A 55,365-nucleotide genomic window follows, 5' to 3' on the forward strand; every position below is an offset into this window, starting at 1 on the left:
TCACCACTTCACCACTTCACCACTTCACCACTTCACCACTTCACCACTTCACCACTTCACCACTTCACCACTTCACCACTTCACCTTTGCCCATGACCGCCTTTGTCGTTGAAGACGAGCCGCTGGCTGCCCGCCGCCTGACCGAGCTGCTGCGCCGGCAGGAGCCGCCCGTGCAGGTACTGGCCACCGCCGATTCGGTGGAAGCCGCCGTGGCCCTGCTGCAATCGGCCCCGCAGTCGCCCGACGTGCTCTTCCTCGACATTCACTTGGCCGACGGGCTGAGCTTCGAGCTCTTCGATAAAGTGCAGGTGCGCTGCCCGGTCATTTTCACCACGGCCTACGACCAGTACGCCCTGCGTGCCTTCAAGGTCAACAGCATCGATTACCTGCTCAAGCCCATCGACGAGGACGAGCTGGCCCGCGCCCTGCACAAGCTGCGGGCCATGCGCGCCGCTGCGCCCGCCGCCCCGGCGGCACCCGTGCCGGCCTTCGACGCGGCCGCGCTGGCCCAGATGCTGCAGCAGCTGCAGCCCCAGCAACACCAGTACAAAAAGCAGTTTGTGGTGAAGGTGGGGGAGCACCTGAAAGTGGTGCCGGTGGAACAAGTGAGCTACTTTTTCAGCCTCGAAAAAGCCACCTTCGTGCAGACGCGCGAAAACCGCCGCTTCGTGCTTGATCAGACCCTGGAGCAGCTGGAGAAGCTGCTCGACCCGCAGCAGTTCTTTCGCCTCAACCGCGCCTACCTCGTGCACCACGAGGCCATCCAGGACATCATCCATTACACCAACTCCCGCCTGAAAACCGTGCTGCAGCCCACCGCCCCCGAGGGCGACGTGCTCGTAAGTCGGGAGCGGGTTAATGCCTTTCGCCAGTGGCTGGACCGCTGAACCCGGCCACGGGGGCGGAAGCCGACGGGCAAAGCTTGCCGCCTTGTTGATGCCCGAGCGGCGGGCTCCTGGTGGCCCCGCACAACTCAGGTGATTCCCTGATTCACGTTGCTACCCATGCCCAAACGGCTTACTTCCGCTGCGTACTCGCCCGGTTTGCGCCGGGCGGCCGGCGTGGTGTCGACGCTGGGGCATCCGCTGGGAACGGCGATGCTCTTCGTGGGCTTCGCGGCTTTCCGGCTGCTCGACGGGCCGGCGGCCCTGGCGGCCGTTGTGCTGGTGGCCGGCGGGGTAGTGGGGCCCGTAGCTGCCTGGAATTACCGGCAGGTGCGCCGCGGGCACTACGCCAATTTCGACGTGTCGGTGCGGGAGCAGCGCCGCTCGTTTTACCCCCGCCTGCTCGGCTTGCTGCTGCTGGTCGTCGGGCTGATGTGGGGCCTGGAGGCTGCCCGGCCGCTGCGCGCCGGCCTGCTGGCCGCGCTGGGCCTGCTGACGCTGTGCTACTTGCTCAATTTTCGCCTGAAAGTGTCGCTGCACGCCGCGCTGTCGTTTTTTCTGGCCGGTTGCCTCGGGCTGCTGGCCGGCAGCGGCGCGGGGGCGGTAGCACTGCTGCTGGCCGCACTGGTGGCCGCCTCGCGGCTGGTACTGGGGCGCCACACGGTGCCGGAGCTGCTGGCCGGCACCGGACTGGGCCTGGGCGCGGCCGCCGCGCTGCTTGCCTGGACTATCTGGGCCTGACTTGCCGGCCAACTCCGCCCGGCCAGGCGCGTAGGTGCGGTATCTGTCTCGCTGCTCATGCCCACTCCCGAACTACACGACCTGCAAGTGGCCCTCAGCCCGGCGCGGCCCGCCGCCGAAGCGCTAAACGAGGCCCTGGCGCACATCGGCCACCACCTGCGCGTGGACCGCTGCTTTCTCTACGTGCGCGACCCGGCGCGGGGCCGCGGCCGCATTGCCCTCGCGTGGCGCCTCGACGAAGCCGTGCCCGACCCGCGCCACGACTGGCAGGACGATACCGGCGCGCTGCCCCAGCAGGATCCGCTATTCCGGGCTGCGCTGGCCGGCCAGCCCCCGGTGTACGTCGACGACGTGGAGGCGGCCGGCCCGGAGGTGCTCAACCGCGCCTTCGAGCGCCGCACCTTCGGGCACCGGGCCCTCATCCACGCCCACATCCTGGACGAGCAGGGGCAACTCTGGGGCATTCTGCAGCCCTGCGTGTTTGGCCACCCGCGGCACTGGACGCCGGCCGAACGTGCCTACGTGGAGGCCGCGCTGCCCCTGCTGCGGCCGGTGGTGCAGAACTACATGCAGGGGCAGTCGGTGGAGTAAGCCGCGCCGAGGGCCAAGCGGTGTGACCTAGTCGGCGTCGAGGGCCCGTTGCAGCTCTTCGAAAAACAGGCCCACGTGGTAGCCGTCGGCCAGGCCGTGGTGGGCGTTGACGGCCACGGGCATGAGCAGCTTGTCGCCCTCGCGGCGGGTGCGGCCGACGGATACCTTGGGCACCGAATCGGGGAAGCTAAACGAGCGGGCGTGCGTGAGGCCTGTAAAGCTCAGCCAGGGAATGGCGGAAAAGTGAATGACGTCGGGGCGGGCCGTGACGTCGTTCAGGCGCAGGCCGGGCGTGCGGCGCACGGCTTCCATTTCGGCCGCCAGGCCCGGGCCAAAATCAGCCAGAGTGGGCGCGAAGGGCACGAAGCTGAAGCCGAAAGTATTGTCGGGGCGGGTGAGCGTGGCCGAGGCGTGGATGACGTCGTAGCACCACACCTGCCCGTCCTCGATGCGGTAGCGCAGGGCCTCCACGGCGTTGACGGCCCGCAGCACGGCGTGCAGGTACAGCTGAAAAAACGATACGCCCAGGTCTTTGGCGCGGGCGTAGGCGCGGGCCGCGTCCACGTCGGCCACCACCCCGAAAAAAGGCTCCTCGAAGGCCGAGAAAAAGGCAAAATGCTCCCGGCGGTTCCAGGTTGATAGGTCAAGTAGCTGCTTCATAGCCGGGCAAAGGTAGGGGCCGCGGCCGGCAACGGCTGCCGCAGCGGGTAGCGGACGACACAAGGCGCCCGCACCGGCTCACCCGGCCGTCAGCGCAAGGCAGTGAAGCGCTGCTGCCTTCCCAACCGGCTGGCTGCGGAAGCTACCTTTGCGGCTTCACCTCTGCCTGCCAATTATGCCCGCTCCCCAGCTCATTGCCTTCGACGCCGACGATACGCTGTGGCCCAATCAGCCGCACTACGACCAGGCCGAGGCCCAGCTCTACGACCTGCTCACCCACTACGCCGACGCCGACACGCTCAGCCGGCGCTTCAATGAGGTACAGCGCCGCGACCTGCCGCTGCTCGGTTACGGGGCCAAGTCGTTTATCATCTGCATGGTCGAAACCATCATCAGCCTGACCGACGGCCGGGTGACGGGCCAGGAAATCCAGCACATCCTCGACCACGGCAAGCGCCTGCTCGACTTTCCCATCGAGCCTCTGCCCGACGTGCGCGCGGTGCTCGACGTGCTGCAGGAGCAGGGCCACCGGCTGATGCTGCTCACCAAGGGCGACCTGTTCGACCAGGAAAGCAAGCTGGCCCGCTCCGGCCTGGGGCCCTACTTCGCCCACGTCGAAATCGTGAGCGAGAAAAACGAAGCCACCTACCAACGCCTGCTGCAGCGCTACCACCTGCAGCCCGCCGATTTTCTGATGATCGGCAACTCGCTCAAGTCCGACGTGCTGCCGGTGGCCCGCCTCGGCGCCCGGGCCGTGCACGTGCCCTACCATACCACCTGGGTCATGGAAGAAGTGCCCGCCGAGCAGCTCCGGGGCGTCGACTTTCACCGGGTCGAGGCGCTGGCCGAGGTGGTGCCCTACATTCAGGCGCTGACCGAAGCCGAGGAGTAACGGGTGCGCCCCGCGGCCTGGGCCCCACTACCGGCCCGCCCGGGTATCACGAAATTAGCCTTCCAGCCAGCTTTTCACCGCCGCCGCCTTTTCGCGGCTGACGATGACCTCGTCGGCGGGGGCGGGCTGCAAATCCAGCTTCAGCTTGCCGTTGAACCACGGGTGCAGGCGCTGCACGGCCGGCAGCTGGGCAATGAACTGGCGGTTGAGCCGGAAAAACTGCCCCGGGTCGAGCAGCTGCTCCAGTTGCTCCAGCGTGTAGTCGACGAGGTAGCGCTGCCCAGCCTGCGTGACCAGCGTCACGGTTTCGTTGCGGCTCTGAAACCAGGCAATGTCCTGGGCCTGCACCGGCAGCAGCTGCTCGCCCTGGCGCACCAAAAAACGCGTTTTGGGGGCCGGCGGTGCGCCGCCGGCCGGCTTCTGCTGCAGCAAGTCTTGCAGGCGCTCGGCCACGGCCGAGGCGGCCAGCGCCGGGCTGTGCCACTGCCGGAATTTCTGAAGGGCCGTCTGCAGCTCCGCCAGCTTGACGGGCTTGAGCAGGTAGTCCACGCTGTGCGTCTTGAAGGCTTGCAGGGCGTACTGGTCGTAGGCGGTGGTGAAGACGACGGGCGTGGTCACTACCAACTGATCAAACACGTCGAGGCTGATGCCGTCGGCCAGGTGAATGTCGGCCAGGATGAGGTCGGGGGCGGGGTGGGTGCGCAGCCAGTCCACGGCCCCGGCCACCGTGTCGTGGTGGGCCACCACGCGGGCCTCGGGCGCAGCCTGGGCCAGCAGGCGCTGCAGGCGCTCGGCGGCCGGGTATTCGTCTTCGAGCAGCAGAACGGTCATGGCAAGTGGTGAAGTGACGAAAGGTAAAGTTGTGAAGGGGGAAGCGCGCAGCGGCAGGGCAAAAGTCTGCGGCCGGCATTCACAACTTCACCACTGCACAATTTCCCCCTTGAGCAGCGGCAGGCGCACGGTGAAAGTAGCTTCTTCGGCCAGGATCTGCACCGCGCTTGCGGGCAGCAGCAGGGCGTACCGCTCGCGGATGTTGCGCAGGCCGGTGCCGGTGCTGGGCGCGGCCAGGCTGCTGGTGCGGGCCCGGCGCGGGTTGCTGACCGTCAGCCACCCGGGCTCGGCCGTCACCCGCACGTGCAGGGGGTGGCGGCGCGAGGCTTCGTTGTGCTTCAGGGCATTTTCGATGAGCAGCTGCACGCTCAGCGGGGCCACGTGCGCGTCGAGCAGGGCCTCGGGAACTTGCACATCCACGTGCAGGCTGGCGCGCAGCCGGGCTTTCTGCAAGGCCACGTAGGCGTCCACGAAGGCCAGCTCCTCGCCGAGTGGCACCGTGCGCCGCTCCCGGCTCAGCAGCACGTAGCGGTACACGTCGGCGAGCTGCTCCACAAACTGCTGGGCGGGCGCGTTGTCGGGCTCCACCAAGGCCGCCAGGGTATTCAGGGAGTTGAAAAGGAAGTGCGGGTCGAGCTGCTGCTGCAGGGCCTCGAGCTGGGCGCGCTGGCTGGCGCTCTGCAGCTGCTCGGCGCGGCGCACGTTTGCGGCCCACTGCTGAAAGAAGTGCCGGCTCTCGTAGCCCAGCATCACGATGGTGGTCGGAATCAGGTCGAAGCCGACTTGGCCGAGCAGCGCGCGGGGCGTCAGCGGGAAGTACGGCGGCAGCACCTGGTGCAGCAGCACGACGAGGCCCACCGTGGCCGCGCCGGTGTACAGCAGGCCGAGAGCCAGCAGCAGCCACAGGCGCCGGGCGGTTTGCTCCACCCGCGGAAACCGCTCCACCAGCAGGGCCCAAATCGTGCGCGTGCCCTGCCAGAGTACCACCGTAAACAGCAGGGAAATGCCCCAGCTCACGGCAAACTGCGGCCAGGAATACCAGTGGTCGGCGCCCAGGGCGGCGATGAGCAAACTCAGCACTGGCATGCCGATGAGGCGGATGCGCAAATCGTTCATAACGTAAAGATGAGGCGGCCCGCCCACGTGCGGTAGTGCCCGGGCGCGGCATTAGCGCCGGGGTACATTATCGTTGTACTTAAAATGCGTTGCCGAAAAGGTCCGCTCGCGGTGCCCGGATAATCAGGCAATCTGCCGTCCGCGGATCAAACCCACAACCGACAACGCCCGCCTTAGAACAGCGGCAGGCCCTGCATGGCGTGCCAGAACAGCCAGCCTACGGCCCCGGCGTAGAGCCCGGCCACCGCGGCCAGGGCCAGCGTTTGGGCACCGCGGCCGGCTACTCGGCGGCCCAGCAGCCAGCCGGCCAGCGGCAGGGCTTGCAGGGCGTGCAGGCCGAGGAAGTGGGCGGCGCGCAGGTCGCCGTGGCGGGTGCTCCAGCCCAGCACGGGCAGGCCCGCGCCGCCGTCGGCCGCGCCCACGGTGTGGGCCAGGCGCTGGGCCATCACACCGCCCACCACGCTGCCCAGCAAGAACACGAGCAGCCCCAGGCGGATGCCCCACACCCAGGCCGCCGAGCCGAAGGGCCGGTGCCGAAACACCAGCCCCAGCGCCCAGACGATGGCCGCGGTGTTGAGCAGGATGAAGACGCCCATGAGCTGAAACACCGCGCCGTCGAAGGCCGAGCCCAAATTGAAGTGCGAGGTGGTGCCGCGGGCCGCCTGCCCCACGATGCACCCCATTTCCACCACCATGCTCAGCGCCACCAGCCGCCCGATGCGCCGGGCGCTGCGTTGCCCGGCGGCGGGCACGTCGGCCAGCAGCCAGGCCATGGTCCAGAGGTAAAGCAGGCCGGAGAGGCTGAACTTGGCCGGCTTGATCCACACGTTTAGGCCGGTGACGGTGCGCTCATCCAAGGGCCAGAGCAGCAGGCAGCCCAGCAGCAGGGCCACGTGCAGCCAGCCGGCCCAGGCCAGCGCGGGCTGGCAGCCGTGCAGCACGCGCAACCACGCGGCCGGCCGGGTCGGGGTGCGTTCTTCGGCAGACAAGGAAAAAGCGGGAGCCAAGGCAGTTTTCATCGGGCAGCAAGAGGGTTAGAGTGTAGCGAGAACAGGGCCAGGTATTCAGGGGGTGGGGGCGGCTTGCGGGGCCGGGCGCAGCTGGCGCAAGCCGGCGTAGAGCAGCAAGCCCACCGGCCCGACCAGGAAGGTGAAAAGCAGCGCCGGCAGCACCAGCAGCTGCGGCAGCCCGCGCCGCTCGGCGTCGCGCACTTCCCAGAGGCCCACGCACAAATCGAAGCAGAGGTAATGCACCCAACCGGCCGTCAGCGCCCAGGGGTTGGCAAACAAGGCGCGCACCTCGGCCAAGGAGCCGAAACCGCCCTCGGCGGCGTGCGGGCCGAGGTAGTGGCTGAGGATGAGGGCGGCGTAAGTGGCCGCCAGCAGCAGCGGCCAGGCGCCGCTGCGCACCACGCGGCGCGTGACTACCCAGCGCGGCGCCGCGGCCAGCAGCAGCCAGGCGGGCAGCACGGCCGCGTTGGCCAGGGAAAAGACGAGGTCGGGGGAGAGAGCGGGCATGGCGACGGTGGCGAACGGGTGATGCCCAAAACTACGCGCGCCGCGAGCCCGGCCGATGCCCAAGCGGGGTGAAGTGCCCCGGCCGTGGGGTGAAGCGTCGGCGGGGGCGGGGCAAACCGGTCGGGCCCGCGGCCGCGCCGCGGGGTACAACTTCCCGCCGTGCAGCGCGTAGCTTTGCCTCGTGAAAACGCTGCTGCCACTTGCGTTGCTGCTCGCTGCCCGCCTGACGCTGGCGGGCGGCGCGGCGTCGGCCCCCGTCGACACCAGCCGGGTGCGCCAGCCCCACCGCCGCGTGGTGTTTCAGTTCGACCAGCGCTACTCCCTGCTGCAGCGCGAACTGGTGGGCATCAATGGCCTGAAGCTCGGTGTGGAGTGGCGCGGCCGCCTGCGCACCGGCGTGGGGCTGTACTTCCTGAGCAGCGCCATCAATACGCGCGCCGACGCGCCCAGCTTCGTGCCGCCCGGCAGCACCGATAAAATCCGCTTCCGCTACGGCGTGCTCTACGGCGAATACGTGCTGGTGGGCACCCCGCGCTGGGAGCTGAGCACGCCCGTGCAGGCCGGGCTGGGCTACTACTACGTGCGCTACCAATACCCCAACGGCACCGTCTACCACGCCCCGCGCAACTTTATCTGGCTGATTGAGCCCACCATCGGCGGGCATATGCGGGTGTTTCGCTGGGTGGGCGTGGGTGCGGGCGTGGGCTACCGCCAAGCCTTGCTTACGCAGGACAAGCTCGAAGACGACATCAGCGGCGTCATCTTTTACGGCCGCGTCAAGCTCTTCCTCGGCGACCTGTACAAAGTGGTGCGGGGCCGGGAGCGGCTGTTCTCGCAGCGCGGTCTGCACCGCCGCGACTACCAGCCGCAGCCCTAACCACGGCGCGGCCCCGCGCCGGATATACCAACGCCCGCCGCAGCTCCCGGGAGCTGCGGCGGGCGTTGGGTAATTGAGCGGGCCGGCGTTACTTCGTCACGTTCACCCCGGTAGAGGTCCGCGGACGGCGCAGCAGGTAGTAGCGGTTGCCGCTGGAGCCCGTGCGGGTGATGCTGACGAGGCCACCGGTAGCCGTGCCTTGCACGACTTGCAGCACTTCCCAGCCCAACGAGCCCATGTAGTTTAGGGCGCTGATGGGCGTGGCAAACACCTGCAACTTGCCCACTTCCAGCTTCGACAGTTCCGGGCCGCCCATCTTCTCGGAGCCGTAGCCGAAGTCCGCGTACACGTCTTCGCCCACCACGCGCACCTCGCAGTACTCGTAGCGCACCGCGTCGGGGGCGGGCGTGGCCAGGTTGCGGGTTTGGGCGTGGGCGGCGGTGGTACTCAGGCCCAGGGCCAGCAGCAGCGAGAAGGCGGAGACGAAGTGTTTCATAACGGCTAGGAGAGGAGGCAGAACACGAAGAAAGCAAAAAGACCGACAGCCACGGTGCGCGCTGCCGGCCTTTCTACCGGAAAAAGTGCAAACAGGGTTGTGGGCTGTTAGTTGCGAATTGGTGGTTCGTTCTGCAAACCGACCACCCGCCGCTGCCAAGCCAGCACTAATTCACGTGCGGCAGGAAGGAGTACTTGCGGCCGTAGTCGAGCATCTGCTGGGCGAAGTCCGAGGGGTATTCCAGCTTGACGTCCACGATTTTACCCTCCCGCTCCACCGGCACCAGGCGCGGCTGAATAAAGCCGGCGTAGGGCGCGATGTTGAGCTTCTGGTAGCGGGCCAGCACCTCCTTGTGCAGCGCCGGGTCCACCTTCACGCCGTAGTTCTCAATGAGGTTTTTGGCCCCGTTGTAGTCGCCCTCGCTGGTGATGCGCTGCGTCTCGCGCAAGAGCTGCCCGAACAGCCCGCGCAGCTTGGTGTAGTCGTTGATGCGGAAGTACACCTTGCCGTCCTTGGTCACTTTCTCGATGACCTTGTCCTTCTGGCCCTTTTCGTACACCCACTTGGCCACCATCTGGCGGTTGCGCATGTGGGCTTCTTCCACGGTTTCGCCCAGGGGCAGGCGCACCAGCTGGGTCATCAGGCCGTTGCGGATGTAGCTGTCGTATTCCGCCTTGCCCACTTCCAGGCTCGGCACCACTTTCAGCTCCACCAGCTTGGGGTCCATCAGGTAGTACAGCGCCACGAGGTCGGCGCGGCCTTCCTCGATGGCCGAGGCGTAGTTCTTCAGCGTCTCCTTGGTGGTGCCCACGCCCGGGTTGATCTGCCCCGAGGCGTGCCCAATAACCTCGTGCATGTCGGTGTGCAGCTTGCCGGCCAGCGAGCCGTACTGCCGGGCGCGCTGCCGCTCGGCGTCGGTGAGGGCAAACTCGTCGAGCATGCCGCCGGCCGAAGCTTGGTCATACGCCTCCACGATGTTGCCCAGGTTCACCGACTTCGAGCCGTGCTCCTTGCGAATCCAGGTGGCGTTGGGCAGGTTGATGCCGATGGGCGTGGCCGGGGCCGCGTCGCCCGACTCCACCACCGTGGTAATGACCTTGGCGGTGATGCCCACCACGTTCTTCTTCTTGTGCTCGGGCTTGATGGGGGAGTGGTCCTCAAACCACTGCGCCTGGTCGCCGATGGCCTTGATGCGCTTGGTGGCCTCCAGGTCCTTGAACGACACCACCGCCTCGTAGGTAGCGCGGTAGCCCAGCGGGTCGCCGTACACTTCGATGAAGCCGTTGACCACGTCGGTGCGCGACTTGGTGTCGTGCACCCAGGCAATGTTGTACTCGTCCCACACCTTCAGGTCGCCGGTGGTGTAGTACTGCACCAGCTTCTGCAGGGCCTTTTTCTGCTCGGGATTTTCGGCCACGTCGGCGGCCTTGCCCAGCCAGTACACAATCTGCGTGATGGCCTCGCCGTACAAGCCGCCCACTTTCCAGGGCTGCTCCACCACGGCGCCGTTCTTGTCCTTCACCAGGCGCGAGTTCAGCCCGTAGGAAATGGGGCGCGGGTCCTTCTTGTCGATTTTGCGGGCGTAGTAGGCCTCCACTTCCTTCTGGGTCAGGCCCTGGTAGAAGTTGGTGGCCGAGGTCTGCACCAGGTCCGCGTCTTTCTCCTGGTTCACGCGCTTGGCGTCCAGCGTGGGGTCGAAGATGATGGGCGTGAGGGTGGCCAGGAACTCGTCCACCGTCTCGCCATTAACCAGGGGCAGGGCTTTCGGGTCGGCGGCCTTCACCAGCTCGGCGAAATACTCGCGCGAGCAGTCGGGCACAAACTTGCGGGTGCTGTAGTGGTGGTGCACGCCGTTGGAGAACCACACGCGCTTGGCGTACACGTTGAACTTCTGGGCCTGCTCCACCTGCTGGGTGTTGCTGGTGGCGGCCATGCGCTGCTGGTTCAGCGGCCAGAGGGCCTCCAGGGTGCGGCGCACGCGCAGGTTGTGGCGGTAGTTCTGGTCGTAGGTGATGTCGCGGCCGGCCAGGGCAGCTTCGTAGAGGTAATACAGCAGCTCCTTCTGCCGGGGCTCCAGCGTTTCGAAGCCGGGCACTTGGTAGCGCAGCACGCGCAGGTCGGCAAACTGCTCGCTCACCGTCTGAAACGGCTGGTCCTTGGCGGTTTCGGGCGTAGCGGCGGGCGCGGCGGCAGTGCTGGCGTCGAGCTTGGCCTCCGGGGCGGCGCTGGCAACGGGCCCCGCAACGGCAATCGGGGTGGAAGGGGTAGTGGAGGCGGTGGCGCCGGCGCAGCCGGCCAGGCCCAGGCTCAGCAGCCAGGCGGCGGGCCGCAAACGGGTATGTTTCATTCAGTAAAAGGCGGGGGTGGATTATCGGTTGCAAAGCAACGCATTCGCGTCCGATTCCCAATCGGCCCCGGCCGGAGTCGCTCGGCAGATGGCAGGGCCGGCGGAGAATTCAAGGCCAGTCTGCCGAATCTCCCCGGTGGCGTCAGGCGCGCCGACCTCAAAAACGTATTCAGCGCCAAGAACGGGGGCGCTATTCCAGCCCGGCCAAGGTAGCGCGGCGGTCCAGCTTGCCATTGGCCGTCTGGGCAAACTGCGGCGTGTAGTACACGGCGCGGGGCACTTCGTAGCGACCCAGCCGGTCGCGCAGCAGCGCCAGCACCGCTTGCCAGGCAGCGTCGGCCAGCGGTTCGCCTTCCACCACGGCCGTTACCTGCTCGCCCAGCCGCTCGTCGGGGCGGCCGGTGACCAGGGCGCGGCGGCCGAGGTGGCCCAGCTCGGCCAGGGCCACTTCCAGTACCTGTTCCACCTTTTCGGCCGGCACCTTCACTCCGCCCGAGTTGATGACGAAATCGGCCCGGCCCAGCCACTCAAATCGGTGGTGGTCGTGCTTGTCGAAGCGCACCAAGTCGTTGGTTTGCACCAGTTCTTGGTTGGTCACGTCGCCGCGGATGGCCAGGCAGCCCCGCTCATCCTGCTCCACGTGCAGGCCAGGCAGCACGCGGTAGTAGGCGGAGGCCTCGGGGCCGTTGAGGCGGCGCAGGGCAATGTGGGAGCAAGTTTCCGTCATGCCGTAGGTGTGGTAGAGCGGCACCTGCAGCGGCGCGGCCAGCTGCAGCAGCCCCGCATCCACGGCCGCCCCGCCGATGAGAATAGCTTTCATGGCCTCCAGCCGCGGGGCGTGGCCGGCCGCCAGCACGGCCCGCAGCTGCAAGGGCACGAAGGAGCCGAAATCAAACCCCGCCTCGGCCGGGAGCAGGGCAAACGGGTCGCTCACCGGCTCGGTAATGGTGAGGTGCAGGCCGTACTCGAAGGCGCGTACCAGCATCATCATGCCGCCGATGTATTCGCAGTTTAGGCACACCAGCATGCGCTGGCCCATGCCCAGGCCTAAGTGGTTCATGGTGCGCTGGGCGCTGGCCACCAGCTGGCTGCGGCGTAGCGTGATGGGCTGGGCCGGGCCCGTCGAGCCCGACGTCGTCAGCACAAACTCCTGCACGCCGTTGAGCCACTGCCGGCAGAAGTCGAGCACGCGGGCTTCGTAGCCGTTGAGGTCGTGGCCGGCGTGGCCGGGGTATTGTTGAAGGTCGGCGTAGGGGTAGCGGCGGCCGTTGAGCAGCAGCGCGTCGGGGGCAGTGGTGGGCATGGCGAAAGATGGCCGGAAAACAGGGCGTATGCTGATACCGGCCGCGGCAAAGAAAAGATGCGGCCGGCAATGCGTCCGGGCCAATTTCGTGGCCGACCAACAATGCAATGCCGACGGTATCCGCTTAAGTATGGGGTGAGTGAGTACCTGCTTACTTGATTTTAACGTATCTTATAGCAGCTGTACTACTCCTTCCTTACTGCCATGAACTCAACCGCCCGCCCCACAAGCCCCTCGGTTTCGACCTCGCAGCCGGTACCCGTCACCGCTTCCACATCGGCCCAGGCGGCCCCTGCTCCGGCCCCGGCCGCCGCTGCAGCCAGCCGGCCACAGCCCACCGCCCAGCCCGCCAACGACGACCAAACCACGTGTGATTTTTACGCTTGGTGCGCCGGTTGCGAAGGCTACGGTTCCATTTTTTAGCGCAACCGCCGCCGCTCGGCCGAGAGCAACCACCGCTGGTAGCGGTGCTGAGTCGGCCAGCTGATGGCAGCCAAGCCGGCACTGAGCAGAGCGAAATACAAGAGGTGCATTGGGTCGCCGCTGGCTGCGTAGAGCAGCAGCGGCGGCAGCGCCAGCAGGTCGAGCAGGCTGTTGTGCAGCAGCTGCCGGCTGCGGTATACCCGGCGGTTTTCGCGGATGGGCCGGCGCAGTTCGGGCCGCAGGTAGCGCGACAGTGTATAAAGGCTGCTGCCCACCATCAGAATCAGCAGAAACGCCAGCAGCGCGTACGGCCCCAGTGCGGGTGCTTGGCCACCCGGCCCGGGAATGCGCCGCAAGTTTGGCTGCGCCCACAGCACCAGCCCGGCCATCATCAAGCTTTGCAGCAGGTATTGCGCTAAGTGCAAAAGTTGGGTGAGGCGAATGGGCTTCATGCTAGCAAGGACGGACCGGGCTGCAGGTTACGCAAAAGCCCACTGCCGATGCCTAAGTAAGTACTGCCGGGTGAGGAAGGCAACAACTGCAGAAACTTACCAAAGTTGCTGCTGATAAAGACAAGATTTGATAATGGGCTGGTAATAAAATACAATAAAGCGAATAAGCGAGGTAGAATGATTCAATAATGGGAATTGATGCTCAAAACGGGAATGAATGGATGATGGAATGAAGCGGTTATACTTTAATAATAATATGCAGCTATTAGGCAGACTTTCAGCCTGAAAGCTCAGAAAGGCTTTTGTTTATTGGATTTTTTCCGAGAGCTTTCGCTCAATTCACGCGTGCTTCACTAGTCTGCATATGCGTCTGCTCTGCCTACTGTTTCCTGCCTTGCTGGCACTGCCAGCTGCCGCCCAACATTCCTCAAATACAAAAACCAAAGCCGCTGCAACCAAAGCTGCCGCTCCGGCCAGCCCGGTGGTGACGCCGCCCGCCCCGCTGCCGCCCTCCCCGCAAAAACTGGATGCGCACTACGGCTTCCGGGGCGTGCGCCTCGAAGCCGATAGCAGCAGCCTGCAAGGCCTGAGCTACGAACGACACGACAACGGCCTCACCTACTGCCACCGCGACACCGATAGCCTGAGCTGGAGCGGCGCGGCCGTGGATGCCCCCAAGTACGCGTTCTACCGCGGCAAGCTGCTCTCCTTGTCCTTCGGGACCAAAGGCGCGGCCAACAGCCACGCCGTGTTGGCCCGGCTCCAGGCCCTGTACGGCCCCGGCGAGCAAAAAGGCAACGGCCAACTGCGCTACACCTGGCGCGGCGAAAAGGCCCTGCTGCGCTATGAAGAAAGCTCGACCAGCAACAACGCCGTCATTACCCTGACCTCCCTGCCGTTAACTATCAAGCGGCAGCAGGACGTGAACGGGGTTATTGAGCAGACGGCTGCCAACCGCTAGCCGCTGCGCCACCGCATCTTTCTCGCGCCGCCGCGCCACTGCTAGCTAGTGGCGCGGCGGCGCGGTTTGCGTTTGGGCAGGTCCATGCGCCCCTCGCTACCCCAAAGCGAATTGCGAGGTGACGATTGGCTGTCCAAAAGAGGGTAGGCCCGTGTGGTCGGCGGCGCCGAGGTAGCGCGAGGCGGACGACGGAACGGCCAGGATGGGCCGGCGCCGCTACCGGCGCTGGCCACGGACCACCCGGGACAGTCTCGCGCATAGCTAGCAGCAATTGCTCCGAGTTGGCCGCTTCTTCTGGGGCGGGGGGCCCGGTTGTTCTGGTGAAAGGGCAGTGGCTAGTGGAAGGAGGCCGCGCGTGCGGGCGGATGGTTTGCAAGTAACCCGGTCAGGGACGCACAGTTCATGCCGGTAGCGCCGCGCAGCCGGGTTTGAGTCGCCTAGCAGTGCGCCGGGCGGACGAACCAGGTCCCTTCGGCATCCATGGGCATGACTACGAAAAAGCCCGCCCCACACGGCGTTGGGGCGGGCTTTTCGTAGCTTGGCTGGAGTTACCGCACGAGTAGCTTCATGGACTGCACGTGGCCGCGCAGCTGTACCGTCAGCACGTAAAGGCCGGGGCGTAGGCCGACGGGCACGGCGTAACCCAAGGGCTGCGCCGGGCGGAATTCCGCGTGCGTCGGCTCGCCTACCGGGCGGCCCTGGGTGTCGCGCAGCAGCAGCTCGGCCGGGCCTTCGTAGCCGGCGGCCGACAGCAAGGCTTGCCCGCCGGCTTCCACCGGATTGGTGATTTTGACCACCGGCTGCCCCGGCTGCTCGGCACTAGGCTCGGCCGCGGCCCGCCACGCCACCGACTGCGTGGAGACGCGCAGGGTGTAGGCCGCAGTGCTGGTGTTGTTGTTGTAGCCGTACACCTTCACGTAGTAAGTGGCCGCCGGGGCGCCGTTGTAGGTGATGGTTTCGGCCGTGGTGCCCGGCTGGGTGGAGGAATACAGCAGCGTGCCGGCCGCGTTGTACAGCTCCATGTCGTAGTCGACGGGCACGTTGGTCAGCGTAATTTTTAGGTTGTTGTTGGTCGAGCTGCTCGTGAACCGGTACCAGTCCACGTCGCCGGCCGGGCAGATGTAGGCCGTGTTGTTCACGTTTACCCCGATGGCCGGGGCCGTGCTCAGCGTGCCGTTGCTTTCGTAGCTGTCGGTGGGGCAGCCGGAGGAGCCGCCCGTCGACGACCACGAGGCCGCGAAGCCCGGGCGGGTGGTGGCGCAGTCGCTGCGGAACTCCAGAAACATCTTGCCCGAGGAAGCCGTGAGCGTGCCGGGGTTGGTGGTGCCCGAGAACTTGCCGATCAGCGGCGCCTGGTTGTTCGCGCCGTTGAAGACGAGCAAATGGTCGTAGCCGCTTTCCAGGTCGAAGGCGCTGAAGGTGAGCGAGACGCTGCTGGCGCCGGTGGGCGCAATGAGCTGGCACTGGCGCACGTCGTCGCCGTAGTTGGCGCCGGCGCCGCCCGCGTCGTACACGGTGCCCGAAGCGGCGGTGAGGTTGCTCACCAGCGGGTTGTTGTTGACCAAGGTGTAGAAGTACTCCCAGTTCCAGTTCACGCCCGGGTCGGTGTGCGTCTGGTTGGGGTAGTGCTGGTGGCCTTTGATCTTCACGCAGGCTCCCGTGCTGAAGGTGCCCGTGGTGGCCGCCCCGTAGAAGGTGCGCAGCCCGCTGATGCCGTAGCCGCTGCCCACGATGTCGCGCGCCAAGGCCGCCGAGCTGCTGTACATGGCCGTGGTGTACCAGGAAGCATCGTCCACGTAGCCCTCGTGCTCGGTGCCGATGGTGTAGGGGTTTTCCGAGCCGATGTGCCAGGCTTTGTTGACTTCGGTCACCATCTGCGTCACTTGCCCGTCGCTGCTGCGGATGACGTAGTGCGCCGACACCTGGGCCGAGCAGTTTTTAAACCACGAAATTGTGCCCGCGTACGAGCCCTGCGTGGTGTGGATGGCGTAATGCGTGATGGCCGTGCCGGAGCGGGAGCTGTAGTTGCAGGTCGTCAGGTTGGTCAGGGCCGGGGCGTAGTCGGTGGAGTTGACTACCGAAGCCGGCGAGCTACCGGGGTCGTACTGCTGCCCGCCGCCCTGCACGCCGCGCCCCGATACTTCCGTAGCGCCCGCGCTCAGCACGCGGTAGTTGCTGCCGAAAATAGCCGGCAAATCCAGCTTAGGATCCGCAAAACCGTAGCGCTGCTGGTTTTCCGCCTTGCTCAGAAACGTAAGCACGCTGTAGAGATGCGAGTCGCGGGCAAAGCCGTTCACGGGGTCCTTGCTCAGCGGCAGTTCACTCAGTTCCAGCAGCACCGGCAGGTGCTGGGCCACGTCGGCGGCGGGCAGGCGCAGCTGCTCGAGCAGGCGGGCGTAGGCCGCGGCGTAGGCGCGGATGTTCGTGCCCGGGTCGGTTTTGATCTGTTCTTCGCCGAGGCCCGAAAGCTGGGCCACCAGCTTCAGGTTTTCGCGGAAATAGCCCCGGCCATCCGCAAACAGGCCCATCACGCCCGAGGGCAGCGGCATGCCCATGCAGCTGGGTTGCTCGGCGGCGGTGATGTGGCGGATGTGCGTCTGCGTGTAGGCCACGGCTTCCAGCACGCCCCGCGGCACCGTAGGGTACTGCTGATACGCCGCCGCAAAGTCGGCGGCGTAGGGCACTTCAGCCCGGATAGCCTGCGCAGGCGCTGTGGTTTGGGCGTGCAGGGTGGGGGAAAGGCCGAGCAGGCCCACCCAAAGGAGTAGGGTTTTGGTCATCGGTAAACGGTGGTTTGGTTGTGGGGGAATTGTAAGGGTAAAATACTGATAGGGCGGAATAATCCATGGGAAAACGAGTCCTATTTTGGGAGGATGGCAAAACGTGTGCGTCTTTGTTGAAAAAAAATGCGCCAATTAAACGCAAAAGCCCCGCCGTAGGGCAGGGCTTTGGACAGGCAAGAAGCCTCGGCGGCTGACTGCAACTGCTGCGGCTGGCGACAGAGCAGATCTTAACGACCCGCACGAAGGGAAACAGTGGCAAGAAGCCGCCGGATTAAGCAGGCTCGGCGAGCAAGGGTTGGGCCGGCCGCAATACCGCGCTGGCCGCTGGGCCCGGCGCCGCCGCCCGCGACTTGTGCACCAGCAACGACACCGGTAGAATTAGCACCAGCACCACGGTCGGCACGATGCCGATGGGCGTGAAAATCCAGGTCGGTAGCGTGGTGGCCACGATGAGCAGCATGTGCCCGTACAAGCGCGGACTCAGCCGCTGGGTGCCGCGCACGTAGCGGCGGCATTCCTGCAGCAGCAAGTAGGCCTGGTAAAACAAGAACACCCCGAACATCTGCAGGGAGTACTGGTAGAACCGGAAAGAAGCTATGCCGTTCGAGATGAAGTGGTAGGACTCGTAGGCGTTGCGCAGGCAGTGCATCACCATGCACGTCATCAGAAACAACGGCCCCCAGTAGAGCACCGGCACCAAGTGCTTGCGCGTGAGAGGGTTTCGCTCGGTGCGCCAGCGGTAGGCCACGCCGTTGCTGAACGCCACGGCGCTGACCAGGGCAATCGGGCCCCCGAACAGCTCTAAAAACTCGGTTACGCGGTCGAAGGGCGGGGTTTGCATGGCTGGCAGGGAACGGTTGAAGGCGAGGGACTACGGGCGGGTGCAGGCCGGGGCCACGGGCGTGGGGGCTGCTGCTATGCAAAGGTGCCCCAAGCGGCCGGGCAGCACAATCGCATAAACGGGTGGTTGAACCCCACGCGGACAGCCTGCTTATCTGATAAGTCATTGGCTGATTGGTTCTTAGTTGCGAGCCGCAAAAAAACCGGCCCGCCCAACGCAGGGTTGGGCGGGCCGGCCGACGTAGCAGCGCGAAGCCGTTACGGGAACTTCGGGTATTTGTCGAAATCGGGCTGCCGCTTCTCCAGGAAGGCGTTTTTGCCCTCTTTGGCTTCTTCCGAGAGGTAGTAGAGCAGGGTGGCGTTGCCGGCCAGCTCCTGAATACCGGCTTGGCCGTCGAGCTCCGCGTTGAACGAGGACTTGAGCATGCGCAGGGCCAGAGGGCTTTTCTCGCGGATTTTGCGGCACCACTCCAGGGTGGTTTCCTCCAGCTTTTCCAGCGGCACCACTTTGTTGACGAGGCCCATGTCGAGGGCTTCCTGGGCGTCGTACTGGTCGCAGAGGTACCAGATTTCGCGCGCCTTTTTCTGGCCCACGATGCGCGCCAGGTACGAGGCGCCGAAGCCGCCGTCGAAGGAGCCGACTTTGGGGCCGGTCTGGCCGAAGCGGGCGTTGTCGGCGGCAATGGTCAGGTCACAGACCACGTGCAGCACGTGCCCGCCGCCGATGGCCCAGCCGGCCACCATGGCAATGACGGGCTTCGGGATGGAGCGGATGAGCTTCTGCAGGTCGAGCACGTTCAGGCGGGGTACGGTGTCGTCGCCCACGTAGCCGCCGTGGCCGCGCACGCTCTGGTCGCCGCCCGAGCAGAAGGCGCGCCCGCCCTCGCCGGTGAGAATGACCACGCCGATATCGGTCCGGTCGCGGCAGATGTGCATGGCCTCAATCATCTCCTGCACCGTGAGCGGGGTGAAGGCGTTGTGCACCTGCGGGCGGTTGATGCTGATTTTGGCAATGCCCTCGTGGAAGGAAAACAGAATTTCCTTGAATTCCTTGATGGGCGTCCAGTTGACTTGCTGGGACATGGGAATGGAAGAAAGAACGTCATGCCGAGCGCAGCGGGGGCATCTCGCGTGCTGACGCCGGATAGCAACATTCTCGATGAGCGGGAAGGCTGCTAGCTAGCGAGTTGTCTCGACTTCGCTCGGCATGACGAACGTAAAAGTGAACGATTAGGAAAAAGACGTGCGCACGGCGGCGCGGTATTGCTCGAAGAAAGCGGCGTTGGTGGCCGAGTCGGTGGTGATTTCCAGCACGGCTGCGTTGCCGGTAGCCGTGGGCGCAAAGAAAACCGGTAACACCTTATCTAGTTCGGCGAAGCTCGTGGCCGTGAAGTAGCGCAGCCCGAAGTCGCGGGCGGTATTCTCGGCCGTCAGCGCCTGCCGGGTCTCAAAAAACTCCTCCAGCTCCGGCTGCTGCCGCGGCCCGTCGATCAGGCGGAAAATGCCGCCCGCGTGGTTGTTGACGAGAATAACGCGCAGGTTGGGCGTGGGGTAGTTGTGCCAGAACCCGTTGCGGTCGTAGAAGAAGGCCACGTCGCCGGTGAGCAGCACGATGGGGCGCTCGGGCTGGGCCAGGGCGGCGCCCACGGCGGTGGAATTGCAGCCGTCGATGCCGCTGGTGCCGCGGTTGGCGAAGACCTCGGCGGTGGAGCCGGCTGGCAGGCCCAGGATGTTAGCGTAGCGCACGGCCATGCTGTTGGCTAGGTGCAGGGCCGCGCCGTCGGGCACCAGCTGCAGGGCGCGGTAGATGGCCGTAAACTCGTTGAACAGCTGCTGGGGCTGCGTTAGAAACTCGCGCACAAAGTCCGTGGCCCAGCCGTTGGCCCGCTGCCAGGGCGTGGTAAAGGCGTCTTTGGGCGCGGCGGCTTCGTCGCGGGCGGCGCCCGGGCCCTGCCAGCTCAGGCGGCCCGGCTTAGCGGCGGTTGTCGCGCCAGGAACCGAACCCGGGTCAAGGTCCTCGGAGCCCAAGATACTCTCGAAAAACGCGGCCGGCTCCATGCGGATGATGCGCGTGAGCGAGCGGAAGGTGTCGGCTACGGGGCCGGCGGGCTGCACGTGCCAGTGCTGCGTGGCCGGGTAGTCGCGCAGGTAGTTTTTCAGCGCTTTGGAAATGAGCGACTGGCCGTAGGTGATGAGCAGCTCGGGCCGCAAGGCCTCGCGCAGGCCGGCTTCGGGCACCACCATGAACACGTCCTGCCGGCCCAGCGGGGCGGTGCGCGCCGCGTCGTAATCGGGCCCGACGGGCTGGTGCACGTTGGCAATCAAATCACCAACGACCGGGGCCTGGTAAGCGGCGCCGAAGCGGCGCAGGGCCAGCAGCAGCGGCTCGTCGTGGCGGTGCTGCCCGGCTACCACCAGCACCCTAGGCGTCTGGCGCAGCTGGCGGCGCAGCACCTGCAGCTCGGCGGCGGGCAGCTGCGGCGCACCGGCCACCTCGCGGCTGATTTTGACCGGCTCGTAAACAATTTCCTCGCCGGCCTTGGGGTAGAACGGCTCCCGCAGGGGTACGTTGACCTGCACCGGGCCAGCCGGAAATTCCTGGCTGAGGTTGATGGCCTCGTTGACCAGCCGCCCGGCCTGCCAACGGGCGTCGGCGTGCGAAAAATCGACGGGCAGCTCGAAGGCGGCCTTGGCGTGGCGGCCGTAGAGGTTGGGCTGGCGGATGGTCTGGCCATCGAGCTGGTCTATCCACTCCGGCGGGCGGTCCGCGGTGAAGACCACCAGCGGAATCTGCTGGAAAAAGGCCTCGGCCACGGCGGGCGCGTAGTTCAGCCCGGCCGTGCCGGAGGTGCACACCAGCGCCACCGGCCGCCGCTGCGCCTGCGCCAGGCCCAGGCCGATAAAGGCGGCGGCCCGCTCGTCGGGCACCACGCGCACGCGCAGCTCGGGGTGGCGGGCAAAGGCAATGGTCAGCGGGGCCGAACGGGAGCCCGGTGACAACACCACGTCGGTGATGCCGTGCTGGGCGCAGATTTCGGGAATGTTGTGGATGGGCTGAAGCGTGGCCAAGGGCGGGCAAAGTAAGGCGCGGCAAAGGTAACGGCTGCGGCCAGAGTGGCCCCGGCCGCCGCGGCCCCACACACGAAGGCCGCTGCGCACCTGAGTACGCAGCGGCCCGGGTCAGGGTAACGGCCGGAGATAAACTCCTTACAGCGTCACCACCACTTTGCCCTGGGTGCGGCCGGTTTCCACCAGCCGCAGCGCCGCGGGCAGCTCGGCAAAGGGCAAGGCCGCCGACACATGGGCCCGCAGGCGGCCGTCGGCGAGGCGCGCCGCCAGCTCCTGCATCTGCGCCCCGTTGGATTCGACGAGAAAGGCCGTAGTTGTAGCCCCGCGCTCCTCGGCCCGGGCGGTGGCCTCGGGCGTCATGCCGAGGATGCTCACGAGCCGGCCGCCGGGCTTGAGCACGGAGGCGGAGCGGACGAGGTTGGGGCCGCCCACGGTGTCGAGCACCACGTCGACGGGCGCCACGGCCTGCTCGAAGGGGCCGGCCTGGTAGTCCACGTGCTCGTCGGCGCCGAGGTCACGCACGAAGTCGCGCTTGGCCGCCGACGAGGTGCCGATGACGTAAGCGCCGCGCTCCTTGGCCAGCTGCACGGCGAAGTGGCCCACGCCGCCGGCCGCCGCGTGCACCAGCACGCGCTGCCCGGCCTGCACCGGAGCGTGAGCGGTAAACGCCTGCCAGGCAGTGAGGGCCGCCAGCGTAGCCGCAGCGGCTTCCGCGTGGCTGATGTTGCTGGGCTTACGGGCCAGGTGGGCGGCCGGGGCGGCCACGTACTCAGCGTAGGCGCGGCCGTGACCGGGGAAGTTGACCATGCCGAACACCTCGTCGCCGACCTTAAAGTCGGCCACTTCGGCGCCCACGGCCGACACCACGCCCGAAATGTCCCAGCCCGGAATGACCGGCGGCTCGGCGTTGATGCGGCCGTACATGGCCTTGCCCTGCGCAGTTTTCACGTCGACGGGGTTGAGGCTGATGGCCTTGACTTGCACCAGCACTTCGCCGGTGGCCGGGGTGGGGGTGGGCAGGTCGGTGAGGCGCAGGCCGGCGCCGCCGGTGGGTTCGGTCAAGATGAAAGCTTGCATACAGCGGAAAGTCGTTGGGGTGAATGGTACGCCGCAAAGGTGGCGGGCGGTTGTGGCGGCTTGCCCAAAACGCCACCGCTTGAAACCAATAGAGGTAGTTTCAGGCGGTGGCGTTCGGAGTTGGTAACCATGGCTGCAGCGGTGCCGTTAGAAGACGGATTGCTTCGCTCGCCAATGACGGCCAGTGTTCCCGCCGCTACTCGTCGAGCACCGAGCCCACGGTGCGCAGCTTCATTTCCGTTTCCTGCCACTCCTTGGCCGGCTCCGATTCCGAGGTGAGGCCGGTGCCGGCGTACAGAACGGCCTCGGTGGGGCGCAGCTGCATGCAGCGCAGGTTCACGAACACCCGCGAAGTGCCCGGCGCGGGCAGGTTTACCGGGCCCAGAAAGCCGCTGTAGTACGTCCGGTCGTAGCCCTCGTGGCGCTGCAAAAACGCCAGGGCCGCCTCGCGGGGCATGCCGCCCACGGCCGAGGTGGGGTGCAGCAGCCGCAGCATGTCGGTGGCGAAGGTGGGGGAGGTGACGCGCTTCAGATCCACCCGGAACTCGGTGCGCAGGTGCAGCAGATTGCCCGCCTGCACGGTTTTGGGGCCGGTTTCGTCGTAGTCGCGGATGCGAAGCTGCTTGAAGCAGCCCACTACGTAGCGCCCCACCATGGCCTGCTCCTCGATGTCCTTTTGCCGCCACATGGCCGAGTTGGCGGTGATGTCAGGCGTAAGCGGTTGGGTGCCGGCCAGGGCCATGGTGCGAAACTCCGCCCCGTCGGTTTCCACCAGCACCTCGGGCGTGGCGCCCAGCCAGGTGCCGGCCTGCGGGGCACTCACCAGGCTCACAAAGGCCCGCGGGTGCTGCCGGCACAGCGCATCGAAGGCCCGCAGCGTGTCGAAGCCCGGTGGCAGCGGGCGCCGGGCGGCCCGGCTCGATACCACCTTGGTCATCTGCCCGGCCCGGATGGCCCCGACGGCCTGCGCCACCAGGGACTCGTACTCGGCACGGTCGGCGGTGGCGGGCAGCGGCTGCGGGCTCACGTGCCACTGCAGCTCGGCCGGTTCGTCGGTTTCGTGAATGACACGCTGCACAGCAGCCACCGCCTCGGGCGGCAGGGCGTGCGAGAGGCGCAGCTGCTGCCCGGCCGAAAAGTCGAGCACCACGTCGGCGGGCAGCAGCATGGCTTCGGCCGTGTCGCCGTCCTGAAAAGGGTAAAAGGCAAAGCCGGCCGGGGCCTGCGGCTCCAGGCTCGGCGGCAGGCCCGAGAGGTGCAGCGGCCTGAGGCTCAGCAGCAGCACCGGCGCCGGGGCGTGGGGCAGGCGCCACAGGGCCACCGAGCCGGCGTGCCGCAGGGCCAAGGCCACCAGCCGCCGCACCGTGGCCGAGGGGGCGGCTTCGGTCGTCGACTGCTGCATTTAGGTGTTGGGCTGAACCTTCTTGGCCGGCACTTCGATGACGGCCATGGTGATGCGGCTGATGCAAACCAGCGCGCCGGATTCCTCGTGACGGATGCGGATTTCCCAGATCTGAGTGGTGCGCCCGAGGTGCAGGGCCTCGGCGCGGCCGATGACGTAGCCCGAGCGTACGCTCTTGATGTGGTTGGCGTTGATTTCCAGGCCCACGCAGGCGTATTTGCTGCGGTCGACCTGCAGCACCGCGCCGATGCTGCCCAGGGTTTCGGCCAGCACCACCGAGGCTCCGCCGTGCAGCAGGCCCATGGGCTGGTGCGTGCGGTGGTCGACGGGCATGCGGCCTTCAATGGCCCGCTCCTCGACGGCGGTAATTTCAATGCCCAGATGTTCGCCCATAGTGTGGCGCGACCAGGCGTTCAGCTCGGCGACGGTGGGCAGGGTGGCGGAAGGTGGCAGCATGGCTCGTTTTTCGGCTCTCGGGTGGTTCGGGGCGCTAAAGTGCTACTTTTAGGCCCCCATCCAACAAAACTACGCCCAAAACCGCGTGGTCAAGAAAATCTACCTCATCCGCCACGGCCAGACGTACTTCAACGTGCGCGGCATCGTGCAGGGCAGCGGCGTCGATGCCCCGCTCAACGACGTGGGCCAGCAGCAGGCGCGGCAATTCCACGCCGCCTACCAGGGCGTGCCCTTCGACCGCGTGCACATTTCCACCCTGATGCGCACCCAGCAGTCCATTCAGCCGTTCCTCGACGCCGGCCTGCCCTTCGAGAAGCACCGCGCCCTCGACGAAATCAGCTGGGGCCACCGCGAAGGCACCCGCATCACGCCCGAAGAAGACATCGAGTACCACGGCCTGCTGCGGGCCTGGCAGCGCGGCGAAACCCACCTGGGTTTGCCCGGCGGCGAGAGTCCGGAGGAAGTAGCGGCCCGGCAGCGCCCCTTTATCGAGGAAGTGCTGCGCGGCCGCCCCGAGGAGGAACACGTGCTGGTGTGCATGCACGGCCGGGCCATGCGCGTGCTGCTCTGCCAGCTGCTCAATTACCCGCTCAGCCGCATGGACCACTTCGAGCACCGCAACCTTTGCCTCTACAAGGTGCACTACACCGGCTCCATGTTTAGCATCCGTAATTATATGGATACGGCGCATTTGGGGTGAGATAATGGGTGGACGGCAGTTGATTTGTGGACTTGGCTGGCTGCTGACGACGGGCGTAGTCGCCTGCGGCACGCCCGATTCCGGCAGCCAAACCACAGCCAAGCAGCCAATCAGCTACCGGGCGGATACAGGCGGCAGCGCAGTGGCTGAAGCAGCCGCCTCCATCGGGTTGCCCGATACGGGCAAGCCCCGGACTGACGGAAAAATCATTGATTATTTTCCGCCGCAGTGCTATTCCGTTCAATTCCCTGATAGCGCGTTGTTGCGGCCCGTGGCTTTGCGGCGCAGCTTCACCGGGAAGGTATTCGTGGCTGTGAAGGCCGATACTGCCAGCCGGCGGCTCACTCACTTTCAGCTCTGGGGCGTCAGAATACATCCGCGGGCTCAGCCCGACTCGGCTGTTGCGCTGCGCTTGTTAGTGGGCAAGCCGGTGCCTGATTCACTGGCCCGCCTGTTGCCGCAGCTGGAGCAGCACATCCGAAAACTACGGCCGCAGATCGTTGTTGGCCCTGGCAAAACGTGCGAGATGCCAGCCGAATGGATTATTCCCGTTCTTATCCGGTGAGCAGGCGGCTTACGTACTAAGCCCTCACTTTCACGGCACCAAAGCCCGAAACGGACTGGAAACGTTTGCGGAAATTCGGGTTTGTACCCCCAAAAAATCCGGTCTATTTTTGACCCCTTGAACTCAATTAGCGACTTGCAATGGCCGAAATCATAAAAATGCCCAAGATGAGCGACACGATGACGGAAGGTGTCATCGCCGCGTGGCTCAAAAAGGTGGGCGACAAAGTAAAGTCCGGCGACATCCTGGCCGAAGTGGAAACCGACAAGGCGACCATGGAGCTGGAGAACTACGAGGACGGCACTTTGCTCTACATCGGTCCGAAAGAGAAAGAATCGGTGCCGGTGGATGGCGTGCTGGCCATCGTCGGCAAAGACGGCGAAGATATTTCCGGCCTGCTCAGCCAGGTGCAAGGCGGTGCTGCCGCGCCGGCTGCGGCGCCCGCTCCGGCTGCTGAGCAGCCCGCGCCCGCGCCGGCCGCTGCTCCGACCCCGGCTCCTGCGCCCGCGCCGGCTGCTGCGCCGGCCGCCCCGGCTGGCAACGGCAAAAAAGCCACCGTCATCCGCATGCCCAAGATGAGCGACACGATGACCGAGGGCGTAATTGCCTCTTGGCTCAAGAAGGTCGGCGACAAAGTGAAATCGGGCGACGTGCTGGCCGAGGTGGAAACCGACAAAGCCACCATGGAGCTGGAAAACTACGAAGACGGCACCCTGCTCTACATTGGGCCCAAGGACGGTGAGTCCGTGCCCGTCGACGGCGTACTGGCCGTTATCGGCGAAGAAGGCGCCGACGTCCAGGCCCTCATCGGCGGCCAATCGGGCGGTGCTGCTTCGGCCCCGGCCGCTGCGCCCGCTGCGGAGGCCGCCCCGGCTCCGGCCGCTGAAGCTGCCCCGGCAGCTGCTCCCGCCGCCAACGCGCCGGCCGCGGCGCCGCAGGCCGCTCCGGCCAGCAGCTCCGGCCGCGTGTTCGTGTCGCCGCTGGCCAAGCGCATTGCCCAGGAGAAAGGCATCGACCTGGCGTCGGTGAAAGGCTCGGGCGAAAACGGCCGCATCGTGTCGCGCGACCTGGAAAACGCCCAGCCCGGCGCCGCGCCGCAGGCCGCCCCAGCCCAGCCGGCTGCCGCCCCGCAGCCCGCCGCTGCTCCGGCCGCCCAAGCTGCGCCGCAGGCCGCTCCGGCCGCGCCCGCCGCTGCCGAAGGCACCTACACCGAAACGCCGGTGTCGCAGATGCGCAAGGTTATTGCCCGCCGCCTCTCCGAGAGCCTGTTCACGGCCCCGCACTTCTACCTGACCATGGAAATTTCCATGGACAAGGCCATCGAAGCCCGCGTGCGCCTCAACGAACTGTCGCCGGTGAAGCTGTCGTTCAACGACATGGTTATCAAGGCTGCCGCCGTGGCCCTGAAGCAGCACCCGGCCGTCAACTCCTCGTGGCTGGGCGACAAAATCCGCGTCAACAAGGTCTACAACATCGGCGTGGCCGTGGCCGTGGACGAAGGCCTGCTGGTGCCGGTGGTGCGCAACGCCGACCAGAAAGGCTTGTCGGCCATTGCCACCGAGGTGAAAGAGCTGGCCGGCAAGGCCAAGAGCAAGAAGCTGCAGCCCGCCGAATGGGAGGGCAGCACCTTCACCATCTCCAACCTGGGCATGTTCGGCATCGAGGAATTCACCGCCATCATCAACCCGCCGGATGCCTGCATCCTGGCCGTGGGCGGCATCAAGCAGACGCCGGTGGTGAAGGATGGGCAGATCGTGGTCGGCAACATCATGAAGGTAACGCTGAGCTGTGACCACCGCGTGGTGGACGGCGCCACTGGGGCGGCCTTCCTGCAGACGCTCAAGGGCCTGCTGGAAGACCCGATGCGCATGCTCATCTGAGCCTGACCAATTTGACCAAGCCACAACGGCCCGGCCTGCGCAAGCAGGCCGGGCCGTTGTCATTGCCGCAGGGCAGGCCTACCAAACGCGGTACCAGGTCTGCGGGCCGGTTTGCGTGGGCTCGGTGAAGGCCACCAAGCCGTCGGTTCTGGAGTACCAGTACTCCAGGATCATGTTCATCCCGTCGGCGTAGGTCACGTGGGCCACGCGCTCGTAGGTCCGGCCGTCGAGGCGCAGGTTGTCCAGCCGCTCGGCTTCGGCGAGGTCGGTGCCGTACACCAGTTCCTTAGCCGTATTGGCGTGCGTGTCGACGAAGGCGCAGCGCTCAAAGGCGTTGTACACCGAGTAGCCCATTTCCACCAATCCGTCGCCGTTGAACTGCAGCTGAAGCACGTCGGAATCGGGCAGCGCCTGGGGGGCATAGGCCAGCGTGATGATCTGAAAGTCCTTGCTGCGGAAGTCGAACTTGCCCGCCCGCGAGTAAGTACGGTCGGTTACCCGAGCCTGCAGCGTCCGGGTGGCGCCGGTGGTGGCGTTGCGGAACGTCAGCCGGTCGCCGTCGGCTTGGCTAAGCCAGGCCTTGGTGTGGTGGGGCGTGGGCAGGTCCCGGTCGCAACTGCCGAGGGTGAGGCTGAGCAAGGACAGGAAGAGGACGAGCAGGCGCGTGTTCAAGGGTGGTAGAAGTAAAGACGTTCAGCACAAAGGGGCGCCCCGCAACCAAAAGGTTGTCTGCCTCACCCGATCATGTGATGAGGCCAGCTGGTGGGCATCCATGCGCCCGATGGGCGCCGCTCGCGGAAGTTTGCCCAGCGGGCCACAGGTTTCGGCTAAGCCCGCTAGCTTTGCGGCCCGGTTGCCCCTAGCGGCGCCTTGCTGACTATGACAAAAATCCGCTCCACGACGGTGCTCGGCATCCGCCACAACGGCCAGGTGGCCGTGGGCGCCGACGGCCAGGCCACTATGGACAAGCACGTGGCCAAAAACAATGTGCGCAAAATCCGCCAGCTGCACGGCGGCAAGGTGGTCACGGGCTTTGCCGGCTCCACCGCCGACGCGTTTTCGCTGCTGGAGCGCTTCGAGGAGAAGCTCGGGCAGTTCGGCCAGAACCTGAAGCGCGCCGCCATCGAGCTGGCCAAGGACTGGCGCAAGGACCAGTACCTGCGCAAGCTCGAAGCCATGATGGTGGTGGCCGACCAGGACGAGCTGCTCATCATTGCCGGCTCGGGCGACGTGCTGGAGCCCGACTCCGACGTGGCCGCCGTGGGCTCGGGCGCCATGTACGCCCAGGCCGCCGCCCTGGCCCTGAAGAAGCACGCCCCGCACCTGACGGCCCGCGAGATGGTGGAAGAAGCCCTGCACATTGCGGCCGACATCTGCATCTACACCAACCACAACCTCATCATAGAGGAGCCGAAGGCCTGATGCGGGCGTGGCAGAGGCTCATTATCAGCATGCTATTCTGCACGGCCTGCGGACGTCAGGTGATGCCTGCCGCAAAGACCCAATCGGAGCTTGGCCGGACCGAATTTGTGAAAAGCTGCATCGGCAACTGGCGCTACTTCCAGCTTGACCATGCGGTTGAGTTGAGGGTTATTCATTTCAGCGGTGGTGGGCTGAGCCACACCGGCTGGGGCGCCAACCCGGCAATGCTGCTAGGCGTTACGGCTGCTGGGGACTCGATCCGGGTGCTGTCAAGAGCTACGGCAACTTTGAAACGACGCGGAAAAAATGGCTTCCGGGAGGTTTACGATAAGCGCATCCGCGTAGGAGTGACCTTGTTGGTGCAGCCGGACTCGACCATTCGGCCAAACGACGATTCCGCCTATCCCTGGTTTCCCAGAGTCACAGTCAACTCAGAAGCAGCCATAAACCAACTGAACTGTTCCGTCACCCAGACCTGCTTCGGCAAGATTCAATTTCTTACTGCAAACAACTGACTGAAACTGCTTTCGTACTGCCTGAAAATTCGACATCGGCTAGTGAACTACGCCCCCCGGGGCCGCGTTAGGGGCCGGTGCTTCGGACGAACCCGCAGGAGGCACCACGTACAACCCAACCCGAAATGAACGTAACCAACTTCCTCAAGCACCACTACCGCCACTTCAACGCCGCCGCCCTCATCGACGCGGCCGAGGGCTACAACAAGCACCTGGCCGACGGCGGCAAAATGATGATTACCCTGGCCGGCGCCATGAGCACCGCCGAAATGGGCATTCAGCTGGCCGAACTGATCCGGCAGGACAAAGTGCAGATCATCAGCTGCACCGGTGCCAACCTGGAAGAGGACATCTTCAACCTCGTGGCCCACGACTTCTACGAGCGCGTGCCGAACTACCGCGACCTGACGGCCGCCGACGAGCAGGCCCTGCTCGAGCGCCACATGAACCGCGTGACCGACACCTGCATTCCGGAAGAGGAGGCCATGCGCCGCCTCGAGCACTCGGTGCTCAAGTTCTGGGAACAGGCCGACAAGGCCGGCGAGCGGTACTTCCCCCACGAGTTCTTTTACCAGATCCTCAAGTCGGGCGAGCTGGAGCAGTACTACCAGATCGACCCCAAAGACAGCTGGATGCTGGCCGCGGCCGAGAAAAACCTGCCCATCATCTGCCCGGGCTGGGAAGACTCCACGCTCGGCAATATCTTCGCCGGCCACGTCATCTCGGGCGACATCCAGAACGTGCACACGGTGCGCACCGGCATCGAGTACATGATCTACCTGGCCGACTGGTACACCCAGAACGCGCAGGAAGAAAGCAAAGTGGGCTTCTTCCAGATTGGCGGCGGTATTGCCGGCGACTTCCCGATCTGCGTGGTGCCCATGCTGCACCAGGATCTGCAGCGCACCTCGGTGCCGCTGTGGGGCTACTTCTGCCAGATTTCGGACTCGACGACCTCCTACGGCTCGTACTCCGGCGCCGTGCCCAACGAGAAAATCACCTGGGGCAAGCTGGGCCAAGACACGCCCAAGTACATCATCGAGTCGGACGCGACCATCGTGGCCCCGCTGGTGTTTGCCATGGTGCTGGGCCAGTAAGCAGGTCCGGCTATTCAGCGTGACAACGCCCGCCGCGGAAGCTTCCGCGGCGGGCGTTTTGCTTTGGTGCCGGCACCAGTGCCGCCGAGTGCCACCGAAGCAACACCGAGCCAGCCGGTTGAGCTGGACAAATGGGCTAACGGTATTGCTTGTTCTACTCAACTTGGGTTAAACTTATTTTAACAATATTCCTCTCGGGTAAATAATCTAAACTCTATTGCGGTTAAAATTTATTAATGCCGCAGAAGGCCGCTGACTTTATGGGTTTTTGCACAGCCGCAGCGATAAGGCCGAGTTACCGGTGGGTAACTGTAGTATCGAAAAAATATAAAAGCATCAGTTGGAATATATAGTGTTGCGTTGTTCTTTACGGCTGCATTCCCCCGTTCGTATTCTTTTTACCGCTTCGCATGAAGAAACACTTTACACGGTTTGCCCCGCTGCTGGCGGGGCTAGGAATCAGTATGCTTACCGCTGGCGGAGCTTTGGCGCAAGTCAGCTACGTGCCGGCGGCCGTAACGGGGTACACGGCCGACGTTATTGCCAACGGCGCGGGGCCGGTCGCCGGCTCCACCACCAACACCGTAGACCGCGGCAATTCCACGGTGCGCTGGTGCTTCGCCGACTCCTCCTTCGTCAACCCCGCCGGGCAGCGGCCCACGCGGGCGCTGCCGGTGAGCGGGTTTTTCCGAAGCCGCACCACGCCCGGCCTCACCTACCAAATGGGGCCCAGCACCGGCAACAACTCCCTGCGCATCGACGGGGCCGCCTCGGGTACGCTCACGCTGACCAATCCGCAGCCCTGCAGCGAGGTGATGGTGCTGGCCACCGAGGGCAATGGCAGCACGGCGCCCAAGACGTTCATCGTCAATTTCACCGACGGCACCAGCCAGGTGTTTCTCAACGTGGTGGTGCCCGACTGGTTTGGCAACGGCGCCACGCCGGCCCTCATCGTGGGCTCACGCGTGAACCGGCCCGACAACACCATCGACAACCAGCCCAACGACCCGACCATCTACGAGGTGCGCCTGCCGCTGGCCGTGGCCAACTACAGCAAGTCGGTGCAGAGTGTGTTCGTGTCGAAAACATCCACCGACCCGGTGCTCAACGTGATGGGCATCAGCCTGGGCTCCGACTGCCTGGGCGCGCCCACCGGCGGCGCGGCCCGCGCCAGCACGGCCAGCGTGTGCCCCGGCTCACCGGTGGCGCTGAGCCTGACCGGCAACACCATCGGCGGCAGCATCACCTACCAGTGGCAGGCCTCCACCGACGGCGGCACCACCTTCGCCGACATTGCCGGCGCCACGGCCGCCACCTACACGGCCCGCCCCACCGCCACCACGCAGTACCGGGCCCGCGTCACTTGCCGCGTGCAGTCGGGTAATTCCACGCCCATTACGGTGACGGTGCTGCCCAATACGGCTTCGCTGACTTACGCCGTGCCGCCCGCCACGCCCACGTTCTGTCAGCAGGGCACGGCCGCCGTCGTCACGGCTTCGCCCGCCGGGGGGCGCTTCAGCAGTTCCACCGGCCTGGTTATCGACGCTGCTACCGGCACCATCGACCTGGCCGCGTCGGCGCTGGGCACCTACAACGTGACGTACACCCTGACGGCGCCCTGCGCGGCCACGGCCACCACCACGGTGACCATTGCCGCCCCGCCCGCCCCGCTGGCCTACAACTGCCCGCCCTTCTACAAGAACGGGCCAAACGCGGTGCCGGCCTTCGCGCCCGCGGCCGGGTCGCGCTTTGCCGCCGCGCCAAACGGGCTGGTGGTGGATGCCAGCACCGGCGTGGTGGACCTGACGGCCTCCAACGAAGGCAGCTACACGGTGTCGTACACGACGGCCAACGGCTGCCGCACCACCACCAGCCTGAAGGTGGAAAAAGCCGTGGTATACACCAACATCATCACCCCCAACGGCGACGGCAAAAACGACGAGCTGCGCCTAGTGATGCCCAACGTGACGGATTTCTCGCTGCAGGTGTTCAACCGCTGGGGCAAGCGCGTGTACACCAGCAAAGACGTGAGCAAGGGCTGGACGGCCGCCAGCAGCCCGGCCGGGGTGTATTACTACCTGATGGAGTACACCAACTGCCAGGGCCGCCGCGAGTCTTACAAGAACTGGCTAGAAGTGGTGAAATAAAGCCTTCAGTCCTCCAAGCAACACGGGCCGCCCCAGCAATTGGGGCGGCCCGTGTTGCGTATTATACTGGCCGTGCGCGGTGCCCCGATTAGTCGGCTTCGGCAAAATCGGTGGCCGTGGCGGTGGGGTGCCACTGCTGCAAATCGTGCTGCACGGCCTCGATTTTCCGGGCGGCCATGCGGTAGGCGTCGGGGCCGAGGAAGAGGTGCAGGGGCGCCTCGGCGGCTTCGCTGGCCGCGATGATGACCGCGGCGGCTTTGACCGGGTCGCCGGGCTGCTGCCCGCTGAGCGAGTCGTGCTGGACCTGCGACTCGCGCACGGCCTGGTAGGCCGCCAGGGGCGCGGCGGGCCGGCCCAGCGACTCCGCGGTTAGGAAGCCGGTGCGGAAGTAGCCGGGCTTGACGGTGGTGACCCGGATGCCGAAGGCCCGCACCTCGGCCGCGTACGACTCGGTCAGCCCGTCGACGGCAAACTTGGTGGCGCAGTACACGCCCCAGCCGGGAAAGTCGCCGGTGAAGCCGCCGACGGAGGACACATTGAACACCTGCCCGTGGCCCTGCGCGCGCAGGTAGGGCGTGGCGTGGCGCAGCACGTGCACCAGGCCGAACACGTTCACCTCGAAGTTGCGCTGCACCTCGGCCGCCGACAGCTCCTCCAGGGCGCCGAGCTGCCCGTAGCCCGCGTTGTTGACGACCACGTCGAGCCCGCCGAGCAGGCGCACGGTGGTGTCGAGGGCTTGTTGCACGCTGGCTTCGTCATGGAGGTCCATGTGCAGCGCGAGGAAGCGGCCGGGTTCAGGCGGCACGGCTTGTTGCAGCTGCGCCAGGTGGCGGGAGGTGGCGGCTACCGCGTAGCCGCGGGCCAGCAGCTCCCGGACGAGAATCAGACCCAGGCCCTGGGAGGCCCCGGTCACAAACCAGACTTTGTTGGTTTTCATCAGAATTAGGCGAAGAAGTGGGGCCCGGCGCATCACGAAGCGCCAGGCGGGCAAATAAATACAGCATGGCGGGCGAGGGGAGAGGAAGCCGAAACGGGTAAGCGGCCCACCGCCTCAGCCCCGCGCTTACTGCGCGAAGCCGGTGGACATGGTCAGGCCGCGCCAAGCGGTGAGTTCCTGCTGCAAGGCGTCGAGCTTGGCCTGGGCGCGGTTGTAGGCGTCCTGGCCCAGCAGCAGGTGCACCGGCGGGTTGGCCTCCTGGGCCAGCTGCACGATGGCCGCGGCGGCTTTGGCCGGGTCGCCGCCCTGCTGCCCGTGCAGCTGCAGGTAGCGGACGTGGGAGGCGCGCACGTCGGCGTAGGCCTCGACGGGCTGCCGGGGCAGCACCAGCGAATCGGGCGAGAGGAAGTTGGTGCGGAAGCCGCCGGGCTCCACCACCGTGGCCCAGATGCCGAAGCCGGCCACGTCCTGGGCCAGCACCTCGGTCAGGGCCGACACGGCGGCTTTGGTAGCCCCGTACACGGCCCAGCCGGTGGCCCCGGCCCGCGCCGCAATGGACGACACGTTGATGATGTGGCCGGCCCCGGCGGCGCGCAGCAGCGGCAGCGCGTGGCGAATCACGTTTAGGGTGCCGAACACGTTCACGTCGAAGGCCTGCCGGACTTCGGCGTCGCTCAGCTCCTCGATGCTGCCGCCGATGCCGTAGCCGGCGTTGTTGACGACCACGTCGAGGCGGCCGAAATGGGCGTGGGCCTGTGTCACGGCCGCCCGCACGGCGGCGTCATCGGTCAGGTCGACGGGCAGGGGCAGAAAATCGTCCGCGGCCGGGCCGAGGGCCGCGGTGAGGCTGTCGAGGCGGCGGGACGTGGCGGCCACGCGGTGGCCGAGGTGCCGCAGGTGCTGGGCCAGCGCCAGGCCCAGGCCCTGGGAGGCGCCGGTGATAAACCAGGTTTGGGAAGTGCTCATATTTTGCTCGAATTGACGAAGGCAAAACTAGAGCAGGCCCGGCGCCAGGGCCTAGCCCGGTTCAAACCAATGCTTGCGAAAATCAAACAGCTCGCACGGCTGAAGGCACGGCGCCGGTGTGCTTGCGGAAGAAGTTGCTGAAGTGGGCCGGCTCGGCAAAGCCTAGGCAGTAGCTGATTTCGGACACGTTCCAGGCCGTGTGCCGGAGCAGGGCGTGGGCCTCGCGCACCAGACGCTCGGCAATGAGCTGGGTGGTGGTTTTGCCGGTCACGTCCTTGAGGGCGCGGTTCAAGTGGTTGACGTGCACGGCCAGCTGCCCGGCAAAGGCCTGGGCGGTGCGCAGCTTCACCTGCTGCCCGGGCGTCTCGATGGGAAACTGCCGCTCCAGCAGCTCGGCGAACAGCGAGGCAATGCGCGTGGCGGCCGTGCTGTCGTGGTAGAGCGTGGTGGCCGGCTGCAGCTTCAGGGCCGTGTGGGCCAGCTCCAGCACGTAGCCGCGCAGCAAATCGTACTTGTAGGCGTAATCCGACTGGATTTCGGCCGCCATCTTTTCCATCAGCTGCGCGGCGGCCGCGTACTGCTCCGCCGTGAGCGAGTACAGCGGCTGCCCGCCCGGCCGAAACAGCGGCAGCTCCAGCAGGCCCGCGGCGTGGTAGCGCTGCAGAAAGGCCTCGGTGAAAATGCAGAAAAACCCGGTTTGCTGGTCGTCGAGCGGCTCCCAGTCGTAGGGCACCAGCGGGTTGGCAAACAGCAGCGCGTGCCCGCGGATTTCGACGGTACGGTCGGCGTAATGATAGTTGCTGCGGCCCGTCACCAGCGTGATTTTGTAGAAGTCCTTGCGGCTGTAAGGCAGGTGACAGGCGTTGGGCCCCACGAAATCGTCGAGGCGAAAGACGTTGAAGTGGCCGATGTCCTGCTGCAGGTTGGCGGGCAACCAGTGGATTTTTTGCTGGTAAAAATCGGCGAGGCTGACGGGCTTGAGCATAGCCGAAGTTACGCAAATCAAACCAAGCTAGCTATTCTGCAGCCCGGGTAACAAGCCGGCCGCGCGGCGGCGGAGGGCATGTGCAGTAGCCGCTCGGGGGCTCGAAGCGGCCCGGCCTCAGACCTTTACGCCAAGCGGGCCCCAACCTCTGCCGCGTGTTGCAGTTATTGCACTCGTAATCCGTACTGCCATGCCCACGCCCATTCCGAAGAAAATTTTGGCCCGCCAGCACGAAATCGTGGCCGACTTCCTGCGCGAAATCGACCGGCACCTGGCCGACCTGGAGGTGGGCCGGGCGACGGAAATGCTGGAAATCCGCGACCTGGCCGACCGCCTGCACATTCACCCGACGCACCTGAGCAACACTCTTAAGCTCGTGACCGGCCACGCACCCTGCTACTTCTTCGAGGCGCGCATCCTGGAGCTGGCCCAGCGGCTGTTGCGCGACAGCCCGGCCCCGGTGGCCGACATTGCCGCCCGCCTCACCTACGACCCGTCGAACTTCACCAAGTTCTTCAAGCGCTTCGCCGGCCTCACGCCCAAGCAGTACCGCGAAGCCGAATGGGCCCGGCAGCGGCAAGAAGCGGAAACAGTCACCATTTAAACTGAAACACTCACCACGCGCCGGCCGCGGCGGGGCCGGACCTTTGGGCCATCGGTTTTTCACCTAATCACCTCCGATGAGCACTTCCCCGACAATAGCCCTGGTTACCGGCGGCAGCCGCGGCCTGGGCCGCAACGCCGCCCGCCACCTCGCCCTCAGCGGCCACGACGTGGTGCTGACCTACCGCACCCGCGCCGACGAAGCCCAGGCCGCCGTGGCCGACATCGAAGCCCTGGGCCACCGCGCCGTGGCCCTGCCGCTTGACACCGGGCAGGTCGGCTCGTTTCCGGCCTTTGCCGAAGCCCTAGCCGCCGCGCTGCGCCAGCACTGGCAGCGCGACACCTTCGACTTTCTCATCAACAACGCCGGCATCGACTCGCGCGGGCTGATTGCCGAAATGACTGAAGAAGCCTTCGACGCGCTGCTGAACGTGCATTTCAAGGGCGTGTACTTTCTCACCCAGCGGCTGCTGCCTCAGCTGGCCGACGGGGGCGGCATCGTCAATTTCTCCACCGGGCTGGCCCGCTTCACCACGCCGGGCTATTCGGCCTACGCCTCCATGAAGGGCGCCGTGGAAACACTGACCAAGTATCTGGCCAAGGAACTGGGCGGCCGCGGCATCCGCGCCAACGTGGTGGCGCCCGGCATTATCAAAACCGACTTCACGGCCGCGGCCCGGCAGGCGCACCCCGAACTGGAAACCTACATGGCCGGCCAGACGGCGCTGGGCCGCATCGGCGAGCCCGACGACGTGGGCGGGGTGGTGGCCTTCCTCTGCTCCGACGCCGCCCGCTGGGTCAACGCCCAGCGCATCGAGGCCTCGGGGGGCTACTCGCTCTAGCTGCGGCGTGGATTGCCGCTTGCCAAGGCCGAACGGCCGCCGCAATGCAGATTGCGGCGGCCGTTCGACTTATGTGGAAGAGGAAGGGCAGCTAGTGCGGAGCCGGGGCCGCTGGCTGGTGCTGGGCGCGGGCCGCGTGCTGCCGACGCATCTGCTCGTGCATACGCGGCACCATCATGCCGACTAGTATCACGGCCACGAGCAACACCAGCAGGATGAAATTGCCCACGCTGGTGAGCAGGCCGCGGGCGTAGCGCCCGATGGCACTCAGCGCCGTGGGGGCCAGCAGTTGCGCGTACATCCGGGCCTGGAGCCCAAACATCACCGCGGACGTGAGCAAGGTGAGCCGGCCGATGGCGGCCGTGCCGCTGAGCAGGTACATGGCCGGGATAAAAACCAGGTTGACGGCGCTGGCCGTGCCGATGGCAAACGCATTGACCACGATGCATTCGGCGTAATTGAGCCCGCCGCGGCGCAGGACCTGCCGCGTGAACAGCGCCGTCACCGGGAGCATCAGCACTTGGTACCAGCTCATGTATTTGATAACCGGGCCCAGAGTCTCCTGCTGCAGCTGCCGGGTGGCCGCCGGTACTCGCGGGTCGTGCAGGTCGAAGGGAACGATGTGCAAGGCCGCCATCAGAAACGTGGAGACGCCCACCAGCAGCAGCAGGTAGGAAATGGGGGCGAAGTAAGGGCGCCGCTGCCCCGCCAGGTAGGCGCGCAGCGCGGCCCCCGGCCGCAGCACCATCTCGCGCAGCGTAAACAGCAAGCCCTTGTCGACGTGCCAGATGGAATGCGGAATTTCGTGGAGCAGGTGGCCGGTGGTGATGCGGTGCGTATCGGCCGGCTGCCCGCAGTGGGCGCAGTACTGGTCGTGCAAGCCGGTGCCGCAGTTCAAGCAGGCGTGGGGCGAGGTGTGCGCCGCGGCAACGGAGCTAGCGGGGGTAAGCGTACTGTGCATAGAGGGTAGTAGCAAGCTGACTTGCTGAAATATAGCCAAACCAGCAGGGTGCTGCTAGGCCGGGAAGAAATAATTCATTCGGGCGGCATCCATCGAGCGGCGGGCACGAAAAAGCCCTGCCAAGGCGGGCTTGGCAGGGCTACAACCGAACAGCGGAGCCCGCTTAGAAGCGGAACAGCGGACGGGCCGGGTTCCAGATGCCCCAAGGAATCATCAGCAGCACGATGAGCAGGGCCACGCCAAACCAAATGGCGGCGCGCTTGTGCTTGAGCACCGCGTCGAGGGCTTTTTTGGAGGTGCTGCGGCCCACTTGCGCGCAAATGACGGCCACCAGCATCATGGCCAAGTGCTCCACCGCGAAAAAGCGGCCCGTGGGGTCTTTCATCACCGCGCCGCCGGCCGTTTCGAAGGCCTTGGCGCCGTAGGGGCTCACGAAGTACAAAATCAGGCCCAGCAGCAGCTGCAGGTGCATGGAGCCCACGAAAGAAGCTCCCATGCCGTTGTCGGCGCCGGAGTAGGGCTTGCGGCCCAGCCAGCCCGAGAGGGCGCGCAGGAAGGCAATCAAACCAAAAATCAGGACGAGCCAGCGGGTCCAGGAGTGCAACAGCAGTAGCGTGGAGTACATAAGCAGCGGGTTGGTGCGGGGTAAAGGTCGGGCGCGGCGCGGAAAATGCCGCGCCGTCGGCCGGGAAAATGCAGCTGGCGTGGATAATGCTGGCCGAAACTAGGCTAGCGCCAAGGCTTGCTATTCGACAACCGACAACGGCCTCATTCGTCTTCGCCCTCGAGTGGGTAGACTTCTTCGGGAATAAACTGCTCGCCTTCCTGACGCAGAATGGCCAGGTTGCTGATGCGCAGCTTGAGGTTGAAAGTCTGCTCGTTGAGGTACTGCAGCACCGGGCCCAGCAGCTCGGGCGTGGTGTCGTGCAGAGCCAGGGAAATGTGGGGCAGCCACAGTTCGGGCTGGCTAAACTTGTCGGTGCGCAGGCACAGCGGCTCGGTGGCCGAGAGCAGGCGGCGGTGCAGGCGGTTGAGCGCGTCGGAGCGGAGTACCGGGATGTAAATGACCGGGTTTGGGCCCGGAAACAGGCCCAGCCCGGTGGTGTGCGCCTCGAACGGCGCGGTGGTGGCGGCAATGTCCTCCAGCACCTCCTGCAGCGCCTCGTGCTTGCTCACCCCGGCCAGCAGGTAAGTAATGTGCGGGTCGGGCGTGGCCTGCACGTCATCAAGGCCAAACTCATCCTCCAGGCTTTGGATGATGCCGTTGATGCGCTGGGCGTTTTGGGGGTTGAGCAGGGAAGTAATAGCAAGCATACGCGGCGCTTAAACTCCGGAACCCGGGCCAAGGTTGGCGGCCGGGGTATGCTGGGCTCGCATCTGGGCGTTGAACTGCTCGCTTTGTCCGCGCGCAATGCTGAGCGTGTGCCAATTGGCGCCGCGCAGGGTTTTGGCCAGCAGCACCAGTTGCCCGGCGTGGTAGGCGTAGTGCGTGAGCTGTCGCTGCAGGGCCGAGAGGGCCGAGTGCCGCTCCTGCCGGATGGTGACGGGGCGCAGCCAGTCGGCGGGGTGCTGCTCCAGGTGGTCGAGCACCCGCCAGAGCAGGGGCCACGCCGCCTGCCACTGCTGCTGCAGCGCGGGCACCGCGTCGGCCGTTGCCGGTGCCTCGAACTCTTGGTCGCGGTGGCGGTCGGCCTTCTCGCCGTCGGCGGTCCAAAAATCGGTGAAGCGGGAGCGGAGGTTGCCCGTTAGGTGCTGCACGATAACGGCCGCGCAGTTGGCATTCGGCTCGGAGCACCACAGCCACTCGGCGGGCGTGAGCTGGGCCAGGGCTTTGTCGGCCAAGGCCTGGTAGCTGCGGAAACCGTGGCGGACGGTAGCCAGCAGCTCGGCCGTCAGGGCGGGGGAAGCGGGCGTAGACATGGCAAAAACGGGGAAACCGGCCCGAAGGTAACGGCTAGCCGCCAACTCCGGCGTGCGCCGGCCAGCCCAGCACCCGGGTTTTGCGTACTAGCCCTGATTTCGTTTCGCGCGTGACTCCCAACTTAGCCCCTGCTCCGTCGCCTTCCGCTGCTCCGCCGCCCACGCGCCGCCGGTTGCGCTGGCTGTGGTGGCTGCTGGGGGTACTGGTCTTGCTGGTGGGGCTGGGCGTGGTGGGCGCCCGCCTGCTCGACCCCTGGCTGAAGCGCAAGCTGGAGCGGACCGTGGCCGAGAGGTCCGGCGGGCGCTACGAGCTGCGCATCGGCGCGCTGCACACCAGCCTGCGCCAGCGCGCCCTCACGCTGCGCCGCGTGTGGCTGCGGCCGGGCGGCTGGCCCCGGCCGCGGGCCGTGCCGCCCGGCACCGAAGCGCCCTGGGTGCTGCTCACCGTCGATGAAATCCGGGTGGCCGGCATCGGGCTAGGCGCCTTGCTGAAGGGCGAAGTGGTAAATGTGGACACCCTTCTGGTGCGCGCGGTGCGGGCCCGGGTGCTGCGCACGCCCGAGCGCGGCGGCACCCGCAAGCCCCTGCACGAGCAGCTGCCCCAGCGCATTCCGGGCGTGCGGCTGGCCCATCTGCTGGTCGACGACGTGCGGGTGGTATCGGGCCTGCATGGGCACGAGCGCACGCAACTGCGCCACGGCCGCCTCGCCGCCACCGACGTGCTCATCAGCCGCGGCGCCGCCGAAGACTCCAGCCGGCTGAGCTACGCGGCCTCCGTGAAGCTGCGCGTGGAAGGCCTGGAAGCCCAAGTGCCCGGCCACCACCTCCGCCTCGGTGCCGCCCGCTTCAACTCCGCCCGCGGCCGCCTCCGCCTCGATTCGCTGCGGGTCTTGCCCGTGGCCGACGGGCAACTGCCCCGCGGGGCCACCCGCGTGGCGCTGTGGCTGCCGCGGCTCACGCTCAGCGGCCTGCGCCCGCGCCAGCTGGCCCGCCGCGTGCTGCAGGCCGACTCGCTGCTGGTGCCCGGGCCGCGCCTCACGCTGGGCGTGCCGGCCCAGGCCCCTCCGCCTTTGCACGTAGCGCTGGCGCCCTACCTGCGCCGGGTGCAGCTGCGGCATCTGCGCATCAGCCGGGCCCAGCTGCGCCTCACCCAACTGGAGCTGGCTCCGCACCTGGCCGACGTCAACCTCACCGGCACCGACATCCGGGTGGATTCGGCCGGTTTCCGCGACCGGCAGCGCGTGCTCTACGCCCGCAACTGGCGCGGCAGCAGCGGCCCCGGCCGGGTCACCGTCGACGCGCCGTATTACCACATCAGCTGGGGCGAACTGCGCCTGGACACGCGCGCCCGCAGCCTGCAGCTCGCCCGCGGGCTGATCCGGCCTACCATGTCGCAGGACGCGCTGTCGCGCAGCAAGGGGCGGCAGGCCACGCACCTGACGCTGCAAATTCCGCAGTTGCGCGTGAGCGGCCTCGACTATTGGGGGCTGTTGCACCAGGCCGTGCGCGCGCAAACGGTGACGGCCCCCGGCCTGCGCCTGGGCATCATCGGCAACGCCCACTACCCGCTGGGCAACAAACTGGCCGTGGTTACGCCCGAAAACGTGCGCAAGCTGCCCTTCCGCCTCGACGTCCGCACCCTGCGCGTGCAGGACCTGGCCATCCGCTTCAAGTTTACCGGGGAGCTGGCCCGGCGGCCCGGATACTTCGCCATTACCCGCCTCACCGGCACGGCCACCAACCTCACCAACGACCCGCAGCGCATGAGCGCGGCCCATCCGGCCGTCATTCAGGCCACGGCCTACCTGCAGGACCGCGGCCGCTTCTCGGCCACGGCCTGGGTGCCGCTGCTCGATCCGCAGGGCCGGCACCGCCTCGTGGGGCACTTCGGCCCGGCGCCCTTCGCCATGCTGAATTCCATTACCGTGCCCACGCGCTCGGCCCGGTTTGAACGCGGGCAGGTGCAAGACATCCGGGTGCAGCTGCAAGTAGACCAGCAGGGCGTAAGCGGCCGCATGTGGGCCCGCTATTCCGACCTGAAAGTGGATTTGCTCAGCACCAGCGGCGGCGGGCGCGACAAGCAGAAGTTGAGCACCAAAATCCTCTCCAAGGCCGCCAACGTGCTCGTCATTCGCGACGACAACCCGCGCCGCAAGGGCGCCGAACTCAAGGATGCCCTCGTGCGCTCCGACCGGGACCGGCGCTACAGCGTGTTTACCATTTGGATGCAGGGCGTGGTGAGCGGACTGCTCCACAGCATCGGCGTACCCGGCAAAATGGCCGAGGAACTTAGCGAGATGTAGCGCGGTGACCTGCTTAGCAGGTGCCGCGGCCCGAACCCAACGGGCTGAATCAGTGGAGTGCTGGCGGCCTCGCTCGGCGCGCCGGAGCGCCCAGCAGTTCGCGGCTAAGCCCAGTCAGAGCGCCGGCGGTAAGGTTTGGGGGAGGGTTGAGACCTAGGAACAGCAAGGCGGCGCCTACCACGCGACCCGGCAGAACCGCTAGTAAGTCACTGCGGCGAAGTAACCGTTGGTGGTATTGAACTTGCCGCTGGTGACGCTGTTGGCCGCGCCGGCCTCAAACGAAAATACCCCGGCCACCGTCCGGGCTACCGGGTCGTGGTAGGTGATGCGCACGGTGCCGCGGCCCTCGGGCGCCGCCGTCGACCAGCGGTAGGGCACCGCAGCGCCGTTGTCGCGCTGCTGGTAAACGATGGTGGCCGTGCTGCCGCATTCGTACGTGCCCGGGCCGGTGAAGTCGGTCAGTTGAATAAACATCTGTTCGGCGTCGGGCAGGGCGTGGGGAGCGTTGCGCACCGCCGTGAGCAGCAGTTGACGCCCGCTCAGGGCCGCTGTCACGCTCCCGAAACGGTAGGCCTCGGCGCCGATGCTGTAGGCCAGCGTATTGCCCAGGGCCGTGGGCACGGCGGGCAGCATGGTCACGGTGTCGAGGTTGCTGGTGGCGTAGCGCACGGTGCAGCGCTCCAGCACCGGCTCGGTATACTCGGCGGTGGGCTCGATGGTAAGCTGGTAGCTGCCGTTGGGCACGTTGCGCAGCTCAAAGGCGCCCGATGCGTCGGGCAGCACCACGTAGGTGCGTTGGGCTTCGTCGGTGGCCTTAATGCGAGCGGCTGCTCCGGCCGGGTTTACCACGCCGATTAGCGTACCCACGGCGGGTTTCACGTGGGAGCCCTCCTCCTCGCAGGAGGCCCCCCCGAGCACCATGCAGAGCAAGGCGCCGGCGGTAGCAAAACGGACACGCATAAACAAAAGCAGATATAATATGGTGCAATCTACGTGGCGGGGCCTTATGTCGGTTCGTTGGTACCAAAAAACTGCCCTGCTGGCGCGCCTGCGCTATTGGCCGGGGGCGGCCTCGGCGGCGGCCGGCAGCTCGATGTAGAAGGTAGTGCCCGCGCCTTCCTCGCTCTCAAACCAGATGCGGCCCTCGTGCAGCGTGACCAGCGTGTGAATCACCGACATGCCCAGGCCGGTGGTCCGCTCGCCGCGCAGGCCCGGCCGGCGGGCTTTGGTAAACTTGTCGAAGAGCAAGGGCTGCAGCCGGGCCGGGATGCCCACGCCCGTGTCGCGCACCTGCACCTGCACCCGGCCCGGGGGCAGCGCCACGTGCACGTCGATGCGGCCGCCGTCGGGGGTAAATTTCAGCGCGTTGGATAGCAGGTTGTTGATGATTTGCTGAAACTTGTTGTCGTCGATGTGCACGTAGGCCACCTCGGCCTCGGTTGTGAAGCCGATGCGCTTGTGCAGCAGGTGCTGCACGTTCTGGTAGTTGGTCAGAAAGGAGCGCAGGCGGCTCACCAGGTCGAGGCGCTCCAGCTTGAGCTCCACGTTGGCCGACTCCAGAAACTCCTGGTCGACAAAGTCGTGGATCAAATTCACGCTGTCGGTGCAGGTAGCCTCCATCAGGCGCAGCAGCTCGCGCAGGGCAGGGTTGTCGTAGTCCTGGGTTTGGGCGGCCACGTGCGCGGTGAGCTGCTGCAGCACCACCAGCGGCCCGGCGAGGTCGTGGGAGAGAATTTCGAGGGTGGCGTTTTTCTTGGCGTTGAACTTGTCGGCGTTGCGCATGTACTCCTTCGGGCTCGTGATGTCGCGCAGGGTGCCTACCAGCAGCGTGTCGCCCGGCGCGTCGGTGCTGCGGGTGGCCGTCAGGGCCAGCCACTGGCGGCGGCCGTCGGCGTGGCGCAGGCGCAGTTCCAGGTCCTCGACGGCGGCCACTTCGCCGCGCAGCACCGGCAGCAGCTGCTCGCGCAGGTACTCCAAGTCGTCGGGGTGCAGGCGGGCCAGCCAACGGGGCAGGTCTTGGTCAATGCGGTCTACGGCCGCGCCCAGCAGCTGCTCATAGGCTGGGCTGAGGTAGCGGACGCGGCGCGTGCCCACGTGGTAGGCGAAGAAGACGGTGCGGGTGTGGTCGGCCAGCGGACCGAACAAGGCGGCGTAGTCGGGCGGCATGGGGGTAAGGCAACGGGAGTAACTGAGGGTGTACCGATGCGGCCGCGCTTTCGTTGCGGTGGCGGGATGGCACGGCGTTGGCAAGGGTAGCCGGGAGGCAGCGGTTTCCCTGCTTCCCGGCTGCTATGAATTATTTGCCCCTGCTAACCAGCCTGCTGGCGGCCCTGACGGCCCTGGCCGGCTGCGAAAAAAACACCGTCGGCCCCGAGGCCAGCCTGCCGCCGGCGACGGCCACCGGCGCCGAAACGCTAGGCTTCGTCCTTGACGGCGCCGCTTGGACGCCCGCCGGGCAGCGCTGCGGCATTTACGGCTGCGCCGACAACCGCGTGGAAGCTTCCTCGCACCTGAGCGGGCGGCGGCGCTTCCTGCTGCTTACCGCCGCCCGCACCGACGGCCGCCGCAACGAGTCCTTTGTGCTGCAAATCGACTCGCTGGCCGGGCCGGGCGTGTACCGCGCCACCGCCGGCGGCCCCGGTGCCACCGGGGCCGAAGCCGGCACCAAGCTCTACTACACCGATAGTCGCCGCGGAATGCAGTACCAAAGCCGGCCCGGCACGGCCACCATCACCGTCACGGCCGTCGACACGGTGCGCAACTTGGTGGCGGGAACTTTCGAGGGAAAGCTCAGCAGCCTGGGTGCGGACGAATCGGCTGTGCAAATCAGCGCGGGACGGTTTGATGTGTTTTACAATCGATAAACTATTGGCTGCGGCAACAACCAATTATCTGGGTACCTATTTAGCCGGAATTGTCCTTGTTATAGGTAGTAATGCGTCATTCTCTTGCTACTTAATTTACACAAACGATTGTGCAAACGTGCGGCTTTTTATACTTTTCAGTCCGCTTAGCTGCTGGCGCGTTTCGGGCTGATTGGTCCGCCGGTGGCCGCTGAGCTTTTTCGCTCACGCTCTTACCCCACCCACGATGCCTCGTCTATTCCAAGCCGCCGGTGCGCTGACGGCCCTCGGTGCCAGCGGCCTGCTGCTGCTGGCCAGCTGCAACCAATCGGCCCCCGCCGACCAGCCGGCGGCCGGCGCCGCCCAGCCGGCCGCAGCCGACTCCACCCAAGCTGCTGGCAGCGCCGAGGCGCCCCAGGGCGTGGGCTTCGGCAAAACCGCCGACGGCCAGCAGGCCGAGCTCTACACGCTCAGCAACGCCCACGGGCTGAAAGTGAGCATCACGAATTACGGCGGTACCATCACCCGCCTGTTCGTGCCCGACAAAGCCGGCCGTTTCGGCGACATCGTGCTCGGCTTCGACAGCGTGGCGGGCTACCAGAGCCCGGCCTACCGCAAGGCCGGCCCGTACTTCGGGGCGCTGATCGGGCGCTACGGCAACCGCATCCGCGGCGGCAAATTCACGCTCGACGGAAAAGACTACACCCTGGCCAAAAACAACGGCGCCAACCACCTGCACGGCGGCCTCAAGGGCTTCGATAAGGTGCTGTGGCAGGCCGAGCCGGGCACGTCGGCGGAGGGCCAGACGCTCACGCTGCGCCACCTGAGCAAGGACGGGGAGGAAGGCTACCCCGGCAACCTGCAAGTGACGGTGGTGTACACGCTCACGGCCGACGACGCGCTGAAAATCGACTACTCGGCCACCACCGACAAGGCCACGCCCGTCAACCTGACCAACCACGCCTACTTCAACCTCGCGTTGGGCCAGAGCAAAAACGTGCTGGCCCACGAGGTGACCTTGCCCGCCGACCGCTACACCGTGGTCGACGCGGGCCTGATTCCGACCGGGGAACTGCGCCCGGTGCAGGGCACGCCCTTCGACTTCACCACTCCGCACGCCATCGGGCAGCGCATTGCGCAGGTGCCCGGCGGCTACGACCACAACTGGGTGCTTAACCAATCCGAGGGCATGCACCCCGCCGCTACGGTGTACGAGCCCGTTTCGGGCCGCACGCTGGAGGTGACGACTACCGAGCCCGGCATTCAGTTTTACACCGGCAACTTCCTCGACGGCACGCTCACGGGCAAGGGCAACGTGACCTACGGCAAGCATGCGGGCTTCTGCCTGGAAACTCAGCACTTCCCCGACTCGCCCAACCAGCCCAAATTCCCGAGCACCATTCTCAAGCCCGGCCAGACCCTGCAATCCACCACCGTGTACCGCTTCGGCGTGCGCAAATAGGTGAGGTTGTGGATTTGTGAAGTTGTAAAACGCCCAAGGCAGGGCTCACAGATTCGCAAACTCATCACTTCCCAACTTCTCAACTTCACCCTTGATGAACTACGTCATCGGCATCGACTACGGTACCGACTCGGTGCGGGCCGTGCTCGTGGATGCCCACTCCGGCGCCGAAGTGGCCCAGGCCGTGCACCCCTACGCCCGCTGGAAAGAGCAGCGCTACTGCAACGCCGCCCAAAACCAGTTTCGCCAGCACCCGCTCGACCACCTCGAAGGCCTCGAAGCCACCGTGCGCGCCGTGGCCGCCAAGGTACCCGCTGAGCAGATCGTGAGCCTGGCCGTGGACACCACCGGCTCGACGCCGGGCCCGGTGAATGCGCAGGGGCAGAGCCTGGCGCTGACGCCCGGCTTCGAGGAGAATCCGAACGCCATGTTCGTGCTCTGGAAAGACCACACCGCCCTGCAGGAAGCCGCCGAAATCAACCAGAAAGCCAAAACCTGGGGCGGCGAGGACTTCACGCGCTTCGAGGGCGGCATCTATTCCTCGGAGTGGTTCTGGGCCAAAATTGCCCACGTGGTGCGCGAGGATGAGGCCGTGGCCCAGGCCGCGCACTCCTGGATGGAGCACTGCGACTGGCTGACCCTGCAGCTCACCGGCGGCGAGCTGGCTTCCTTCAAGCGCAGCCGCTGCGCCGCCGGCCACAAGGCCATGTGGCACGAAAGCTGGGGCGGCTTGCCCAGCGAGGAATTCTTGGTGCACTTGGAGCCCAAGCTGGCCGGCCTGCGCGAAAGACTGTACACCGAAACTTACACCGCTGACGAAGTGGCAGGTAAGCTCTCCGCCGAGTGGGCCGAGCGCCTGGGCCTCAGCACCGACACCGTGGTAGCCGTGGGCACGTTCGACGCCCACGCCGGCGCCGTGGCGGGCGAAATCGAGGCGTACTCCATGGTGAAAGTGATGGGTACCAGCACCTGCGACATCGTGGTGGCGCCCATGCAGGAAGTAGGGGAGAAGCTCGTGCCCGGCATCTGCGGGCAGGTGGATGGCTCGGTGGTGCCCGGCATGCTGGGCCTGGAAGCCGGCCAGTCGGCCGTGGGCGACCTGTTGGCCTGGTTCCGGCAGGTGCTGGAGTGGCCCCTGCGCGCCCTGCTGCCCGCAAGCGGCGTGCTCAGCGCCGAGCAGCAGGACCAGCTGCGCGAGGAGCTGGCCGGCCGGATGATGGTAGAACTCAACAAAGCCGCTGCGGCCGTCGACCCCGCCGAGTCGCAGGTGCTGGCCCTGGACTGGGTGAACGGCCGCCGCACGCCCGACGCCAACCAAGCCCTGAAAGGCGCCCTGATGAACCTCTCCATGGGCACCGACGCCCCGCACATCTTTCGGGCATTGGTGGAAAGCATCTGCTACGGTTCGCGCCGCATTGTGGAGCGTTTCGAGGAGCAGGGCGTGTCCATCAAGCAGGTCATCGGTCTGGGCGGCGTGGCCAAGAAATCGGCCTTTATGATGCAAACCCTGGCCGACGTGCTCAACCGCCCCATCCGCGTGGCCGAATCCGACCAGGCCCCGGCCCTGGGCGCGGCCATGTACGCCGCCGTTGCCGCCGGCATCCACGCCGACGTGCCCGCGGCGCAGAAAGCCATGGGCAACGGCTTCGCCGAAACCTACGAGCCCAACCCCGCCCGCGTGGCCGACTACGAGCCGCGCTACCAGCAGTATCTGGCCTTCGGCGAGTTCGTGGAAGCCCAGACGCCGCGTATGGTCTAGTTGGTTGGGCTTGAGCCATCTGTCATCCTGAGCGCAGCGAAGGGCCTTGTCACCGAGGAACGATAATCGCCACAACGACTCGTTCAATTGCTATAAGGTTCTTCGCTGCACCCAGGATGACGGCCGACAAGCTGACAACCGACAATTCGCAACTGACAACTCAAGCATGTACCAAGACCTGAAACAGGCCTGCTACGAGGCCAACATGCAGCTGCCCAAGCTCGGGCTGGTGCTCTTCACCTTCGGCAACGCCTCGGTGGTGGACCGCCAGAACCGCGTCTTCGCCATCAAGCCCAGCGGCGTGCCCTACGAAACGCTGCGCCCCGAGGACATCGTCATCGTGGACTTCGCCAACAAGATCGTGGAAGGCACCAAGCGCCCGTCGTCAGACACCAAGACGCACGCGGTGCTCTACGCGCACTGGGAGCACATCGGCGGCATCGTGCACACGCACAGCACCTACGCCACGGCCTGGGCCCAGGCCCAGCTTGACATCCCGATCCTGGGCACCACCCACGCCGACCACCTCACCGTGGACGTGCCCTGCGCCCCGCCCATGTCGGACCAGCTCATCCAGGGCGACTACGAGCACCAGACCGGCTGGCAGATTCTCAACGAGTTTCAGCGCCGCGGCCTCACGCCCGAGGAAGTGGAAATGGTGCTCATCGGCAACCACGCGCCCTTCACCTGGGGCAAGACCGTGGACAAAGCCGTGTACAACAGCGCCGTGCTCGAAGAAATTGCCCGTATGGCCTACCTCAGCTGCACCCTGCGCCCCGGTGTGCCCCGCCTCAAGGACGCGCTCATCCGCAAGCACTACGAGCGGAAGCACGGCGCCGGCTCCTACTACGGGCAGTAGAGCCGCAACCTTGCGTCTCGTCGCAGAACGACGCCCAAAGAACTGTCATGTCGAGCGAAGTCGAGACATCTCGCATGCTTGTGTTGAACGACTGGAAAAGGCTGTCATGCTTCGACTGGGCTCAGTATGACAAAACCATCCAGCCATGTCCCCCGGCTACGCTAGGAATGACGGGCATGCGCAACGTTTCACGCAATCGATAATCCAACACCACCCAACATACGACGCCGCCCGCACCCAAGGGCGCGTTCCGCTTTTCCCTCCTCCCATGATTGACATTTCGAAGTACGAAGCCTGGTTTATCACCGGCAGCCAACACCTCTACGGCCCCGAAACCCTGGAGCAGGTGGCCAAACACTCCCAGCAGATTGCCGAAGCCCTCGGCGCGGCGCTGCCCATCAAGGTGGTGTACAAGCCGGTGCTGACCGGGCCCGACGAGATTTTCAAGCTCATCCAGGAAGCCAACACCACCGCCAACTGCGTGGGGCTGATTGCCTGGATGCACACCTTCTCGCCGGCCAAAATGTGGATCAACGGCCTGAAAATCCTGCAGAAGCCGCTGGCCCACCTGCACACGCAGTTCAACCGCGACATTCCCTGGGGCGACATCGACATGGACTTCATGAACCTGAACCAGTCGGCGCACGGCGACCGGGAATTCGGCTTCATCGGGGCGCGCATGAGCATCAAGCGCAAGGTGGTGGTGGGCCACTGGCAGAGCGCCGACGTGCACGAGCGGCTGAGCATCTGGGCCCGCGCCGCCTGCGCCTGGGCCGACTGGCAGGGCGGGCGCATCGTGCGTTTCGGCGACAACATGCGCTACGTGGCCGTGACCGAGGGCGACAAAGTGGAGGCCGAAATCAAGTTTGGCTACAGCGTCAACACCTACGGCATCGGGGATTTGGTGGCCACCATCAACACCATCAGCGACGGCGAAATCGAAGAGCTGCTGCAGGACTACGCGGCCGAGTACCACGTGGCCGACAACCTGCAGGACGGCGCCACGTTCCGCTCCTCCCTGCGCGAAGCCGCCCGCATCGAGCTGGGCATGCGCCGCTTTTTGAAGGACACCAACGCCATTGGCTTCACCGACACCTTCGAGGATTTGCACGGCATGGCCCAGCTGCCCGGCATTGCTACCCAGCGCCTGATGGCCGACGGCTACGGCTTCGGCGGCGAGGGCGACTGGAAAACCGCGGCCCTGGTGCGCGCCATGAAGGTGATGGGCGCCGGCCTGCCCGGCGGCAACTCCTTTATGGAGGACTACACCTACCATTTCCAGCCCGGCAACGAGCAGGTACTCGGCTCGCACATGCTGGAAATCTGCCCCTCGATTGCCGAGGGAAAAGCTAAGGTGGAAGTGCACCCGTTGGGCATCGGCGGCAAGGCCGACCCGGTGCGCCTGGTGTTCAACTGCCCCGCCGGCCCGGCCCTGAACGCCACCATCGTCGACCTGGGCCACCGCTTCCGCATGGTGGTGAATGAGGTGGAAGCCGTATTGCCCGAGCACGAGCTGCCCAAGCTGCCCGTGGCCCGCGTGCTCTGGAAAGTGCAGCCCGACCTGGCTACCGGCGCGGCCGCCTGGATTTACGCCGGCGGCGCCCACCACACCGGCTACAGCCAGAACCTCACGACCGAGTACCTCGAAGACTTTGCCGACATGGCCGGCATCGAGTGCGTGGTCATCGACGAGGACACCAAGCTGCGCCGCTTCAAAAACGAGCTGCGCTACAACGAGGTGGCTTTCAGCGGGCGCTAAGGCTGGCTTCGATCCAGAGGCTAATTAGGGCGTCATGCTGAGCGCAGTCGAAGCATCTCTACTGCTTCGTTGAACAAGACCAGACGAAGCCGGTAGAGGTGCTTCGACTGCGCTCAGCATGACGCCCTACCTGTTTTGTACTGCTTATGCCCAGCGAAACCAGGGTTACCAGTTGTCCGCTGTGCCATCTGTTACCTTTGTCGTTGCTCTGAACCGCTTTTTCGCCCATGCCCCCGCGTAAGAAATCCGCTGCTGCGCCCGCCGCCGGCGCACCCGTGTCCATGGCCGACCTGGCCCGGGAGCTGGGCGTGTCGATGACCACGATTTCGCGGGCCCTGAGCGACCACCACAGCATCGGGCCGGAGATGAAGCGCAAGGTGCTCAAGCTGGCCAAAAAGTATAACTACCAGCCCAACCGCCTGGCTTCGGCCCTGCGCAAGGGGCGCAGCAAGCTGCTGGGCATCATCGTGCCCTACATCGAGGGGCGGTTTTTTGCCCGGGTGGTGCACGGCATGGAAACGGCCGCCCGGCAGGCCGGCTACCACGTCATCATCTGCCAGTCGAACGAGGACGAGGCCCAGGAGCGGCGCAACCTCGAGGCCCTGCTCAACGTGCAGGTGGCCGGCATTCTGACCTCCGTGGCCCGCTCCACCCGCGACTACCAGCACTTCGACCAAGTGGCCGAGCGCGGCGTGCCGCTGGTGTTTTTCGACCGGCGGCCCGACGAGCGGCCGGTGCACGCCGTGGTGCTCGACGACCAGGAAGGCGGCTACCTTGCCACCCGGCACCTGCTGCAGCAGGGCTGCCGCCGCGTAGCCCACGTGGCCGGCCCCCAGCACCTGAACATCTACCGCAACCGCCGCCTGGGCTACCTGCAGGCCTTGCAGGAAGCCGGCATCGCGCCCGACGAAGCCCTGATCAGCTACGGCGACATGAGCCAGGAAGCCGGCGCCGCTGCCCTGCAGCAGTGGCTAAAGCTGCCCCAGCCGCCCGACGGCGTGTTTGCCGCCGGCGACTACGCCGCCCTAGGCGCGCTGGAAGAAGCGCAGCGCCGGGGCCGCGCCGTGCCCGGCGAAGTGGCCGTGGTCGGGTTCAGCAACGAAACCTTCACCGTCATTGCCAAGCCCGCCATCAGCTCGGTGGAGCAGCGCTGCGAGGAAATGGGCCAAGCCGCCGTGCGCCTGCTGCTGGAGCTCATCGAAGCCGACGGCGCCGCGTTCGGGCCCCGGCAGCTGGTGCTGCAGCCCGAGTTGCTGGTGCGCGCCTCCTCGCAGCGGTTGGAGACTGCGCCAGCGCCCAAAGAAGCCAAGCCGCGCCGCAGCCGAACCGCGCCGGCGTAAGCTGCGGGAAAGCAGAAAACGCTTCCTGCTGCGCTTGTCGATGCACTTGCGACCGGACAACTCAGCGCAGCGGAAGAGAGGCCGCGTGGTGCTTAGCAGAACGTTCAAAACGTATTCGTAGCCGCCCTAACCACTGACCATCCGGTTAAGCGGGTCAGCGCGCCGTCCGGTAGTACGGCACGTAGTTCTGCCAGTCGATGGGCGTGAAGGTATCGGCAATGGTGACGCGCAGCAGGCTCTGGTAGGCACTTTCGGCGTTGTCGCTGTTGCTCATCAGCAGCACGCCGATGCCGGCCTCGGGAAACACAATGGAGTAGTGCTGAAACCCGTCGCCGTGGCCTTCCTTGAAGGCGCCCACGCCGTAGGGCGAGTGCAGCAGGCCCCAGCCCAGGCCGTAAGCAAGCTGCACGTGGTCGTAGCGGTCGGTGTCCTGGCGGGCGAGCGGGCCGAACTGGGCCCGCGAATGAATGGCAATTTGGGGTCGGAACATATCCTGCCAGGATTCGGGCTTCAGCAGCTTGCGCTGCAGCACGGCTTCGAGGAAGCGGGTGTAATCGGCGGGCGTGGTTTCGAGGGTGCTGGCGCTGCGCGGCTCGTTGTCCTTGTCCTTTTCCAGCACCTTGCCGCCGGCGTCGTGGCCCAGGGCGTAATCGGCCTCGAAGCGCGGCTGCCACTGGTAGCTCGACGTGGTCATGCCCAGCGGGCCAAAAACCTTCTCCTGCATCAGGGCTTCAAGCGGGCGGCCCAGCTTGTGCTCCAGCACCACCTGCAGGTACACCAGCCCCTCGCCGGAGTAGCCGTAGCGCGCGCCGGGCCGGCCGTGCACGCGCAGCTGCTGGTCGGGCTCGTCCCAGCGCCAGTTGGGCAGGCCGCTGGTGTGGCTCAGGCACATGCGGGCGGTGATGCGCCGGTACAGCGAATCGGTGCGCAGGGCGCGGTAGTCGTCGTGCCAGCGCGTCTTCGGGGCGTACTCGTAGATGGGCCGGGGCAGGTAGTGCTGCAGGGGCTCGTCCAAGGTAAGCTGGCCTTCCTCCACCAGCTTGAGCACTAACACCGCAAACACGGCTTTGCTCAGCGAGGCCCCGTAGAATTCGGTGTCGAACTGCAGCGGCTGCCGGCTCGCCGTGCTTTTCACCCCGAAGGCGTGCCGGTATACCGCCCGGCGGTGGTTGAACACGACCACGGCCAGCCCAGCCACGCGGGCCGAATCGGTAATCTGCTGGATGCGGCGCGTCAGCTCCGCGCGGCGGATGCGGGTGCTGTCGAGGCGGGTGATGCGCGGGCCGGCGGCGCAGCCGGTTAGCAGCAGAACCAGGGGCAGCAGCGGCAGGAGTCGGGGCATCGGGCAGCGGGTAGAGGGCGGCCCAAGGTAGCGGAATCGGCTGTGAATCAGGCTTGCCGCCTCAGGCCACCTGCAGCTCCTCTTCGCGGTAACAGTCCCAGTACCCGTCGTTGAGCCGGTACACGTTCACGCGGTGAATCCAGCCGGTGTCGGGGTGGCGCTCCTTGAGCTGCCCGCGCCAGATAACGGCGTAGGCCCGGCCGACGGCGGGCGGCTGCACGGGCTGGCCTAGGTCGTAGGCGTAGGTGGCGGAGGAGGCGCGCATGATGACGCCGCCGGGCGGGCTGCCCGCTTCGGCGGCCGGACCAGCGGCGCCGGGCAGGGGGCACGGCTGCTCGTGCCAGGCCAGCAGCTCGCCGCAGCAGGGGCAGAGCGAATCGGCGGTGGGCTCGTCGGCAAACGCCGCTTCGCCAGCAGCGGCGGTTTCGGGAAGGTCGGCCGCCAGCGCATCGGACTGCTGCTCAGCGGCGGTGTAGCGCGGGGCTTTGCGGGTTATGGCCATGACAGCTTTAGCTAAAATTTTAGCTAAAGTACGGCTGGCTAAGTTTTTTGGCAAACGGCCGGCGCACAGGCCACCGTCATTCAGGTTGTCAAGCCCGGGCCCGGCCCGGTCGCGCAGCCGGGATGCCGGGCGGATAAAACGTCCTGCCCGCGCTGGTATCGGCTTTTCGAGACGCCGTTACTGCTTGGCCAGATGCCCCAGCTCGTTGTGTCGAGCGCAGCCGAAACATCTCGCGTGCTGATGTGGCGCGTCGTGGGCGCCTCACGGGAACCCGGCGGGGCACGGCCCCCTCTCCATTTTCGCAGAGGGGGAGCCACGGCGACACGGTAGGCACAGTTCGCGGGATTCGGCATGACGTGCCGTCTGGATTGGGCAAGGTCCGCACGCGAGATGTCTCGACTGCGCTCGACACGACGGGCTGGAGGGTCGGGCACGGGGCAGGTGCTTTGTATAAGCGGCTCCTGCGGTTGCCGGTGGAAACGCGGGGGCCACTGTTGCGGTCGAACTTCGGCGCCTTCTGCCGCAACCGACATTGCGGGCAGCCGTTGGTTGTAGAACCCAGCGTGCCGCCAGCGAGGCACGATTTCCTCACCGCGGGGCCGGGCTCCGCGCTACTCCCATACCGCATGGAATACCGACAGTTAGGCGCTTCGGGCCTGCGCATACCGGTTTTGAGCTACGGCACGGCCACCTTCGGCGGGGGCAACGAGTTCTTCAAGGCCTGGGGCAACACCCAGGTCGAGGAAGCCCGCCGCCTCATCGGCGTCTGCCTGGAAGCGGGCGTCAACCTGTTCGACACGGCCAACGGCTACTCCGACGGCAAGGCCGAAGAAATCCTGGGCCGGGCGCTGGCCGGACGCCGCCAAGACGTGCTGATTTCCACCAAGGCCACTTTCCCGACCGGCCCCGGCCCGAACGACTACGGCTCCTCCCGCCTGCACCTGATGCGGGCCTGCGAGGACTCCCTGCGCCGCCTCGGCACCGACTACATCGACATCTACCACATGCACGGCTTCGACGCGCACACGCCCATCGAAGAAACCCTGCGCACCCTCGACCAGCTGGTGCAGAGCGGCAAGGTGCGCTACATCGCCTGCTCCAACTTCTCCGGCTGGCACCTGATGAAAAGCCTCTCCGTGTCGGAGCGCTACGGCTGGGCGCGCTACGTGGGCCACCAGGCCTACTACTCCTTGGCCCACCGCGAGTTTGAGTGGGAGCTGCTGCCGCTGGCCCAGGCCGAGGGCGTGGGTACCATCGTGTGGAGCCCCTTGTCGGCCGGGCTGCTGAGCGGCAAAATCCGCCGCGGCCAGCCCATACCCGAAAGCAGCCGCCTGGCCCAGGGCGGCGGCCAGGGCCCGCAGGTGCCCGACGAACGGCTCTTCGCCATCGTCGACGTGCTCGACGAACTAGCCCGGGAAACCGAGAAAACCGTGCCCCAGGTAGCCCTAAACTGGCTGTTGCAGCGCCCCACGGTGGTCAACTTGGTCATCGGCGCCCGCAACGAGGAGCAGCTGCGCCAGAACCTCGGCGCCGCCGGCTGGAATCTCACGGCCGAGCAGGTGGCGCGCCTCGACGCCGTCAGCGCCACCACACCGATTTATCCCTACTGGCACCAGCAGCGCTTTCCGATGCTGGGGCACGTGGGGATGTAAAAGCGGCGGACTTCCGAAAGTTGACTTTGCGGCCCCGAAGTTTCCGGGCCGACCATTGCAAGCGTTGGATGGTCGACCCGGAAACTTCGGGTGGCCTCCGAAAGCTCTCGGGGTCCGCCCGAAGTTTTTTTGTTGGATAAAGTAAAGAGAAGTAAGACGAGGCCGGATTTACTGCTCGACTACGGAATACCTGCCGACCCGCCAACCGTTGGGCTGCCGCACCAGCTGGCCCGCAGCCACTACGCCCTCGATGGCATAACCCAACCGGAAATCCAGGGTGTCCTGC

52 protein-coding genes (1 of these 52 only partly in view) are annotated in these 55,365 nt (G+C 66.1%); 23 read left to right on the top strand and 29 right to left on the bottom strand.

Translation table 11 applies throughout. The features are described 5' to 3' along the window. The first annotated feature begins 92 nt into the window (after positions 1–92). From LJ737_RS25185 to LJ737_RS25195, 3 genes are all read left to right on the top strand, one after another. Positions 93–887 (top strand): LytR/AlgR family response regulator transcription factor, encoded by a 795-nt coding sequence (locus LJ737_RS25185; protein ID WP_227769542.1) that lies wholly within the window; start codon positions 93–95, stop codon positions 885–887. A gap of 117 nt (positions 888–1,004) precedes the next feature. Continuing rightward, positions 1,005–1,625, top strand: coding sequence for a phosphatase PAP2 family protein (locus LJ737_RS25190; protein WP_227769543.1), 621 nt, complete (start codon positions 1,005–1,007; stop codon positions 1,623–1,625). A gap of 57 nt (positions 1,626–1,682) precedes the next feature. Beyond that, a complete protein-coding gene (locus tag LJ737_RS25195) occupies positions 1,683–2,216 on the top strand; it encodes a GAF domain-containing protein (protein ID WP_227769544.1) in 534 nt (177 codons plus the stop codon). A gap of 27 nt (positions 2,217–2,243) precedes the next feature. Here LJ737_RS25195 and LJ737_RS25200 read toward each other — a convergent pair whose 3' ends face one another. Beyond that, a complete protein-coding gene (locus tag LJ737_RS25200; RefSeq protein ID WP_227769545.1) occupies positions 2,244–2,876 on the bottom strand; it encodes a chloramphenicol acetyltransferase in 633 nt (210 codons plus the stop codon). 175 nt (positions 2,877–3,051) lie between these two features. On the opposite strand from LJ737_RS25200, the gene LJ737_RS25205 reads away from it, so the two are divergent. Then, a complete protein-coding gene (locus LJ737_RS25205; protein WP_227769546.1) occupies positions 3,052–3,768 on the top strand; it encodes an HAD family hydrolase in 717 nt (238 codons plus the stop codon). 54 nt (positions 3,769–3,822) lie between these two features. Here the strand turns inward: LJ737_RS25205 and LJ737_RS25210 are convergent, their stop codons facing one another. The 4 genes from LJ737_RS25210 to LJ737_RS25225 all read right to left on the bottom strand — a co-directional run bounded on the left by LJ737_RS25210 (position 3,823) and on the right by LJ737_RS25225 (position 7,232). Then, entirely contained in the window at positions 3,823–4,599 is a 777-nt protein-coding gene (locus LJ737_RS25210; protein WP_227769547.1) for a LytR/AlgR family response regulator transcription factor, read from the bottom strand. A gap of 87 nt (positions 4,600–4,686) precedes the next feature. Continuing rightward, complete coding sequence (locus tag LJ737_RS25215) at positions 4,687–5,715, bottom strand: sensor histidine kinase (RefSeq protein ID WP_227769548.1); 1,029 nt, start codon at positions 5,713–5,715, stop codon at positions 4,687–4,689. A 173-nt stretch (positions 5,716–5,888) separates the two neighbouring features. Then, the gene (locus LJ737_RS25220) at positions 5,889–6,734 is read right to left on the bottom strand and encodes a hypothetical protein (protein ID WP_227769549.1); all 846 of its coding nucleotides are present in this window, start codon (positions 6,732–6,734) and stop codon (positions 5,889–5,891) included. Positions 6,735–6,779: 45 nt separating this feature from the next. Next, the gene (locus LJ737_RS25225; protein WP_227769550.1) at positions 6,780–7,232 is read right to left on the bottom strand and encodes an ABA4-like family protein; all 453 of its coding nucleotides are present in this window, start codon (positions 7,230–7,232) and stop codon (positions 6,780–6,782) included. Positions 7,233–7,413: 181 nt separating this feature from the next. Between LJ737_RS25225 and LJ737_RS25230 the strand changes: the two genes are divergently transcribed. Next, positions 7,414–8,109: a hypothetical protein gene (locus LJ737_RS25230; protein WP_227769551.1), complete on the top strand. Its 696-nt coding sequence runs from the start codon at positions 7,414–7,416 to the stop codon at positions 8,107–8,109. Between the two features lie 88 nt (positions 8,110–8,197). Here LJ737_RS25230 and LJ737_RS25235 read toward each other — a convergent pair whose 3' ends face one another. The 4 genes from LJ737_RS25235 to LJ737_RS25250 form a co-directional block, all read right to left on the bottom strand. Then, positions 8,198–8,605, bottom strand: coding sequence for a hypothetical protein (locus LJ737_RS25235; RefSeq protein ID WP_227769552.1), 408 nt, complete (start codon positions 8,603–8,605; stop codon positions 8,198–8,200). A 166-nt stretch (positions 8,606–8,771) separates the two neighbouring features. Then, positions 8,772–10,952 (bottom strand): dipeptidyl-peptidase 3 family protein, encoded by a 2,181-nt coding sequence (locus LJ737_RS25240; protein ID WP_227769553.1) that lies wholly within the window; start codon positions 10,950–10,952, stop codon positions 8,772–8,774. Positions 10,953–11,142: 190 nt separating this feature from the next. Continuing rightward, on the bottom strand, positions 11,143–12,255 hold the full coding sequence (locus tag LJ737_RS25245; RefSeq protein WP_227769554.1) for an AMP-binding protein: 1,113 nt from the start codon (positions 12,253–12,255) through the stop codon (positions 11,143–11,145). Between the two features lie 419 nt (positions 12,256–12,674). After that, entirely contained in the window at positions 12,675–13,130 is a 456-nt protein-coding gene (locus LJ737_RS25250) for a hypothetical protein (RefSeq protein ID WP_227769555.1), read from the bottom strand. 364 nt (positions 13,131–13,494) lie between these two features. On the opposite strand from LJ737_RS25250, the gene LJ737_RS25255 reads away from it, so the two are divergent. Beyond that, positions 13,495–14,091, top strand: a complete 597-nt coding sequence (locus tag LJ737_RS25255) for a hypothetical protein (protein ID WP_227769556.1) — start codon at positions 13,495–13,497, stop codon at positions 14,089–14,091. A 548-nt stretch (positions 14,092–14,639) separates the two neighbouring features. Here LJ737_RS25255 and LJ737_RS25260 read toward each other — a convergent pair. The 7 genes from LJ737_RS25260 to LJ737_RS25290 form a co-directional block, all read right to left on the bottom strand. Continuing rightward, positions 14,640–16,871 (bottom strand): N-acetylmuramoyl-L-alanine amidase, encoded by a 2,232-nt coding sequence (locus LJ737_RS25260; RefSeq protein ID WP_227769557.1) that lies wholly within the window; start codon positions 16,869–16,871, stop codon positions 14,640–14,642. A 274-nt stretch (positions 16,872–17,145) separates the two neighbouring features. Continuing rightward, positions 17,146–17,715: a hypothetical protein gene (locus LJ737_RS25265; protein ID WP_227769558.1), complete on the bottom strand. Its 570-nt coding sequence runs from the start codon at positions 17,713–17,715 to the stop codon at positions 17,146–17,148. A 257-nt stretch (positions 17,716–17,972) separates the two neighbouring features. After that, the gene (gene menB / locus LJ737_RS25270; RefSeq protein ID WP_227769559.1) at positions 17,973–18,797 is read right to left on the bottom strand and encodes a 1,4-dihydroxy-2-naphthoyl-CoA synthase; all 825 of its coding nucleotides are present in this window, start codon (positions 18,795–18,797) and stop codon (positions 17,973–17,975) included. A 147-nt stretch (positions 18,798–18,944) separates the two neighbouring features. After that, positions 18,945–20,783: a 2-succinyl-5-enolpyruvyl-6-hydroxy-3-cyclohexene-1-carboxylic-acid synthase gene (gene menD / locus LJ737_RS25275; RefSeq protein WP_227769560.1), complete on the bottom strand. Its 1,839-nt coding sequence runs from the start codon at positions 20,781–20,783 to the stop codon at positions 18,945–18,947. A gap of 138 nt (positions 20,784–20,921) precedes the next feature. Beyond that, positions 20,922–21,860, bottom strand: coding sequence for an NADP-dependent oxidoreductase (locus tag LJ737_RS25280; RefSeq protein ID WP_227769561.1), 939 nt, complete (start codon positions 21,858–21,860; stop codon positions 20,922–20,924). A 196-nt stretch (positions 21,861–22,056) separates the two neighbouring features. Further along, on the bottom strand, positions 22,057–23,262 hold the full coding sequence (locus tag LJ737_RS25285; RefSeq protein WP_227769562.1) for a chorismate-binding protein: 1,206 nt from the start codon (positions 23,260–23,262) through the stop codon (positions 22,057–22,059). Continuing rightward, positions 23,263–23,718, bottom strand: coding sequence for a hotdog fold thioesterase (locus LJ737_RS25290; protein WP_317206670.1), 456 nt, complete (start codon positions 23,716–23,718; stop codon positions 23,263–23,265). 85 nt (positions 23,719–23,803) lie between these two features. Here LJ737_RS25290 and LJ737_RS25295 point away from each other — a divergent pair, with 85 nt between their 5' ends. From LJ737_RS25295 to LJ737_RS25305, 3 genes are all read left to right on the top strand, one after another. Next, complete coding sequence (locus LJ737_RS25295; RefSeq protein WP_227769563.1) at positions 23,804–24,418, top strand: histidine phosphatase family protein; 615 nt, start codon at positions 23,804–23,806, stop codon at positions 24,416–24,418. 4 nt (positions 24,419–24,422) lie between these two features. Continuing rightward, positions 24,423–24,983 carry a hypothetical protein gene (locus tag LJ737_RS25300; RefSeq protein ID WP_227769564.1) on the top strand — a complete coding sequence of 187 codons (561 nt, stop codon included), beginning with the start codon at positions 24,423–24,425 and terminating at the stop codon, positions 24,981–24,983. A 140-nt stretch (positions 24,984–25,123) separates the two neighbouring features. Continuing rightward, on the top strand, positions 25,124–26,863 hold the full coding sequence (locus tag LJ737_RS25305; RefSeq protein ID WP_227769565.1) for a pyruvate dehydrogenase complex dihydrolipoamide acetyltransferase: 1,740 nt from the start codon (positions 25,124–25,126) through the stop codon (positions 26,861–26,863). Between the two features lie 78 nt (positions 26,864–26,941). On the opposite strand, the gene LJ737_RS25310 is transcribed toward LJ737_RS25305, so the two are convergent. Further along, entirely contained in the window at positions 26,942–27,535 is a 594-nt protein-coding gene (locus tag LJ737_RS25310) for a hypothetical protein (RefSeq protein WP_227769566.1), read from the bottom strand. Between the two features lie 207 nt (positions 27,536–27,742). On the opposite strand from LJ737_RS25310, the gene hslV reads away from it, so the two are divergent. From hslV to LJ737_RS25330, 4 genes are all read left to right on the top strand, one after another. Further along, the gene (hslV, locus tag LJ737_RS25315) at positions 27,743–28,285 is read left to right on the top strand and encodes an ATP-dependent protease subunit HslV (RefSeq protein ID WP_111480815.1); all 543 of its coding nucleotides are present in this window, start codon (positions 27,743–27,745) and stop codon (positions 28,283–28,285) included. A gap of 29 nt (positions 28,286–28,314) precedes the next feature. Continuing rightward, complete coding sequence (locus LJ737_RS25320; RefSeq protein WP_227769567.1) at positions 28,315–28,800, top strand: hypothetical protein; 486 nt, start codon at positions 28,315–28,317, stop codon at positions 28,798–28,800. Between the two features lie 125 nt (positions 28,801–28,925). Next, on the top strand, positions 28,926–29,897 hold the full coding sequence (locus tag LJ737_RS25325; protein ID WP_227769568.1) for a deoxyhypusine synthase family protein: 972 nt from the start codon (positions 28,926–28,928) through the stop codon (positions 29,895–29,897). A gap of 410 nt (positions 29,898–30,307) precedes the next feature. Further along, complete coding sequence (locus tag LJ737_RS25330; RefSeq protein ID WP_227769569.1) at positions 30,308–32,044, top strand: T9SS type B sorting domain-containing protein; 1,737 nt, start codon at positions 30,308–30,310, stop codon at positions 32,042–32,044. A gap of 88 nt (positions 32,045–32,132) precedes the next feature. On the opposite strand, the gene LJ737_RS25335 is transcribed toward LJ737_RS25330, so the two are convergent. The 3 genes from LJ737_RS25335 to LJ737_RS25345 form a co-directional block, all read right to left on the bottom strand. Further along, entirely contained in the window at positions 32,133–32,981 is an 849-nt protein-coding gene (locus tag LJ737_RS25335) for an SDR family NAD(P)-dependent oxidoreductase (RefSeq protein WP_227769570.1), read from the bottom strand. Between the two features lie 126 nt (positions 32,982–33,107). Then, a complete protein-coding gene (locus tag LJ737_RS25340) occupies positions 33,108–33,947 on the bottom strand; it encodes an SDR family NAD(P)-dependent oxidoreductase (protein WP_227769571.1) in 840 nt (279 codons plus the stop codon). Between the two features lie 82 nt (positions 33,948–34,029). Continuing rightward, positions 34,030–34,932 carry a helix-turn-helix domain-containing protein gene (locus LJ737_RS25345; protein ID WP_227769572.1) on the bottom strand — a complete coding sequence of 301 codons (903 nt, stop codon included), beginning with the start codon at positions 34,930–34,932 and terminating at the stop codon, positions 34,030–34,032. A 190-nt stretch (positions 34,933–35,122) separates the two neighbouring features. On the opposite strand from LJ737_RS25345, the gene LJ737_RS25350 reads away from it, so the two are divergent. Then, positions 35,123–35,536, top strand: a complete 414-nt coding sequence (locus LJ737_RS25350; RefSeq protein WP_227769573.1) for a helix-turn-helix transcriptional regulator — start codon at positions 35,123–35,125, stop codon at positions 35,534–35,536. A gap of 76 nt (positions 35,537–35,612) precedes the next feature. Beyond that, entirely contained in the window at positions 35,613–36,377 is a 765-nt protein-coding gene (locus LJ737_RS25355; RefSeq protein ID WP_227769574.1) for an SDR family NAD(P)-dependent oxidoreductase, read from the top strand. A 91-nt stretch (positions 36,378–36,468) separates the two neighbouring features. Here LJ737_RS25355 and LJ737_RS25360 read toward each other — a convergent pair whose 3' ends face one another. The 4 genes from LJ737_RS25360 to LJ737_RS25375 all read right to left on the bottom strand — a co-directional run bounded on the left by LJ737_RS25360 (position 36,469) and on the right by LJ737_RS25375 (position 39,258). Then, positions 36,469–37,338 (bottom strand): DUF3667 domain-containing protein, encoded by an 870-nt coding sequence (locus tag LJ737_RS25360; RefSeq protein ID WP_227769575.1) that lies wholly within the window; start codon positions 37,336–37,338, stop codon positions 36,469–36,471. 163 nt (positions 37,339–37,501) lie between these two features. Beyond that, positions 37,502–37,963 carry a hypothetical protein gene (locus LJ737_RS25365; protein ID WP_227769576.1) on the bottom strand — a complete coding sequence of 154 codons (462 nt, stop codon included), beginning with the start codon at positions 37,961–37,963 and terminating at the stop codon, positions 37,502–37,504. 143 nt (positions 37,964–38,106) lie between these two features. Continuing rightward, entirely contained in the window at positions 38,107–38,652 is a 546-nt protein-coding gene (locus tag LJ737_RS25370) for a 2'-5' RNA ligase family protein (protein ID WP_227769577.1), read from the bottom strand. Positions 38,653–38,661: 9 nt separating this feature from the next. Then, the gene (locus tag LJ737_RS25375; RefSeq protein WP_227769578.1) at positions 38,662–39,258 is read right to left on the bottom strand and encodes a DUF1572 family protein; all 597 of its coding nucleotides are present in this window, start codon (positions 39,256–39,258) and stop codon (positions 38,662–38,664) included. A gap of 110 nt (positions 39,259–39,368) precedes the next feature. Between LJ737_RS25375 and LJ737_RS25380 the strand changes: the two genes are divergently transcribed. Then, the gene (locus LJ737_RS25380) at positions 39,369–41,561 is read left to right on the top strand and encodes an AsmA family protein (RefSeq protein ID WP_227769579.1); all 2,193 of its coding nucleotides are present in this window, start codon (positions 39,369–39,371) and stop codon (positions 41,559–41,561) included. A 198-nt stretch (positions 41,562–41,759) separates the two neighbouring features. Here LJ737_RS25380 and LJ737_RS25385 read toward each other — a convergent pair whose 3' ends face one another. Then, positions 41,760–42,521, bottom strand: a complete 762-nt coding sequence (locus LJ737_RS25385; protein WP_227769580.1) for a carboxypeptidase-like regulatory domain-containing protein — start codon at positions 42,519–42,521, stop codon at positions 41,760–41,762. A 93-nt stretch (positions 42,522–42,614) separates the two neighbouring features. Then, complete coding sequence (locus LJ737_RS25390; protein ID WP_227769581.1) at positions 42,615–43,727, bottom strand: sensor histidine kinase; 1,113 nt, start codon at positions 43,725–43,727, stop codon at positions 42,615–42,617. A gap of 125 nt (positions 43,728–43,852) precedes the next feature. Between LJ737_RS25390 and LJ737_RS25395 the strand changes: the two genes are divergently transcribed. From LJ737_RS25395 to LJ737_RS25420, 6 genes are all read left to right on the top strand, one after another. Then, the gene (locus LJ737_RS25395) at positions 43,853–44,425 is read left to right on the top strand and encodes a Riean_0653 family protein (RefSeq protein WP_227769582.1); all 573 of its coding nucleotides are present in this window, start codon (positions 43,853–43,855) and stop codon (positions 44,423–44,425) included. A 226-nt stretch (positions 44,426–44,651) separates the two neighbouring features. Beyond that, positions 44,652–45,866, top strand: coding sequence for an aldose epimerase family protein (locus tag LJ737_RS25400; protein ID WP_227769583.1), 1,215 nt, complete (start codon positions 44,652–44,654; stop codon positions 45,864–45,866). Between the two features lie 94 nt (positions 45,867–45,960). Beyond that, positions 45,961–47,625, top strand: a complete 1,665-nt coding sequence (locus tag LJ737_RS25405) for a ribulokinase (RefSeq protein WP_227769584.1) — start codon at positions 45,961–45,963, stop codon at positions 47,623–47,625. A gap of 166 nt (positions 47,626–47,791) precedes the next feature. Continuing rightward, on the top strand, positions 47,792–48,484 hold the full coding sequence (locus tag LJ737_RS25410; protein WP_227769585.1) for an L-ribulose-5-phosphate 4-epimerase: 693 nt from the start codon (positions 47,792–47,794) through the stop codon (positions 48,482–48,484). Positions 48,485–48,752: 268 nt separating this feature from the next. Beyond that, complete coding sequence (araA, locus tag LJ737_RS25415) at positions 48,753–50,243, top strand: L-arabinose isomerase (protein ID WP_227769586.1); 1,491 nt, start codon at positions 48,753–48,755, stop codon at positions 50,241–50,243. A 227-nt stretch (positions 50,244–50,470) separates the two neighbouring features. After that, entirely contained in the window at positions 50,471–51,583 is a 1,113-nt protein-coding gene (locus LJ737_RS25420; RefSeq protein ID WP_227769587.1) for a LacI family DNA-binding transcriptional regulator, read from the top strand. Positions 51,584–51,737: 154 nt separating this feature from the next. Here the strand turns inward: LJ737_RS25420 and LJ737_RS25425 are convergent, their stop codons facing one another. Together LJ737_RS25425 and LJ737_RS25430 are read right to left on the bottom strand one after the other, a co-directional pair. After that, positions 51,738–52,925, bottom strand: coding sequence for a serine hydrolase domain-containing protein (locus LJ737_RS25425; RefSeq protein WP_227769588.1), 1,188 nt, complete (start codon positions 52,923–52,925; stop codon positions 51,738–51,740). Positions 52,926–52,986: 61 nt separating this feature from the next. Continuing rightward, on the bottom strand, positions 52,987–53,427 hold the full coding sequence (locus LJ737_RS25430) for a hypothetical protein (protein ID WP_227769589.1): 441 nt from the start codon (positions 53,425–53,427) through the stop codon (positions 52,987–52,989). Between the two features lie 626 nt (positions 53,428–54,053). Here LJ737_RS25430 and LJ737_RS25435 point away from each other — a divergent pair. Continuing rightward, complete coding sequence (locus tag LJ737_RS25435) at positions 54,054–55,079, top strand: aldo/keto reductase (protein WP_227769590.1); 1,026 nt, start codon at positions 54,054–54,056, stop codon at positions 55,077–55,079. Between the two features lie 168 nt (positions 55,080–55,247). On the opposite strand, the gene LJ737_RS25440 is transcribed toward LJ737_RS25435, so the two are convergent. After that, a protein-coding gene (locus tag LJ737_RS25440; RefSeq protein WP_227769591.1) for a hypothetical protein crosses the window boundary here: on the bottom strand, positions 55,248–55,365 show its end. The gene runs 317 nt beyond the window's last position; only the last 118 of its 435 coding nucleotides appear in the window; its start codon lies beyond the right edge, outside the window; it ends in the stop codon at positions 55,248–55,250.

This window comes from Hymenobacter sp. 15J16-1T3B, assembly GCF_020711235.1.
Lineage (GTDB): Bacteria > Bacteroidota > Bacteroidia > Cytophagales > Hymenobacteraceae > Solirubrum.

Coding starts and splice junctions, on each gene's coding strand:
- LJ737_RS25185 (WP_227769542.1), top strand. CDS start 93: ATGACCGCCTTTGTCGTTGAAGACGAGCCGCTGGCTGCCCGCCGCCTG.
- LJ737_RS25190 (WP_227769543.1), top strand. CDS start 1,005: ATGCCCAAACGGCTTACTTCCGCTGCGTACTCGCCCGGTTTGCGCCGG.
- LJ737_RS25195 (WP_227769544.1), top strand. CDS start 1,683: ATGCCCACTCCCGAACTACACGACCTGCAAGTGGCCCTCAGCCCGGCG.
- LJ737_RS25200 (WP_227769545.1), bottom strand. CDS start 2,876: ATGAAGCAGCTACTTGACCTATCAACCTGGAACCGCCGGGAGCATTTT.
- LJ737_RS25205 (WP_227769546.1), top strand. CDS start 3,052: ATGCCCGCTCCCCAGCTCATTGCCTTCGACGCCGACGATACGCTGTGG.
- LJ737_RS25210 (WP_227769547.1), bottom strand. CDS start 4,599: ATGACCGTTCTGCTGCTCGAAGACGAATACCCGGCCGCCGAGCGCCTG.
- LJ737_RS25215 (WP_227769548.1), bottom strand. CDS start 5,715: ATGAACGATTTGCGCATCCGCCTCATCGGCATGCCAGTGCTGAGTTTG.
- LJ737_RS25220 (WP_227769549.1), bottom strand. CDS start 6,734: ATGAAAACTGCCTTGGCTCCCGCTTTTTCCTTGTCTGCCGAAGAACGC.
- LJ737_RS25225 (WP_227769550.1), bottom strand. CDS start 7,232: ATGCCCGCTCTCTCCCCCGACCTCGTCTTTTCCCTGGCCAACGCGGCC.
- LJ737_RS25235 (WP_227769552.1), bottom strand. CDS start 8,605: ATGAAACACTTCGTCTCCGCCTTCTCGCTGCTGCTGGCCCTGGGCCTG.
- LJ737_RS25240 (WP_227769553.1), bottom strand. CDS start 10,952: ATGAAACATACCCGTTTGCGGCCCGCCGCCTGGCTGCTGAGCCTGGGC.
- LJ737_RS25245 (WP_227769554.1), bottom strand. CDS start 12,255: ATGCCCACCACTGCCCCCGACGCGCTGCTGCTCAACGGCCGCCGCTAC.
- LJ737_RS25250 (WP_227769555.1), bottom strand. CDS start 13,130: ATGAAGCCCATTCGCCTCACCCAACTTTTGCACTTAGCGCAATACCTG.
- LJ737_RS25255 (WP_227769556.1), top strand. CDS start 13,495: ATGCGTCTGCTCTGCCTACTGTTTCCTGCCTTGCTGGCACTGCCAGCT.
- LJ737_RS25260 (WP_227769557.1), bottom strand. CDS start 16,871: ATGACCAAAACCCTACTCCTTTGGGTGGGCCTGCTCGGCCTTTCCCCC.
- LJ737_RS25265 (WP_227769558.1), bottom strand. CDS start 17,715: ATGCAAACCCCGCCCTTCGACCGCGTAACCGAGTTTTTAGAGCTGTTC.
- menB (WP_227769559.1), bottom strand. CDS start 18,797: ATGTCCCAGCAAGTCAACTGGACGCCCATCAAGGAATTCAAGGAAATT.
- LJ737_RS25280 (WP_227769561.1), bottom strand. CDS start 21,860: ATGCAAGCTTTCATCTTGACCGAACCCACCGGCGGCGCCGGCCTGCGC.
- LJ737_RS25285 (WP_227769562.1), bottom strand. CDS start 23,262: ATGCAGCAGTCGACGACCGAAGCCGCCCCCTCGGCCACGGTGCGGCGG.
- LJ737_RS25290 (WP_317206670.1), bottom strand. CDS start 23,718: ATGCTGCCACCTTCCGCCACCCTGCCCACCGTCGCCGAGCTGAACGCC.
- LJ737_RS25300 (WP_227769564.1), top strand. CDS start 24,423: ATGGGTGGACGGCAGTTGATTTGTGGACTTGGCTGGCTGCTGACGACG.
- LJ737_RS25305 (WP_227769565.1), top strand. CDS start 25,124: ATGGCCGAAATCATAAAAATGCCCAAGATGAGCGACACGATGACGGAA.
- hslV (WP_111480815.1), top strand. CDS start 27,743: ATGACAAAAATCCGCTCCACGACGGTGCTCGGCATCCGCCACAACGGC.
- LJ737_RS25320 (WP_227769567.1), top strand. CDS start 28,315: ATGCTATTCTGCACGGCCTGCGGACGTCAGGTGATGCCTGCCGCAAAG.
- LJ737_RS25325 (WP_227769568.1), top strand. CDS start 28,926: ATGAACGTAACCAACTTCCTCAAGCACCACTACCGCCACTTCAACGCC.
- LJ737_RS25330 (WP_227769569.1), top strand. CDS start 30,308: ATGAAGAAACACTTTACACGGTTTGCCCCGCTGCTGGCGGGGCTAGGA.
- LJ737_RS25335 (WP_227769570.1), bottom strand. CDS start 32,981: ATGAAAACCAACAAAGTCTGGTTTGTGACCGGGGCCTCCCAGGGCCTG.
- LJ737_RS25340 (WP_227769571.1), bottom strand. CDS start 33,947: ATGAGCACTTCCCAAACCTGGTTTATCACCGGCGCCTCCCAGGGCCTG.
- LJ737_RS25345 (WP_227769572.1), bottom strand. CDS start 34,932: ATGCTCAAGCCCGTCAGCCTCGCCGATTTTTACCAGCAAAAAATCCAC.
- LJ737_RS25350 (WP_227769573.1), top strand. CDS start 35,123: ATGCCCACGCCCATTCCGAAGAAAATTTTGGCCCGCCAGCACGAAATC.
- LJ737_RS25355 (WP_227769574.1), top strand. CDS start 35,613: ATGAGCACTTCCCCGACAATAGCCCTGGTTACCGGCGGCAGCCGCGGC.
- LJ737_RS25360 (WP_227769575.1), bottom strand. CDS start 37,338: ATGCACAGTACGCTTACCCCCGCTAGCTCCGTTGCCGCGGCGCACACC.
- LJ737_RS25365 (WP_227769576.1), bottom strand. CDS start 37,963: ATGTACTCCACGCTACTGCTGTTGCACTCCTGGACCCGCTGGCTCGTC.
- LJ737_RS25370 (WP_227769577.1), bottom strand. CDS start 38,652: ATGCTTGCTATTACTTCCCTGCTCAACCCCCAAAACGCCCAGCGCATC.
- LJ737_RS25375 (WP_227769578.1), bottom strand. CDS start 39,258: ATGTCTACGCCCGCTTCCCCCGCCCTGACGGCCGAGCTGCTGGCTACC.
- LJ737_RS25385 (WP_227769580.1), bottom strand. CDS start 42,521: ATGCGTGTCCGTTTTGCTACCGCCGGCGCCTTGCTCTGCATGGTGCTC.
- LJ737_RS25390 (WP_227769581.1), bottom strand. CDS start 43,727: ATGCCGCCCGACTACGCCGCCTTGTTCGGTCCGCTGGCCGACCACACC.
- LJ737_RS25395 (WP_227769582.1), top strand. CDS start 43,853: ATGAATTATTTGCCCCTGCTAACCAGCCTGCTGGCGGCCCTGACGGCC.
- LJ737_RS25400 (WP_227769583.1), top strand. CDS start 44,652: ATGCCTCGTCTATTCCAAGCCGCCGGTGCGCTGACGGCCCTCGGTGCC.
- LJ737_RS25405 (WP_227769584.1), top strand. CDS start 45,961: ATGAACTACGTCATCGGCATCGACTACGGTACCGACTCGGTGCGGGCC.
- LJ737_RS25410 (WP_227769585.1), top strand. CDS start 47,792: ATGTACCAAGACCTGAAACAGGCCTGCTACGAGGCCAACATGCAGCTG.
- araA (WP_227769586.1), top strand. CDS start 48,753: ATGATTGACATTTCGAAGTACGAAGCCTGGTTTATCACCGGCAGCCAA.
- LJ737_RS25420 (WP_227769587.1), top strand. CDS start 50,471: ATGCCCCCGCGTAAGAAATCCGCTGCTGCGCCCGCCGCCGGCGCACCC.
- LJ737_RS25425 (WP_227769588.1), bottom strand. CDS start 52,925: ATGCCCCGACTCCTGCCGCTGCTGCCCCTGGTTCTGCTGCTAACCGGC.
- LJ737_RS25430 (WP_227769589.1), bottom strand. CDS start 53,427: ATGGCCATAACCCGCAAAGCCCCGCGCTACACCGCCGCTGAGCAGCAG.
- LJ737_RS25435 (WP_227769590.1), top strand. CDS start 54,054: ATGGAATACCGACAGTTAGGCGCTTCGGGCCTGCGCATACCGGTTTTG.